The sequence below is a fragment of the Streptomyces sp. NPDC005728 genome (genome assembly GCF_040630895.1).
In the GTDB taxonomy this organism is placed as follows: domain Bacteria; phylum Actinomycetota; class Actinomycetes; order Streptomycetales; family Streptomycetaceae; genus Streptomyces.
Window position 1 is genome coordinate 1 of record NZ_JBEXYL010000022.1, and the last position, 55993, is coordinate 55993.

Consider the following 55993-nt stretch of genomic DNA (forward strand, 5'->3'; position numbering starts at 1 on the left):
AGCGCCCTGTGGGAGGCGTCGCTCTTCGAGGAGCACGACTTCCGCGACATCAAGATCTCGGTCAAGCACAACGACCCGGTCGTGATGATCGAGGCGTACCGGCAGCTCGCCGAGAGCTGCGACTACCCGCTGCACCTCGGCGTCACCGAGGCGGGTCCGGCCTTCCAGGGCACGATCAAGTCGGCGGTGGCCTTCGGGGCGCTGCTGTCGCGCGGCATCGGCGACACCATCCGCGTCTCGCTGTCGGCGCCGCCCGCGGAGGAGGTCAAGGTCGGCATCCAGATCCTGGAGTCCCTGGGGTTGCGGCAGCGGCGCCTGGAGATCGTCTCCTGTCCGTCCTGCGGGCGGGCCCAGGTCGACGTGTACAAGCTGGCCGACGAGGTCACGGCGGGACTGGACGGCATGGAAGTGCCGCTGCGGGTTGCGGTGATGGGCTGTGTGGTCAACGGCCCGGGCGAGGCCCGCGAGGCCGACCTCGGGGTTGCCTCGGGCAACGGTAAGGGTCAGATCTTCGTCAGGGGCGAGGTCGTCAAGACCGTCCCGGAGTCCAGGATCGTGGAGACCCTCATCGAGGAGGCCATGAAGCTCGCAGAGCGGATGAAGTGAGTTGGGGTTAAAGCACGGCACGGACCGAGAGGGGGCCCAGCGTGACGATTCTGGAGAGCATCAGGGGACCACGCGACCTGAAGGCGCTGTCCGAGGCGGAACTCGGCGAACTGTCCGAAGAGATCCGTGAGTTCCTGGTGCACGCGGTGGCGAGAACCGGCGGCCACCTCGGGCCCAACCTGGGGGTGGTGGAACTCTCCATCGCGCTCCACCGGGTCTTCGAGTCGCCGGTCGACCGCATCCTGTGGGACACCGGTCACCAGAGCTATGTGCACAAGCTGCTGACAGGGCGTCAGGACTTCTCCAAGCTCCGCGGCAAGGGAGGCCTGTCCGGCTATCCCTCGCGCGAGGAGTCCGAGCACGACGTCATCGAGAACAGCCACGCCTCCACGGCGCTCGGCTGGGCCGACGGCCTCGCCAAGGCCCACCAGGTGCAGGGGGAGAAGGGCCATGTGGTCGCGGTCATCGGCGACGGCGCGCTGACCGGCGGCATGGCCTGGGAGGCGCTGAACAACATCGCGGCGGCCAAGGACCGGCCGCTGATCATCGTCGTCAACGACAACGAGAGGTCGTACGCCCCGACCATCGGGGGCCTCGCCAACCACCTGGCCACCCTGCGCACCACCGACGGCTACGAGAAGGTCCTCGCCTGGGGCAAGGACGTGCTGCTGCGGACCCCGGTGGTCGGCCCCACCGTCTACGAGTCCCTGCACGGCGCGAAGAAGGGCTTCAAGGACGCCTTCGCCCCGCAGGGCATGTTCGAGGACCTGGGCCTGAAGTACGTCGGCCCGATCGACGGGCACGACATCAAGGCCGTCGAGTCGGCGCTCAGGCGCGCGAAACGCTTCCACGGCCCCGTGCTGGTCCACTGCCTCACGGAGAAGGGCCGCGGCTACGAACCCGCCCTCGCCCACGAGGAGGACCACTTCCACACCGTCGGCGTGATGGACCCGCTCACCTGCGCCCCGCTCGTGCCGTCCGACGGGCCCTCCTGGACCTCGGTGTTCGGCGACGAGATCGTCCGGATCGGCGAGGAGCGCGAGGACGTCGTGGCGATCACGGCGGCCATGCTGCACCCGGTGGGCCTCGGCCCGTTCGCCGAGCGCTTCCCGGACCGGGTGTGGGACGTGGGCATCGCCGAGCAGCACGCGGCCGTCTCCGCGGCCGGCCTCGCCACCGGCGGACTCCACCCGGTCGTCGCCGTCTACGCCACCTTCCTCAACCGTGCCTTCGACCAGTTGCTGATGGACGTCGCCCTGCACCGGTGCGGGGTGACCTTCGTGCTGGACCGGGCCGGCGTCACCGGTGTCGACGGGGCTTCCCACAACGGCATGTGGGACATGTCGGTCCTCCAGGTCGTACCGGGCCTGAGGATCGCCGCGCCGCGCGACGCCGGCCAGCTGCGCGCCCAGCTGCGCGAGGCCGTCGCCGTGGACGACGCGCCCACCCTGGTCCGCTTCCCGAAGGAGTCCGTCGGCCCCGACATCCCGGCGGTCGGCCACGTCGGCGGCATGGACGTCCTGCACCGCGGCGAGCGCCCCGAGGTGCTGCTGGTGGCCGTCGGCGTGATGGCACCGGTGTGCCTGAAGGCCGCCGAGCTGCTGGCAGCGCGGGGCATCGACTGCACGGTCGTGGACCCCCGTTGGGTCAAGCCCGTCGACCCGGCGCTGCCGGTCCTGGCCGCCGAACACCGGCTGGTGGCCGTCGTGGAGGACAACAGCCGGGCCGCCGGGGTCGGTTCGGCCGTGGCACTCGCCCTCGGGGACGCCGACGTGGACGTGCCGGTACGGCGGTTCGGCATCCCGGAGCAGTTCCTCGCGCACGCCAAACGCGGCGAGGTGCTGGCCGACATCGGCCTCACACCGGTCGAGGTCGCCGGACGGATCAGCGCGAGCCTGGCCGTCAAGGACCCGGGTCTCGCCGTCGACGACGCGGGGGGCACACTCAAGGAGAGAGCTGAATGACCACGGAGTTCGACCTCGGCGCCCTCCTCGCCGAGCGCGGAGCCGAGCGCTACGAGCTGCACACGAAGTACCTCAACCCGCAGCTCCCGCGCATGCTGCACACCATCGGCTTCGACAAGGTCTACGAGCGCGCCGAGGGCGCCCACTTCTACGACGCGGACGGCAACGACTACCTGGACATGCTCGCCGGGTTCGGGGTGATGGGCCTCGGCCGCCACCACCCGGTCGTCCGCAAGGCGCTGCACGACGTCCTGGACCTGAACCTCGCCGACCTCACCCGATTCGACTGCCAGCCGCTGCCCGGCCTGCTCGCGGAGCGGCTGCTCGCCCACAGTCCGCACCTGGACCGGGTGTTCTTCGGCAACAGCGGCACGGAGGCGGTCGAGACCGCCCTCAAGTTCGCCCGGTACGCCACCGGCAGGCCGCGCGTCCTCTACTGCGACCACGCCTTCCACGGCCTGACCACCGGCTCCCTGTCGGTCAACGGCGAGGACGGCTTCCGCGACGGCTTCGCCCCGCTGCTGCCCGACACCGCCGTACCCCTCGGCGACCTGGACGCACTCGCCCGGGAGCTGAAGAAGGGCGACGTCGCCGCCCTGATCGTGGAGCCGATCCAGGGCAAGGGCGTGCACGAGGCACCGCCCGGCTATCTGCGCGCGGCGCAGGAACTGCTGCACCGGCACAAGGCGCTGCTCATCGCCGACGAGGTGCAGACCGGCCTCGGCCGCACCGGCGACTTCTACGCCTACCAGCACGAGGACGGCGTCGAACCGGACCTCGTGTGCGTCGCCAAGGCGCTGTCCGGCGGTTACGTCCCGGTCGGCGCCACCCTGGGCAAGGACTGGATCTTCAAGAAGGTCTACTCGTCCATGGACCGGGTCCTGGTCCACTCGGCGAGCTTCGGGTCCAACGCGCAGGCGATGGCGGCCGGCCTCGCCGTGCTGTCGGTCATGGAGAGCGAGCAGATCGTCGCCGGGGTGCGCACGACGGGCGAACTGCTGAAGTCCCGGCTCACCGCGCTGATCGACAAGTACGAGCTGCTCGCCGACGTCCGCGGCCGGGGCCTGATGATCGGCATCGAGTTCGGAAAGCCCGGCTCGCTGAAACTGCGCAGCCGCTGGGCCGTGCTCCAGGCCGCACGCAAGGGCCTGTTCGCCCAGATGGTGGTCGTACCGCTGCTGCAACGCCACCGGATCCTCACCCAGGTCTCCGGCGACCACCTGGAGGTGATCAAGCTCATCCCACCGCTGGTCGTGGACGAGGCCGACGTGGACCGGTTCGTCGACGCCTTCACTGCCGTGATGGACGACGCCCACAGCGGCGGCGGCCTGATGTGGGACTTCGGCAAGACCCTGATCAAGCAGGCGGTGGCCAACCGCTAGCGGACTCGTGCGCCGGGGCCCCGCTGCGGGTCCCGGTCAGGAGGCCTGCTGGCGGCCGGGTTCCGTGCCCCCGGCAGTCATCCCGACGTGCGGTCCGCCGTCCTGCGCGCGCTGCCGCCGCTGCTGGGCGTGGAGCAGGCCTGGCATCTGCTCGGGGAGGCCACACACGACGACGCCCCGCAGGTCCTCCAGGCCGTCGCGGAGGCCAGCCCCTGGGACCTGGCAGCAGCGCACCGCGCCAGGTGCGCCACCCTGGTCGACGCGTCGTACGACGCGTGCCTGGCGTCGTACGACGGATACGCCTCCTACGGTCTGCTGCAGGCCATGGCCGTCTGGGCCCGCTACGCCCCGGAGTTGTCCTTGCGGCTCTGCCGTACGGTCTGCGACCTCGACAGCCGTGAGTACTGGCGGTACGCGGCGTGGGCGCTGCGCGACCTGGCCGCCTCCGACGTCCCGCATCCCGTGGGCGGCGCGGCTGCCGGCAGTGCGCTCCACGCTGCCGTGAGCGAACTGCTGGCCGCGATGCACACACCCGAGGGGGGCCTCGACGCGCTGAAGGACCGGGACCTGCCGGCGCTGCAGCGGCTGCGCACCCTGGTGTCGCCGGCCTCCGACAGGCCCGAGCGGCCCGAGACGCTCCGGGCGATCGCCGCACAGCTGGCGCCGGAACCGCGGCTGGCGGCCGAGCGCGCCGAACTGCTGAGCCGGCTGGTCGACCGTACCGAGGAGCCGGACACCCTCCTCGAACGACTGCGGGAGCTCGCGGACGCGCTGGAAGGCGCCGGAGTGACCGTCTCGGTCCGGGCCGCCGGTCAGCTGGGGAGCGGATGGATGCACGGCGCCCTCCCCGAGCGCCTCGAAGCCTCGCTCACGGCGGCCGAGCGGCTGGCCCGCGACGGCGGCAACGTCACCGGTCTCCTGGCGGCCGGCCTGGTCACCGGAACCGGCGTAGCCCTCGGCTGGCCGGAGGAGTGGCGGGCGGTGCTGCGTCTGCTGCGCGGACACCCGCATCCCGACGTACGCCAGCAGGCATACGCGACCATGACCGAGATGGAATGACCTTTCCGAGATGGCCTTGCCTCTGAGGCAAGAATGTTGCCGCTGAGGCAAAGGTCCGGCTGAATGGAGGCATGAACGCCTCAGAAGCCGCGCCGTCGGCGGGTCAGGGCGACGACCTGCCCGTCGTGGCGCCACAGCTGCGCGCCCTGCGTCGGCGCGCCGGTCTCACCCTGGAGGCCGCGGCCCGGTCCGCCGGGCTCTCGCCGGCCCACCTGTCCCGGCTGGAGACCGGGCAGCGCCAGCCCTCGCTGCCGATGCTGCTCGCGCTCGCCCGTATCTACGGTACGACCGTCTCGGAACTGCTCGGCGAGACCGTCGCCGACCGGGACGCCATCGTGCGCGCCGCCGACATGGAGCCGACGCGTGCCGGCGGCTGGACCTACGTCCAGGCCGGTGGTCCCGGTCGCGCCATGCAGGCGCTGCGCGTCCGGGTGCCGTACGGCACCCAGGGCGACGTGGTGCGCGTCCACCCCGGCGAGGAGTGGCTCCACGTCCTCAGAGGGCGCCTCAGGCTGCGCCTGGGGGACACCGCGCACCTGCTCGGGCCCGGCGACAGCGCGCACTTCGACTCGCTCACCCCGCACCGCCTCGCCGCCGAGGACCACGACGGCGTGGAGCTGCTGTTCGTCCACACCCTGCTGCAGAGCCCCACGGCCACCCTGTGCCTGGGCCCCTTGACCGGAGAGCTGTCATGAGAGACATCGAAGAGAAGTTCCCCCGCTCCTTGTGGATCCGTCTCATCATCTACATCGCGCTCGGCCACGTCCTGGCCGCGTTCCTCTACCTGCTGTTCGCGGTCGGAGCCAAGGGCTGAGGGGAGTCGGGCCAAGGGCTGGGCGGAGTCAGTCGAGCAGGCGTTCCCGCAGCCGCTCGCGGGCCGCGGGGGTGAGCCCGAGGCCCTGCTCCAGGTAGGTGTCGACGCCGCCCCACGTCTCGTGGATGCTCTCGAACGCCGCCTGCAGATACTCGGCGCGCGCGTCGAAGAGCGGGCCGAGCAGCTCCATCACCTCGGGTGTGTACGCGGTGTCCGGGCTGCCGTTGCGGCGGACCTTGTAGCGCCGGTGCTTGGCGTTGGACTCCAGGTAGTCGGCGACGATCGCCTCGCGCTCCACGCCCACGGCGAGGAGCGTGACGGCTATGGAGATGCCCGCACGGTCCTTGCCCGCAGCGCAGTGCATCAGCGCGGGCACGCTGTCCTCGGCGAGCGCGTGCAGCACCCGGGAGTGCTCGGCGGTGCGCTCCTTGACGATCCTGCGGTACGAGCCGGTCATCCGGGCCGCCGCCTTGCCGTCGGCGAGGATGCCGCGCAGCTGGTCGAGGTCGCCTTCGCGGACCATCTTCCAGAACTCGGCGCCGTCCGCCGGGTCGCTCAGCGGCAGGTTCACGTTCCGCACGCCGGGCAGCTCGACGTCCGGGCCCTCCAGCTTCTGGTCGGCCGCGTTGCGGAAGTCGAAGATCGTGTGCAGGTCCAGGGTGGTGAGGAAGGCCGCGTCCGCCGCGGTCGCGTGCGCGAGGTGACCGCTGCGGAACAGCACTCCGGGGCGCACCCGCCGTCCGTCCACGGTCGGCAGTCCGCCCACGTCACGGAAATTGCGCACTCCGGCCAGCTCGGGCTCGGTCGACGGGACCTGCTGCGTCACGGGGGCTCCTCCCGGTAGGCCCCGTCGGCGCGGCTCGTCGACGGGCACGCTGTCGACCATACGACATCGATTTCCTCGGGCAATGAGTTGTCCACAGGCATTGTCAGCAGGGTCCGCGGCCCTTGATGATGTTGGCACTTGAGCGGATCTGTTGGCACCTGTGAGGTCTCGATGGTGGACATCGCCGAAAACGGTCGTACGTGGCTCCTGTCGGGGCCCACCAGCAGCTATGCGCTGCATCTCACGGACGCGGACGAACTGCTGCACCTCCACTGGGGACCACGGATCGCGCTCGCCGACGCCGAGGCCCTGGCGGTCAGCCCGCTGCCCGCCTACTGGCCCTTCGAGTCCCCGCTCGACGGCCGCGAGGAGTACCCCGTCGAGGGCGGCCCCCGCTTCGTGCGCCCCGCCCTGTCCGTGCGCACCGAGGAACGACGCGGCACCGAGTGGCACTTCGTGTCGCACTCCATCGCAGACGGTGCAGGCGGCGCCGACGGCGAGGAGCTGCGGCTGCGCTTCGACGACGACGGGCTGGCCGTCACCCTGCACTACCGGATGCGCGGGGACGTCGTGGAGCGCTGGGTGACCGTGGCGAACGGCGGGCATGCGCGCGTGGAGCTGCTGCGGGCCGACGCCGCCACCTGGACCCTGCCCGACCGCGAGGGCTGGCGGCTGTCCCAGCTGCACGGCCGCTGGGCCGCCGAGTCCCTGCTCGCCACCGCACCTCTCACCCACGGCGAGAAGATCATCGGCAGCCGTCGCGGCCACACCGGCCACCAGCACCTGCCCTGGGTCGCGCTGGACACCGACGCGACCGAGGAGCGCGGCGAGGTCTACGGCTGTGCGCTCGGCTGGTCCGGCTCCTGGCGCATCGCCGTCGCCCGACTCCCCGATGCGCGCGTGCAGATCACCGGCGGCGCCGGCTACGACGACTCGGGCCTGCTGCTGCTCCAGCCGGGGGAGTCGTACACCACACCCGTCTTCGCGGGGCTGTGGAGCGACGGGGGCTTCGGCGGGGCCAGCCGCACCTGGCACGCCTACCAGCGGGCACACGTCATCCCGGACGCGGAGCGGGACCGGCCCGTGCTGTTCAACTCCTGGGAGGCGACCAACTTCGACATCTCCGAGGAGCAGCAGGCCGCCCTCGCCCGGCGCGCCGCCGGGATCGGCGTCGAGCTGTTCGTCGTGGACGACGGCTGGTTCGGTGCGCGTACCAGCGACCGGGCCGGACTCGGTGACTGGACGCCCAACCCCGACCGCTTCCCGCACGGTCTCAAGCCCCTCGCCGACCAGGTGCACGACCTGGGCATGCAGTTCGGCATCTGGGTCGAGCCGGAGATGGTCAACCCCGACAGCGACCTCTACCGTGCCCACCCCGACTGGGTGCAGTACGAACCGGGACGGAAGCGGACGGAATTGCGCAACCAGCTCGTCCTCAACCTTGCCCGCGAGGACGTCCAGGGGTATCTGGGGGAGCAACTGGACGCGCTGCTGTCCAGCGCCCCGATCGACTATGTGAAGTGGGACTTCAACCGCTGCTTCACCGACGCGGGCTGGCCCGGCGAGCCGTACCCGCAGCGGCTGTGGGTCGACCACGTCCGCGCCCTGTACGCCCTGCTGGACCGGCTGCGCGCAGCTCACCCCGGGGTGGCCTTCGAGTCCTGCTCGGGCGGCGGCGGCCGGATCGACCTCGGCGTGCTGAGCCGCACCGACCAGGTGTGGACCTCCGACAACACCGACCCGCTCGACCGGCTCGCCATCCAGCACGGCTTCAGCCAGATCCACCCCGCGCGGGTCATGGCCGCCTGGGTCACGGACAGCCCGAACACCCAGCTCAACGGGCGGGTCAGCTCGCTGCGGTTCCGCTTCGTCAGCTCGATGGCCGGGGTGCTCGGCGTCGGAGGCGACCTCGCCGAGTGGACCGACGCGGAGCTGGCCGAGGCCCGGGAGTGGGTGGAGCTGTACAAGGAGATCCGCCCGGTCGTCCAGCGCGGCGACCTCTTCCGGCTGCGGCCCCCGACCGGCGGCCTGAGCGCCGTCCAGTACGTCCTCGGGGGCGAGAGCGTGGTCCTCGCCTGCCTCCAGGCGCAGAGCTACGGCGAGCCGGTGCCGGCGGTGCGGCTGCGCGGACTCGACCCGACCGCAGCGTACGAATGCCGCGAAACGGGCGAAGTGCACCGAGGTGCCGTCCTGCTCCATCACGGGCTGCGCACCGGACTGAAGGGTGACCTGGATGCGACGGTTCTCCGGCTACGCCGTATCTGAACCTTCTGTCCGAATTGGAGCCTTCATTCCAACTCGCTCTGGAATAAGGAAACGTGGGGACGGGGTGCGTGAGGAGCGTCATATTCGTGACCGAGTGTCGCGGGTCATGTCCACGTAATACCCGTATCGCCAAAGGAATTTGAAAAGAGGAAGGATGCGGTAATTCACGGAGGGTGACCGTGAATTCCCGAATTCGATCAGCTGGAGCAGGAACGCCGGGAACCGGCTGCTTGTCCGGGTGCGTCTTGCTCGCTTACGTTCGCCACCAATCCGGTCGGAACGCCGAATCCTGCCGCCGCCCGGAGTCCCCACACACTTCACCCGTGTTCGGCAGGAGCGGGGGACCCGCCAGGTACGACTGCCTGTCCCGGTCTCCGGGGCAGGCTGGGGGTGTAGCCGCGCACCGCGCGGCCGGGCAGCTCCAGCCCGAACCCGACAGCTCACCTCGCAGGCGTCGGAGAGGAATGCGCCATGCCCGCAAAGGGTAAGCACCGACGCCCCAAGAACCGGCGTTTCACCCGCTCGATCGCCGTCGCCGGAACCGGTGGCGCCGCGCTGGCGCTGCCGCTCATGGGCGCCGCCGGAGCGCACGCCGCCACCGCGCAGCCCGTTTCCGGAAAGGCCGTGCAGTCCCTTCCCGCCGTCGAAAAGGCGGCCGAGAAGAAGGCTGCGCAGCAGAATTCGGGTGTGCGCAGCTACACGGTGAAGGCCGGCGACTGGCTTGCGAAGATTGCCGGCCAGCAGCACGTCGGCGGCGGCTGGCACCGGCTCTACGAGGACAACCGGCAGGCGGTCGGCGAGAACCCCTCGCTGATCCACCCGGGTCTGAAGCTGTCGCTCGGCGGGCAGGCCACCCGGACACACACCGAGCCTTCCGCCCCCGCGCAGCCCTCGCGCCCCTCCGGCTCGCAGGCTTCAGTGTCCAAGGCCTCCGGCTCCAAGGCCTCCGGCTCCAAGGCCTCCGGCTCCAAGGTCTCCGTGTCCAAGGTCTCCGTGTCCAAGGCCTCCGGCTCCGAAGCCTCCGCGCAGACCTCCCAGGCCCGCCAGGCTTCCGGGACCGCCGTCACCCCGGCCACCGGCTACACCCTCCCGGTCGCCGGCGCCACCGTCGGCACCGGCTACCACGTGGCCGGCAGCATGTGGTCCAGCGGTTACCACACCGGCGTCGACTTCGTCGTCCCGACCGGTACCTCCCTCAAGGCCGTAGGCGCCGGCACCGTCGTCTCCGCCGGGTGGGGCGGCGCGTACGGCAACCAGGTCGTCATCAAGCTGAACGACGGCTACTACGCCCAGTACGGGCACCTCTCGCAGCTCTCCGTCTCGGCCGGCCAGACCGTGACCGCGGGCCAGCAGATCGGCCTGTCCGGCGCCACCGGCAACGTGACCGGCCCGCATCTCCACTTCGAGATCCGCACCACGCCCGACTACGGCTCGGACGTGGACCCGGTCGCCTATCTCCGCTCGCACGGCGTCGCCGTCTGAGGCTCCTTTTCCTGGATCCTCCTCCAGAACCGCCTGCCTGACGCGCAGTCGAAGGCCGGACCCGATCCCCGGGTCCGGCCTTCGGCATGACAATCGCACGTCCAACGCGCCTGACGACGTCGCTATTCCTGGATTGGCAAACAATTTAAGGGTGTCTCATCTCACCGTTCGTCAACCCCCGCCTACGGTCGCGTAGGTCACATCCGAAGGTGAATCATGGTGCGACGTGGCAGACGATTCGAAGAATGACAACAGATCAGTGATCGGGTCGTACGTAGCGGTGGGGGACAGCTTCACCGAGGGCGTGGGCGACCCCGGCCCCGACGGGGCGTTCGTGGGCTGGGCCGACCGGTTCGCGGTACTGCTCGCCGACCGGCGCCCCGAGGGCGACTTCGCGTACACCAACCTGGCCGTGCGTGGAAAACTGCTCGACCAGATCGTGGCCGACCAACTCCCGCAGGCCGTCGAACTCGCCCCGGAGCTGGTCTCCTTCTGTGCGGGCGGCAACGACATCATCCGGCCCGGCACCGACCCGGACGAGGTGGCCGAGCGCTTCGAGCGGGCCGTGGCCCAGCTCACCGAGGCCGCGGGCACGGTGCTCGTGACCACCGGATTCGACACCCGTGGCGTCCCCTTGCTCAAGCATCTGCGCGGCAAGATCGCCACCTACAACGGGCACGTCCGAGCCATCGCCGACCGGTACGGCTGTCCCGTGCTCGACCTGTGGTCCCTGAAGTCCGTCCAGGACCGCCGGGCCTGGGACGACGACCGGCTCCACCTCTCACCCGAGGGACACACGCGCGTGGCGCTGCGCGCCGGCCAGGCTCTCGGTCTGCAGATCCCGGCCGATCCGGAGCAGCCCTGGCCGCCGCTCCCGCCCCGGGGCACCCTGGAGATCCGCCGCGACGACGTCCACTGGGCCCGCGAGTACCTGGTCCCGTGGATCGGACGCCGACTGCGGGGCGAGTCCTCCGGGGACCATGTGACGGCGAAGGGCACCCTGTCGCCGGACGACATCAAGATGCGGATCGCGTCGGTGGCCTGACCACCGCCGCCCGTGCCCCGTACCGCGAGCCGGCGGTGCGGGGCGCGCCCGTGTGACGGCTCGCCCCTGCCGGACGGTTCACCGCTCCCGCTCGGTCAACGTCTCCCGCCGCAGCCCGAGTTCCCGGGCCAGGGCCTCGTCCACCCACTGCTGCGCCCGGGACCGCGGGACCGAGCCCGGGTACGACGTCAGCTGCACCGCGAGCCCGTCGAGGAGCGCGGTGAGCCGCAGGGCCGCCCCGGCGGGGTCGGCGCACACGAACTCGCCCGCTGCCACGCCCTCCGCGATGACCTCGGTGATCGCCGCTTTCCACTGCCGGTCCAGGTCCCGGGTGACCTCTCGGAGGGCGGGCTCGCGCAGCGCCACCGCCCATCCCTCGATCCACAACCGCCAGCCCTTGGCCGAGCCCGTGGGCGCGTACCAGCGCACGGCCGCCCGCAGCCGGCGCAGCGCGGAGGTCCGCCGCCCCAGCAGCCCCCGCAGATGCGCGAGGTCGCCCTCGGCCGCGTAGGCGAAGGCGGCAGCGACGAGCCTTTCCTTCGTCGAGAAGTGGTACAGCACCAGCGCGTTGCTCACACCGAGCGCGGAGGCCACGTCGGCGATCCTGACCGCCGCCACGCCCCGCGTCTCGATCTGCTCGATGGCGGCCCGCAGCAGCTCCTCCCGCCGCTCCGCCACGCTCAACCGCACTCTCGCCACGCGGTCACCCTAGTCCGTCGGCCGGACCGGTGCCGAAACGGCCTGGTTCCCCAGGCCACTTCGCGCACCGGGCCGGAGGGCCGCCCGGCCCCCGTCAGCGGTACCACCCGAAGCGCTCCGCGATCACCGGGAGGCGGTCCGTCACCAGGGCGTGGGCGGCGGCGCGCGGGGTCGTCGCGTCGGTCTCGGCCCGGGTGAGCATCAGGCCGACCAGGGCGCGCATCGAGCGGCGGATGTGCGCGAACGCCTCGTCGGCGTCCGGGCCGATGTCGCCGAACAGCGTCCACCACCACCAGGCGTTCGTGGCGGAGTTCACCACCACGTCCGGCAGCACGGTCACCCCGCGCGCGGCCAGCAGCGCCTCCGCCTCGGGCAGGACGGGCATGTTGGCGGCCTCGACGATCCAGCGGGCGGTGATCCGCTCCTGCTCGGCGGTGCCGATCGCGTACGACACCGCCGCCGGCACCAGCACCTCCGCGTCGGCGGACAGCCACGCGTCACCGGGCAGTTCCCGGTCGCCGGGGCGCAGCACCGAGCGGTCGACGGTGCCGTACGCGTCCCGCGCGGCCAGCAGCGTCTCGACGTCCAGACCCTCCGGGTTGGCGAGGGTCCCCTTGATGTCGGCCACGGCCACCACGGTGAGCCCCGCGCGCGCGAGGAAGCGGGCCGTGGCCCCGCCCATCGTGCCCAGGCCCTGCACCGCCACCCGGGTGCCCCGGTACGGCACCGACGCCCGGTCGAGGGCCGCCAGCACCGACTCGGCGACCCCGCAGCCGCCCGCCAGCTCGTCCAGGCCGATCCCGTCGACCTCGACCGCGAAGGCGTCCGAGAGTCGCGTCCGGGCCGCCGTCTCGTCGTCCAGCAGCGGGTACACGGCCTGGACGGAAGAGACGAGGCCCGCCTCGGCGGCCGCGCGGTCCACCAGGTCCTGGGAGAGGCCCAGGTCCTCACCGGTGGTCCAGAGACTCTCGATGTACGGCCGCATGGCACGCAGGTAGCGCACGAGCAGCCCGTACGCCTCCGGGGCCTGCGGATCGCAGTCGATGCCGCCCTTGGCGCCGCCCAGGGGGACGTAGCGGCCCTCGGGGTTGTAGTGCAGGGCCTCCTTCATCGTCATGCCGCGGGCGAGCCCGGCGACCTCCTCCAGAGTGCAGCCGGGCCGCATCCGCAGCCCGCCGCTGGCCACGCCGCGCACCAGCCGGTCGACGACCAGGAAACCCCGGCGGCCGGTGATGTGGTCGGTCCAGACGAGCGACATCAGGGGGGCGGTCATGGGATCTCCCGGTGACGATTACTGAATCGTGAGTCAGTATTCGGAGGGGGCGGGGGACGTGTCAACGTGCGGAATCGGTGTCAGCACCGTGTGCCGGACGCCCGGCTGTGACGCACCCGCGCCGGACTGTCGGAGGGGCCGACCATAATGGACGGCCTCAGCGACTCCACCTGGAGGTACCGTGACCGGTTTGCGTTCCCAGAGCTTCGGGCTCGGCGTGCTTCAGCCCGAGGCCTTCGGCGCGGAACCGCGCGGTGAGCGCCTCACCCGCATCCGCCGCTCCCCCCACTTCAAGGACGGCGTCTTCCAGAACCCCGGCGGCACCGCCCGCACCCGGCCCGCCGGCTCCATGGTGGACTTCGCCAAGGTGTTCTTCGACAAGGACATCAGGCCCCTGCGCGCCCCGCGCGGCACCGTCCCGGTGCACGCCACCACCCTGGCCGACCTCGCCAAACCGCCCGTCACGGGTCTGCGGGTCACCTGGATGGGCCACTCCAGCGTGCTCGTGGAGATCGACGGGCACCGCGTCCTGTTCGACCCCGTCTGGGGCCAGCGCTGCTCCCCGTTCCCCTTCGCCGGGCCCAAGCGGCTGCACCCCGTGCCGCTGCCGCTGGCCGCGCTGGGCCCGGTCGACGTGGTGGTCATCTCGCACGACCACTACGACCACCTGGACATGCCCACGATCAAGGGGCTGGCCGGCACGGACACCGTGTTCGCCGTACCGCTCGGTGTCGGCGCCCACCTCGAGCACTGGGGCGTGTCCCCGGACCGGCTGCGCGAGCTCGACTGGCACGAGTCCGCCAAGATCGGCGGACTCACTCTCACCGCCACCCCGGCCCGCCACTTCTGCGGCCGCGGCCTGCGCAACACCCAGCACACCCTGTGGGCGTCCTGGGTGGTCGCCGGCGAGGAGCACCGGATCTACCACAGCGGTGACACCGGCTACTTCGAGGGCTTCACGGAGATCGGCGCGGACCACGGCCTGTTCGACGCCACGATGATCCAGATCGGCGCGTACAGCGAGTTCTGGCCCGACATCCACATGACTCCCGAGGAAGGCCTGCGTGCTCACCTCGACCTCCAGGGCGGTGTCCCGCACGGCGTGCTGCTGCCGATCCACTGGGGCACCTTCAACCTCGCCCCGCACGCCTGGGCCGAACCCGGCGAGTGGACCAAGGACGCCGCCGAGGAGGCCGGCCAGGCGGTGGCACTGCCCCGCCCGGGCGAGCCCTTCGAGCCTGCCGGTGACCTCCCGGTGCAGCCCTGGTGGCGGACCGTGTCGAGCCCCATCGCGCGACCGTGGCGTCGGCCGAAGCCGGTGGAGGCCCCCGCCGAGGAGCGGGCGGGCGATCTCGACTTCGCGGGTGACCGCTGACGTCGACCGCACGCAGCCCGGCGCACGAGGAAGTGTGACGGGCCGGGCTGCCGCCTTGAGTCAAGGCCAAGGCCAATACTCTGTGTGACATTTCCGCCGTGTGGACTGCCGGCGGCGCGGGCGGCTCGGGTGGCCCGGTGACAGCGGCGGGCGGACCCCGGTCGGGTGACGGGTGCGCGCGGCGGGGTCGGGAGGGGCGTGAACCCCCAGATCCCTTCACCTTTTGACTGACCGCTTTTGACCAGGTCGTATCGATCTTTTTCGGGTTGGTCGAACCGATGCTGCACGGTTATCGGTCTGTCGTACGAAGCCTCATACCAGAGCGGGACCCTCTCCGGGTGACTTTGTCAACTGCCCACCGCACATGATGCGCAGGCGACTACTGTGAGTGTCCGGATGGCAGCCCGACGGACCAGTACGAGGACGCAGATGTCTCACCTCCGTGCACCGGCCGCCCGCGCCGACCGCCGTGAGGGCGGACGGCACGGACGACCGGTCGCCCGACCCGCTCCCGCACTGCCCGAGACGCACATACGGCCCCAGCTCATGCGACTCGCCGTGCTCCCGCCCGTCGCGGTCGCGCTCAGCGCCAGCGCGGCGGTGCTGTTCAGCATCCGCTCCACCGGCACACGCCCCGGCCTCACCTTGTGGGCCGTGCTCGCCGGAGCGGTCGCGGTGACCGTCGCGGGCATCCTGATCGCCGCCGTCGCCGCGGACCGCGCCGCCCGCGTGGTGAGCGAGCGCCTCGGCGCCCTGCGGCGCAGCGCCGCCCGGGGCGAGGCCGATCTGCGTGCCCTCGTCGAGGCACTGCGCCGCGGCGAGACCCCGCCGCAGCGGGGGCAGCGCCGTCGGCCGCCCGGGGACGCCGACGACTTCGAGCTGCTCGCCGCCGACCTCGCCCGCGCGTACGACGGCGCCGTCACCGCCGTCGTGCAAGCCGCCCAGCTCTCCAGCCAGGCGGGCAGCGAGCAGAAGCTCGAGGTCTTCGTCAACCTCGCGCGGCGGCTCCAGTCCTTGGTGCACCGGGAGATCTCGATCCTCGACGACCTCGAGAACGAGATCGAGGACCCCGACCTGCTCAAGGGTCTCTTCCACGTCGACCACCTGGCCACCCGCATCCGGCGGCACGCCGAGAACCTCGCCGTGCTCGGCGGCGCCGTCTCCCGCCGGCAGTGGAGCAACCCGGTGAGCATGACCGAGGTGCTGCGCTCCGCCATCGCCGAGGTCGAGCAGTACTCCCGGGTCAAGCTGGTGCCGCCCATCGACGGCGAACTGCGCGGCCACGCCGTGGCCGACGTCATCCACCTGCTCGCCGAACTCGTCGAGAACGCCACGGTGTTCTCCGCCCCGCACACCCAGGTGCTGCTCCGCGCCAACCTCGTCACCTCCGGGCTCGCCGTGGAGGTCGAGGACCGCGGACTCGGCATGCCGGTCGGCGAGCAGAACAAGATGAACGCACTGCTCGCCGACCCCGACCAGGTCAACGTCGCGAGCCTGCTGGCCGACGGCCGTATCGGTCTCTACGTCGTCTCCCAGCTCGCCCGGCGCCATGGCATCACCGTGCGGCTGCAGACCAACATCTACGGCGGTGTGCAGGCCGTACTCGTGGTCCCGCAGGCCCTGTTGGGTTCGGTGCCCGCGCAGGCACCGGCGGTCCACGGATCCGTGTCCCCGTCCCAGGTCCCGGCGGCGACCGGACAGTTGGCGGTGGCCTCACCCCAACTCCCGCATGGCTCTGGGGTGGTTCAGTCCGGCAACAGGGTCCCGGACCGGAGCGGGGGAACAGCAGGATCGCTCGCCGGAGCGCGGGGTGCCGCCGCAGACGCCGGGGCCGCGGAGAGCCGACCGGGAGCCGAGGCCGGAGCGCGCCTGGGCGGCAACGCCGGTGCGAGCGGTGCAGGCGGTGCAGGGGCCGAGGAGCGGGCCGGCGGGCAGGGCGGGGCCGGACAGGGCCAGGCCGGCGGTCGGCGGCGGCACGCGCAGCGCGGGTCCGGACGGAGCGGCGCCGCCAGGGGCGAGGGTGTCCCGAACGGGGGCGCGGAGAGCGGGCGTACGCACGAGGCGGGCTCACCGCCACCGCTCCCCGTGCGCGGCTCCCATGAGCAGCGGGCCAACCCGGCCGAGGCCCTGCCCGGCATCAGCGCGGAGGACCGGCCCGCGGTCGAGGCCCACGCCGGCACCCTGCCCGTCCCGCGCAGCGGCGCGGTCCGCGGCACCATGGGCAAGCCCCAACTGCCCCGCCGACGGGCCCAGGAGCACATCGTTCCCCAACTGCGCGGCGGCCCGGCTCCCCGCCAGGACGGCGACGTCGTCGCAGGGCACGACCCCGGCCTGATGGCGGCCTTCCAGCGCGGGATCGGGCTCGCCGAGGCACAGCAGAACATGGAGTCGGCGTACGGGGATTCGCCGAGTGCGGACTTCACACACAGGGCGCCTGGACACATGGATTCCGCGCCTATGGATTCCGCGTACATGGAGTCTGCGCACATGGAGTCCGCGTACATGGACTCCCGGAACGCGGGCTCCGCGGGCCCGGCGCACAGGGCACCGGCCACGGCCTCGCCCCAGGTGGGCCCAACACATGGCGACAGGGGCCCCCTGGGCGCCGACTCCATGGGCGCGAACCCCATAGGCGGGCCGAACCCCCTGGCCCCAGCGCCCATACCCCACACGCACGCCCACGCGCCCGCATCCGAGGGCATCGGCCGGTCCGACGGGAGCGCACCGGCCGGATGACCACCCTCATCAGTCCCGTACTCACCCCCACCCCCAGCGCTCCCGTAGACGTTCGTACCTCAAGGAGTCGATCCACCATGGCCAGCGATGCGCCGACCGCCCAGGTATCCGACCTCGACTGGCTGCTGAGCGGCCTCGTGCAGCGCGTACCGCACACCTCCAGCGCGGTGCTCCTGTCCTGCGACGGACTGGTGAAGTCCGTGCACGGCCTCGATGCCGACAGCGCCGACCACATGGCGGCCCTGGCCTCGGGCCTGTACTCCCTCGGCCGCAGCGCGGGCGTCCGGTTCGGTGACGGCGGGGACGTCCGTCAGGTCGTCGTCGAACTCGACTCGACGCTGCTGTTCGTCACCACCGCCGGCTCCGGGACCTGCCTCGCCGTGCTCGCCGGCCGCGAGGCCGACGCCGCCGTGCTGGGTTACGAGATGGCGATGCTGGTCAAGAGCGTCCGCCCGTACCTGGTGACCGCACCCCGGCAGCACGCCGTCGATTCCACGGCGATGAGGCCTTGACCGTGGCCGCAGCCGGCGACGGACCGTGGCTCGACGACGCGGCCGGGCGGCTGGTGCGCCCGTTCACGGTGAGCAACGGCCGCACCAAGCCCAGCATCGCCCTCGATCTGATGTCGCAGGTGATGGTCACCGGCGTCACCCCGCTCGGCTACCTCGGCCCCGAGCACGCCCAGGCACTCGACCTGTGCCGGGCGCCCGTCTCGGTGGCCGAGGTGGCCGCGCATCTGAAACTGCCCGCCGTGGTCACCAAGGTGCTGCTCTCGGACCTCGTCGACTGCGGGGCGCTGACCACCAAGCCCCCCGCGTTCCACCACAACCCCACTGACCGGTCTCTGCTGGAGGCAGTGCTCGATGGACTACGACGACAGCTCTGACCCGTTCCCGACCGCCCTCAAGATCCTGGTGGCGGGCGGGTTCGGGGTCGGCAAGACCACCTTCGTGGGAGCGGTCAGCGAGATCGCCCCGCTCAGCACCGAGGAACTGCTCACCACGGTCAGCGCCGCCACGGACAACCTCGACGGCATCGAGAACAAGGTCGAGACGACGGTCGCCATGGACTTCGGCCGGATCACCCTCGATCCGGAGCACGTCCTGTACCTGTTCGGCACGCCGGGGCAGGAGCGGTTCTGGTTCATGTGGGACGAGCTGTCGGAAGGGGCGCTCGGCGCGGTCATCCTCGCCGACACCCGCCGCCTGGAGGAGTGCTTCGCGGCGGTGGACTTCTTCGAGGAGCGCGGCCTCGCCTTCATCGTCGCCGTCAACGAGTTCGACGGCGGCTTCCGCTACGACCCGGAGGAGGTGCGCGCGGCCCTCGACCTCGACCCGGGGATCCCGGTCGTCCGCTGCGACGCCCGCATCTCCAGCTCCGGTGTGCAGACCCTGCTCACTCTCGTACGCCACCTCATCGCCCACGCCCCCGCGCCGACACCGAGCCACGGCGCCCACATGTGACCCAGCCACACCTCCCATGGAGCCGCCCCATGAGACACGCCCACAGCGCCGGAGCCCGGCCATGAGCTACGAGCCGTCCCGTCCGGTCCGGGGTCTGCTGCTCACCCCCGAGGACAAGGAGGCCCCCGCCCGCATCTGCAGACTGCACAGACTCGGCCTGGGGCAGCGGCCCGAACCCGCCCTGGACGCCTTCGCGGACCATCTCGCCCGGCTCACGGGGGCGCCGTACGCCATGGTCAACTTCATCGGTGAGGACCACCAGTTCTTCGCGGGCCTGTGCATCCCGCTGACGGCGCCGGTGGTCCGGGAGGACGGCAGCAGGCCCGAGGTGGGGCGTGTCATGCCGCGTGACCATGGCTTCTGCCCCCATGTGGTGGTCCGCCGAAAGGCCCTGGTGCTGGAGGACGTCCGCGACTATCCCCGCTTCGCCGGCAATCCGGTCGTGGACGAGTACGGCATCCGCTCGTATCTCGGCGCCCCGCTCATCGACAGCTCCGGCATGCCGCTCGGCACCGTGTGCGCCGCCGACGTCGCGCCCCGGGCCTGGGGGCGGACGGGGCTGGAGACCATCAAGGCACTGGCCGCCGAACTCGCCGTACGCATCGAACGGTCCGCGGACGACGGGCTGCCGATCTGAGGCGTTCCAGGGACGGGACGCGGTGTGGATCCGGGAGGCGTGAAGGAAAGCTGAGGCGGTGGTTAAGAAAAGCTCGATGGACCCCGGCCCGCGCATACGGCAGATTGCAGGGTGATTCCACCCCTCTGACCCGGTGCGGGCTTCTTCGGCATGCCTGTGGTCGGGACCTCACCCCCAGGGAGCCGTACCGATGAAGGCGCTGGTCAAGGAGAAGGCGGAGCCCGGGCTCTGGCTCGCGGACGTACCCGAGCCCGTCATCGGCCCCGGTGATGTGCTGATCAAGGTCATGCGGACCGGTATCTGCGGCACCGACCTGCACATCCGGGCCTGGGACGGCTGGGCTCAGCAGGCCATCCGCACGCCGCTCGTGCTCGGGCACGAGTTCGTCGGCCAGGTCGTGGAGATCGGCCGGGACGTCGCCGACATCCGGGTCGGCGACCGGGTCAGCGGCGAGGGCCACCTGGTGTGCGGCAAGTGCCGCAACTGTCTGGCCGGCCGCCGCCACCTGTGCCGGGCCACCGTCGGTCTCGGCGTCGGCCGGGACGGCGCCTTCGCCGAGTACGTCGCGCTGCCCGCCTCCAACGTCTGGGTGCACCGCATCCCCGTCGACCTGGACGTCGCCGCGATCTTCGACCCGTTCGGCAACGCCGTGCACACCGCGCTGTCCTTCCCGCTGGTCGGCGAGGACGTCCTGATCACCGGCGCGGGCCCGATCGGCCTGATGGCCGCCGCCGTGGCCCGGCACGCCGGCGCCCGCAACGTCGTCATCACCGACGTCAGCGAGGAGCGACTGGACCTCGCCCGCAAGATCGGCGTCAGCCTCGCCCTGAACGTCTCCCGGACCTCGATCGCCGACGGCCAGCGGGAGCTGGGCCTCCGCGAGGGCTTCGACATCGGCCTGGAGATGTCCGGGCGGGCCGAGGCCATGCGGGACATGATCGCCAACATGACGCACGGCGGCCGGATCGCCATGCTCGGCCTGCCGTCCCAGGAATTCGCGGTGGACTGGGCCCGGATCGTCACCTCGATGATCACCATCAAGGGCATCTACGGCCGGGAGATGTTCGAGACCTGGTACGCGATGTCGGTCCTGCTGGAGGGCGGCCTGGACCTCGCCCCCGTGATCACCGGCCGGTACGGCTACCGCGACTTCGAGGCGGCCTTCGCCGACGCGGCGAGCGGCACGGGCGGCAAGGTCATCCTCGACTGGACTGCGTAACTCTCGTACAGCTTTAGGAGCTTCCTCATGTTCACCTCTGTCCGTGACGACCTGCGCGCCACCCTCGACGAGATCCGTGCCGCCGGTCTGCACAAGCCCGAGCGGGTCATCGGCAGCCCGCAGTCCGCGACCGTCAACGTCACCGCCGGCGGCCGCCCCGGCGAGGTCCTCAACTTCTGCGCCAACAACTACCTCGGCCTCGCCGACCACCCCGAGGTGATCGCGGCCGCCCACGAGGCGCTGGACCGCTGGGGCTACGGCATGGCCTCCGTGCGCTTCATCTGCGGCACCCAGGACGTGCACAAGGAGCTGGAGGCGCGGCTGTCCGCGTTCCTCGGCCAGGAGGACACGATCCTGTACTCCTCCTGCTTCGACGCCAACGGCGGTGTCTTCGAGACCTTGCTCGGCGAGGAGGACGCGGTGATCTCCGACGCCCTCAACCACGCCTCCATCATCGACGGCATCCGCCTGTCCAAGGCCCGCCGCTTCCGCTACGCCAACCGGGACCTCGCGGACCTGGAGGCCAGGCTCAAGGAGGCGCAGGACGCGCGCCGCCGTCTGATCGTCACCGACGGCGTCTTCTCCATGGACGGCTACGTGGCCCCGCTCGGCGAGATCTGCGACCTCGCCGACCGCTACGACGCGATGGTCATGGTCGACGACTCGCACGCCGTCGGTTTCGTCGGCCCCGGCGGTCGCGGCACCCCCGAGCTGCACGGCGTCATGGACCGCGTCGACATCATCACCGGCACCCTCGGCAAGGCGCTCGGCGGCGCCTCCGGCGGCTACGTCGCCGCCCGCGCCGAGATCGTCGCCCTGCTGCGCCAGCGCTCCCGCCCGTACCTGTTCTCCAACACCCTCGCGCCCGTGATCGCCGCCGCCTCGCTGAAGGTCCTCGACCTGCTGGAGTCGGCCGACGACCTGCGCGTGCGGCTCGCCGAGAACACCGCGCTGTTCCGCAGCCGGATGACCGAGGAGGGCTTCGACATCCTTCCCGGCGACCACGCCATCGCGCCCGTCATGATCGGCGATGCGGCCAAGGCGGCCCGCCTGGCGGAACTGCTGCTGGAGCGGGGCGTGTACGTGATCGGCTTCTCCTATCCGGTCGTCCCGCAGGGCCAGGCCCGTATCCGGGTCCAGCTGTCCGCCGCGCACTCCACCGAGGACGTCAACCGTGCCGTGGACGCGTTCGTGGCAGCCCGGGCGGAGCTGGAGGCCTGATCGGCGCGGCCGGGTCGAGCCCCGGCCGCCGCGGACGGCTTGAGATAATTGCTCGCATGATCGAAGCGCGGCGGCTCCACATCCTCCGTGCGGTGGCCGACCACCGCACGGTCACGGCGGCGGCAGCCGCGCTCTATCTCACCCCGTCCGCCGTCTCCCAGCAGCTGACGGCCCTGGAGCAGGAGACCGGCCACCGCCTGGTCGAGCGCAGCGCCAAGGGCGTCCGGCTCACCCCGGCCGGCGAGATCCTGCTCAGCCACACCAACGCGGTGCTCGCGCAGCTGGAGCGGGCCGAGGCGGAACTGGCCGCCTACGGTTCGGGGGAGGCCGGGACGGTCACCGTGGCAGCCTTCGCGACGGGCATCGCCCAGGTGGTGGCGCCCGCCGTGGCCCGCCTCTCGGCCTCGGCGCCCGGCATACGCATCCGCGTCCAGGACGCCGAGGGCGACGCCAGCCTGCCCATGGTCCTGGACCGGCAGGTGGATGTCGCCGTCGCCGTCGAGTACCGCGGCGCCCCGCCCGCCGACGACCCCCGGCTCACCCACGTGCCGCTGTACGCCGAGCCGTTCGACGCGGTCGTACCGGTCTGCCACCGTCTCGCCGACGCCCCCGAGGTGCCGCTCGCCGAGCTGGCCAAGGACGTGTGGATCGGCCCGTACCCCGGCAACCCGTGCCACGACGTGGTCGTCCTCGCCTGCGAGAGCGCCGGGTTCCAGCCCCGCCTCGAACACTCCTCCGATGACTTCCGCGCCGTCGTCGCCCTGGCCTCGGCCGACGCCGGCGTGGCCCTCGTGCCGCGCTCGGCCCTGCGCGGCATGGACCTCACCGGTGTGGTCGTCAGGCCCGTCGACGGCGTGGCCCCCACCCGCAGGGTCTTCGCGGCCGTACGGCGCGGAGCCGAGGGACACCCGCTGATCCGCCAGGTGCTGGAGGCCCTGGGGGAGGCGGCGGTGCAGGCGTGAGCCTTCCGTAACAAGGCCGTCTCATATGCGGGATAGCGTGCCGGATATGAGAATCGAAGGTCCCGACCCCGTCGACGCCCGGATCGGTGCCCGGCTGGCCGCCCTGCGGGCCGAGCACGGCTGGTCCCTGGGCGAGCTGGCCGAGCGCAGCTCGGTGAGCAGGTCGACCCTGTCCCGGGCCGAGCGCGCCGAGATCAGCACCACCGCGGCCCTCCTCAACCGCCTGTGCCATGTCTACGGACGCACCATGTCCCAGCTGCTCAGCGAGGTCGAGGCCGAGCCCGCCCCGCTGGTACGGGCGGCCGAGCAGCAGGTGTGGCAGGACCGCGCCTCCGGTTTCGTCCGCCGGTCCGTGTCCCCGCCGCACGCCGGCCTGCGCGGCGAACTGGTCGAGGGCCGGCTCACCCCGGGCGCCGACATCGCGTACGACCGCCCGCCCGTGCCCGGCCTGGAGCAGCACCTGTGGGTCCTCGACGGCGCGCTGGAGGTGACCGTCGGCGACACGGGCCACCGCCTCGACGCCGGCGACTGCCTGCGGATGCGCGTCTTCGGACCGACGAGGTTCCGCTGCGCCGGACCCGAAGAGGCGCGCTATGTGCTGGCGGTGGTCCGGCCATGAGGGTGCTGCGCTGGAGCGACGCTCAAGTGCGGGACGGCAGCGCCGAGTTGGCCGATCTGCTGGCCGAGACCGTGGCCGGGGGCGCCTCCGTCGGCTTCCTCGCACCGCTCGGGCGGGCCGAGGCAGCCGCCTGGTGGCGGGAGCGAGCCGGCGCGGTGGCGGCCGGCCGGCTGGCGGTGTGGGTGGCCGTGGACGGCACCGACCGCGTCGCGGGCACGGTGAGCCTGACCCTGCCCGACAAGCCGAACAGCCGCCACCGCGCCGAACTCGTGAAGCTGATGGTGCACCGCTCCGCGCGCGGGCAGGGCCTCGGCCGCAGGCTCCTCACCACAGCCGAGCACGCGGCCGCCGCCACCGGCATCACCCTCCTCCACCTGGACACCGAGACCGGCAGCCCCGCCGAGCACCTGTACCGCTCGGCCGGCTGGACCGCGGCCGGCACCATCCCCGACTACGCGGCGGACCCGTCCGGCACGCTTCGCCCGACGACCCTCTACTACAAGCGGGTGGGTCCCCTCGCCCGGTGACCGCCGGGGCAGCAGGGCCGGCGGCGGGGTGACTGTCAGTGGCAGGGGCTACCGTGCGTGGCATGCCGGATGCCGAAGACGTACGCCGAATCGCCCTGTCCCTGCCGGACACCACGGAGAAGGTCGCCTGGAGCATGCCCACGTTCCGGGTGGCCGGGAAGATGTTCGCCACGCTCCCGGAGGACGAGACGTCCATCGCCGTGCGCTGTCCGAAGGAGGAGCGCGACGAACTGGTCATGGCCGAGCCGAGGAAGTTCTGGATCGCCGGCCACGAGGCCCAGTTCGCCTGGGTGAGAGCGAGACTCGCCGCCCTGGAGGGCGAGGGCGAGCTGCGCGACATCCTCGCCGACTCCTGGCGCCAGGCCGCCCCGCCCCGACTCCTGGACGCCTACCCCGAGTTGGGCCTGCCCGGCGGCCGCTGAAAACCCCTCGGCGGGCACGGGGACGGCGTGGCATGATCCCGCGCGGCGGGTATGCCCGGGGGCAGGCAGGGGAGTGCAGGAGTGACCGGTACGGACGCACGGCGAGACCTTGTTGCCCGGGCCGGGCGCAGGACCGGCGCCGGTCCCGCGGCCCCGGCCGTCTGGTCGCGGGACTTCGGCCTCTTCTTCGTCGCCCGGGCCGTCGCCCGCCTCGGCGACACCATGCTGCCCGTGGCCCTCGCCGCCGGTCTGCTGGAGCACGGGTACGGTGTGGGTGCGGTCGGCCTCGCCATGGCCTCCACGGCCGCCGCCTTCGCCGGACTCGTCGTCTTCGGCGGGGTGATCGCGGACCGGTTCAGCACCCGCAGGCTGATGATCGGCGCCGACCTGGTCCGGCTCGTCGCCCAGTCCCTCGCCGCCGGCCTGTTCTTCGCCGGGCAGGTGGTCCTGTGGCAGATCTGCGTCATCGGTGTCGTCAACGGTGTGGCCGGTGCCGTCTTCCAGCCGGGGGTGGCCAGTACGGTGCCCCGGCTCGCCACCGACGTCCAGGGCGCCAACGGAGCCGTCCGCATCGCCGAGTCGGCCGCGCAGCTCGCGGGCCCGGCCGTCGCCGGCCTCCTGGTCGGCTTCGCCTCGCCCGGCGGTGTGTTCGCCGCACACGCCGCCACCTACGCCGTCAGCGCGCTGTGCCTGCTGCTGCTCAGACTGCCCCCGCTTCCCGAGGGCGCCCGCACCACCGGTCCCGGCCTGCGCGCCTTCCGGGCCGACCTGGTCGAAGGCTGGCGGGAGTTCCGGTCGCGGACCTGGCTGTGGGGCGTGATCGCGGTGTGGTGCGTGTACATGATCGCCGTATGGGGGCCGACGGTCCCGCTGGTGGCCACCGAGGTGGTCCAGCAGCACGGTCCCCGCGCCTACGGCCTGGTCAACTCGGCCCTCGGCGCCGGCACGGTCGTCGGCGGCCTGCTCGCCCTCAGACTGCGCCCCCGCCGCATGCTGCGGGCCGGCGCGTTCGCCCTGTTCGCCTTCTTCGGCTTCCCGGCGGCCGTCGGCGCCGGACTCGGCGTGCCGGCCATGGCGGCCGGGGCGGCGGTGGCCGGGGCCGGACTGTCGTTCTGGGGCGTGATGTGGGCGACCAGCGTGCAGACCCAGGTGCCGTCCGACGTCCTCAACCGCATCCACGCCTACGACGTGGCCGGCTCCCTCGCGATGATGCCCGTGGGCCAGGCCCTCGCGGGCCCCGCGGCCGGCGCCCTGGGCGCCGATCACGTCCTCCTGGTGTCCGCCGCGACCAGCCTGGCCGTGGCGGCGGCCCTGCTCGCGGTCCCCGCGATACGGGGGCTGGTGCGGGCCGACGGCCAGGCGCACACGCACTGAAGCAGGGGGCCGGGAGCGCGTAGCCGCCGGCCGCGCCCTGAGCCGTCCGTACGGGTCAAGCCCGTACGGACGCCCGCCCCACGCCCACGAACCCGCCGATCCGCTCCCGCAGGCTCCGTGCGTCGAGACCGTGCGCGGCCACGTGCTCCTCGATCGTGCCGTACCGCCGCAGCTCACGGCGGCCGACGCCGAGCGCGAGCACCCGGTGCGGCACATCGGCCAGGGCCTCGCTCACGGCGGCCGTCGACGTCCCCGCGAGGTACGGCTCCACGAGCACGACGTCCGTGCCCGCCGCCTCCGTGGCCCGGCGCAGCCCGGCCGCGTCGAGGGGCCGCACGGTCGTCGCGTACAGCACGGTCACGTCCAGGTCCTGCGTGGCGGCGAGCACCGCGTCCAGCACCGGCCCGACGGCGACGACCACACCGGCGCGCCCCTCGCGGACCGTGCGGAAGTGCTCCCCGTCGACCGCAAGCCCCTGCCGGTTGGCCTGCACGCTGAGCCGGACGTACACCTTGTCGTCCCCCGCGGCGACCGCGCGCCGCAGCAGCGTCTCGGCCTCGTCGGGATGCCCGGGGACGTGTACGGTCCAGCCGTCCAGGGTGTCGAGCAGCGCCACGTCGCCGGGCGCCATGTGGGTGTAGCCGCCGGCCGGCCAGTCGAAGGAGGCGGACGCGCTCACCAGCACCGCCCCGGTGTCCTGGTGCCCGAAGTCCAGTTTGACCTGCTCGAAGGGCCGCTCCACGAGGAAACTGGCGAAGGTGTGCACGACCGGCCTGAGCCCGGTGAGCGCCAGTCCGGCGGCCGACCCCACCAGCAGCTGCTCGCGGATGCCGACGTTGATCACCCGGTCCGGATGCCGGCGCAGGGCCTCGGCGAAGCCGTCCTTGCCGATCTCGGCGAGGACGACCGCGACCCGCGGGTCCTCGTCCAGCAGCCGGGAGACGACAGGGGCGAAACGGTCACGCATGGTGTCCATGACGATGGACCTTTCACTGGGTTTCTTGCGTTCCACGGAACGGACGGGAGGGATCAGGCGCTCTTCGGCTCGACACGGGCGACGACCACGTGCGGGCGCCCCGGATGCGGGGCGGTGAACGCGGCGTACAGGGCCTCGTGGTCCCGCCCGTCGACGGTCACCGCGGACCAGCCCGCGGCCTCGAACCGGGCCGCGATCCCGCCGGGCCGGGCGTGGCTGGCGGAGGAGTTGTCGATCACCACGGTGTGCAGCCGCTCGAGCCCGGCGGGCCCGGCGAAGGCGATCGCCTCGTGGTTGCTGCCCTCGTCCAGTTCGGCGTCCCCGATCAGCACCCACACGCCCGGCTCGTGCAACCCCTGTGCGCGCAGCCCCAGGGCCGTGCCCACCGCGATCGGCAGCCCGTGCCCGAGCGACCCGCTGCCGATCTCGGCACCCGGCACCAGCACCCGGTCGGGGTGATGCCCGAGCGGGGAGTCGTACGCCCCGAACCCCGGCAGCCAGTCGACGGGGACGAAACCCTTCGCGGCCAGCACCGCGTAGTACGCCATCGGCCCGTGCCCCTTGCTCAGCAGGAACCGGTCCCGGGCGGGGTCCTCCCGCCGCTCCGGCGTGACCCGGAGCACCCGGTCGTACAGCACCCACAACACGTCGAGGGTGGAGGTGGCGGCGGGGCCGTGCTTCTCGTCGCCCGTCATCAGCCCCATGAGCCGGGGCAGGTCGGCATAGCCGTGGGCGCGGCTCTCGGCCGCTGTGATCTTCATGCCGAGATCGTGCAACCTCAACCAAGCTTGAGGTCAACCGGAAACGGGTGCGCGACCACCGACCCGAGTGCGGTATTGTTTCCCTGCGCGTTTCGACCGGGGAAACCCCAGGTCAAACGGCACCGGGACGTGGCGCAGCTTGGTAGCGCACTTGACTGGGGGTCAAGGGGTCGCAGGTTCAAATCCTGTCGTCCCGACCAGCTTCAACGCCGGTCGGAGGCCGTCTTCTCAGGAATGAGAGGGCGGCCTTTCTCGTGTCCGGGGCTCTCCCACCGCCTTCGCGGGATCCTCCCCGTCGGCGCGCAGCGCGCGGTGCTCGCCGGTGGCGATCCTGGCCACCATCCCGGCGATCTGGGTGCAGGCGCGCGCGATCTCCCGCTGGGTCTGGTTCCGCTCGCTGACCACGGTCGCGAGGAGCAGCGCGGTCAGCGCGGCAGAACCGTTGAACGCCTGGAGGGTGATCATGTTGGTGAGCAGGTCGCGACCGGCGAACGGGCCTGCCCTCTGGCCGGCGGTGATGATCGCGAAGGTCGACACGGCCAGTGCGCAGGGCGCGGCCCCGGCCAGCTGGAAACGGAAGGCCGCCCAGATCAGCAGCGGGAAACCGAGGAACAGAAGGGGCGCGTGACCGGTCTCGACGAAGCCGACGGCGGCCGTGGCCGCCACCAGCAGCAGCCCCTCCACCCATCGGAACACCGGAACGTTCCTCGGCGGGCGGGCCGAGCGGAGGAGGAGCAGGAACGGCGTCACCACCAGCACACCCATCGCGTCACCGGTCCACCAGACCGACCAGGTCGGCCAGAAGTCCCCGGTGCTCAGAACACCCGAGAGCATCAGGGTCCCGGTTCCTGTCGTCGCACTGACCAGCATCCCGGTGAGCGCACCGAGAAAGACCAGCGCGAGCGCGTCCCGCAATCGGTCCAGTTCGTTGTGGAACCCCGTACGGCGGAGCAGCGCGTAGGAGCAGACGGGCGCGAGGGTGTTTCCCGCCGCGATCGCGAGCACGGCCAGGAGCGACGGCCCCAGGGACACGTTCACCAGGAACGCGCCGAGTGCGATCCCGGGCCAGGCCCGCAGGCCGAGCAGGAGCAGGCTCGCCACCGCGATACCGCTGGGCGGCCACAGCGGGGTGACCTGGCCCCGCACCAGCTGCTGGAGGAGTCCCGCCTTGGCCGAGCCGAAATACAGCGCGGCGATGACTCCCACCTCCAGAGCGGTCAACCCACCGCGCCGGAGTTGCTCACGCCGCACGACTGTCATCGGGCGACCTCCGTGTCGACCTCGCCCCGAAGCCCATCATCCGTCGGGTTCCCCGGATCCTCCACGGCAGCGGTGCGCCCGGGGTCAGGCGTGCGGGGTGCGCAGCGCGACGATGGCCATGTCGTCGTGCCCGTCGCTGGGGTGGTGATCGGCCAGTGCCTGGACCAACTCCGGCAGCGGCAGGGCGGCATGGGCCGCGGCCAGCTCGGCCAGCTGGTTCAGACTCTCGTCGATGGAGTGGTCGGGATGTTCGACCAGGCCGTCGGTGAAGAAGACCACGGTGGCGGCCGGGGGCAGGGGCCGGGAGTGGTCGGGGCGTGGCTGCGTGGTGTCGACGCCGAGCGGCAGTCCGGGCTCGGCGAACAGGTACTCCACTCGGCGTTCCCGGGTGATCAGCAGCGGCGGGACATGGCCGGCGGTGCTCCAGTGGAGCCGCCAGCCGGACCCCTCCGGTTCGATGCGGGCCAGCGTGGTGGTCGTGACGGGATTGTTCGTGATGGCCTCCAGGGCGCGGTCGAGCTGGGCGAGGACCGCGCCGGGTGGTCGGCTCTGGTCGAACAGCAGCGCCCGCAGCATGTTCCGGGTGGAGGCCATGGCGGCCGCGGCCCGCAGATCGTGGCCGACCACGTCACCGATGACCACCGCCACGACGTCGTCGGGCAGCGGGATGGCGTCGTACCAGTCCCCGCCCAGCTGGCTGGGCTCGGCGGCCGGCCGGTAGACGGCGGCGGCGGTGAAGGGCCGCAGATCGGGCAGGGTGGGCAGCAGAAGCCGCTGGAACTGCTCGGCTCCGACCCGCACCCGCTCGAACAGGCGGACGTTCTCGATGGCGATGCCGGCGGCGCTGGCCAGGGCGACGACGACGTTCTCGTCGTGGATGTCGAAGGGCTGTCCGTCGAGTCGCTCGGAGAGGTAGAGGTCGCCGTAGATCTCGCCGCGCACGGTGATGGCGACGCCGAGCAGGGTGCGCAGGCGCGGATGGCCCGGCGGGAACCCGGCAGAGGACGGATGGGCCGGGATGTCGTCGACCCGCAGGGGGTCGGGATGGTGGATCAGATGACCGAGTACACCCCGACCGCGAGGCAGGCCGGTCTCGGCCAGAGCTGCGCGCTCCTGCTCGGACAGGCCGACCGGGATGAACTGCTGCAGGCCCTCGCCGGACTCGCCGAGTACGCCGAGGGCCCCGTAGCGGGCGCCGACCAGATCCATGGCGGTGGTCACGATCCGGTGCAGCACCCCGGGCAGTTCCACCTCACGGGTGATCGCCACCACCGCGTCCAGCAGGCCCTGGAGGCGGTGCATGGCGGAGAGCAGGTCGCGCAACTGCTCGTCGATCCGGCCCAGCTCGGAACGCAGGCGCACGTGCAGTTCGGGGAGGTGCGGCTGCCGCGGCTCGCCCCGTCCCTTCCCTCCGCTCCCCTCCTTGCCTCCCTCCATCACGAGCGCCTGGTCGCGTGGTGCATTCCGGACTCCTGACACGATCCCGATCAAGTCGAGACCACAGCGTGGCACGGTGGATCCGGACAGACCGCCATTGCTCCACAAGCGGCACGCCACACCCGCTCAGCTGCGCCGGCCGTCGTCAGCCCGTGGCCGACATCCGTGCGTAGCGCGCCTGCATGATCTTCGGGTACCGGGCGGTGAACACGGCCGGCGCCGCGAAGCCCAGCACCTGGATCGTGATCTTGAGACCCGTGCCGGCGCCGGCCAGGCCGCAGGCCGTCAGGGCGATGGCGGTCAGGGTGAAGGCCGCCGCCCAGGCCGCCGTGATGACGACGTTGATGCGCAGGAACTGCGGGGTGTGCCAGAACTTCTCCGGAGTCGTACGGCGGGCGATGCCGAGGGTGAAGGGCCGGCGCAGGGCGAGAGTGGCCCAGGAGGTCACCGCCAGCCAGGCGAAGGACAGGGCCCCGCCGTAGTGGGAGACGGAGGAGTGCGGGGCGGCGAAGGCCACCGCGGTCAGGGCGACGAAGAAGACGGCCGTGCTGCACTCGAGGATCAGCGCGTCCGGGGCCATGCCCGCCCTGAGGTTCACCGCTATCAGGGCCAGGCCCGTGACCAGGCCGGCCAGGGCGCTCCACTGCCAGCCGAGCGGCGAGAGGCAGGCGTAGACGATCCAGGGGGCGAAGCCGCGCAGGTAGTGCATTGCAGACCCCTCCGAGGGGTGAGGACCGGATCCGGTGTGGTGATCCGACGATATTCCACTACTGACATGTCGAAGTTAAGAGGTTGGATGCGACATGTCAATGGTGGAGTTACGGTGGGGGTATGAGTCTTCGCCACGCACTCCTCGGCCTGCTGGCCGACCGTTCCGCCAGCGGCTACGACCTCATGAAGCTCTTCGACACGTCGTTGGCCCACGTCTGGCCTGCCACGCAGAGTCAGATGTACGGGGAGCTGAACCGGCTCGCGGAGGCCGGACGCGTCGAAGTCTCGGCCGAGGGCCCGCGCCGCCGCAAGGAGTACACGATCACCGCACAGGGGCGTAAGGAGCTGGACGACTGGCTGACGGCGCCCACACAACAGTCGCCGCGTCGCAACGAGTTGCTGCTGAAGGTGTTCTTCCTGAACCTGGCCACGCCGGAGCAGGCCCGCGCGATCCTCGCCGAGCGGGAGGGGAGGGCCACCGCCGACCACGAGCGGCTCGCGGCGCTGCGGACCGCCCTGGAGAGCGAGGACGGACCGCTGACCGTCAACGGACGCATCGCCCTGGAGTACGGACTGCGCTGGGCCGAGATGGAGCGGGACTGGGCCCGCTGGGCCACCGGGCAGCTGGAGAGGTGACGGCCGCTGCCCTTGCCGCCTGACCGCCGGCAGCAAGGGCACGGGCGTCAGGACACGACGCCGACGTGGGCGAGGGCCTGCTTCAGCAGCACCCCGTGCCCGCCCGGCATCTCGCCCTGCACGGCCTCCGAAGCGGCCTCCTGCGGGCTGAACCACACCAGGTCCAGCGCGTCCTGCCGGGGCCGGCAGTCGCCGGTCACCGGGACGACGTAGGCGAGGGACACCGCGTGCTGGCGCGGGTCGTGGTACGGCGTGATGCCGGACGTCGGGAAGTACTCCGCGACCGTGAACGGCTGCAGGGAGGCCGGCACCCGGGGCAGCGCGACCGGGCCGAGGTCCTTCTCCAGATGGCGCAGCAGCGCGTCGCGGACCCGCTCGTGGTGCAGGACGCGGCCGGAGACCAGGGTCCGGCTGACCGTTCCGTCCGGGCCGATACGCAGCAGCAGTCCGATGCTCGTGACTTCGCCGCTGTCGTCCACGCGGACGGGCACGGCCTCGACGTACAGGATCGGCATCCGGGCCCTGGCCATTTCCAGCTCGTCCGTGGTCAGCCAGCCGGGCGTGGTTTCGGTCATGTCAGACATTGCTTGATCATACTTTCCGGGTGGGGCGCCCGCTCAGTCGCGGGACGGATCGTTTGCGGGCAGTCCGTACAGTCGGCGGGCGTTGTCGCGGCCCGTCCAGGCCGCGATGCGCAGGGCGTCGGGCAGGCTCAACTCGTCGGCGTCCATCCGGGCTTGCAGCAATTCGGCCAATCCCTTCCGGAAGGACAGTGCGCCCAGGTGGTGGAACTCGGCCACACCATAGGCGTCCGAGCTGTACAGCAGTTTGCGGAACGGGGTGATCTCCAGTGCCTCCTCCAGCACCGCCCGGGAGCGGGCCGGACCGGTGTAGTGCAGGGCCAGGCCGACGTCCAGGTACACGTGCTCGAACACCGTGGCCAGGAAGGCGGCCTGCCGCTGGTACGGCCAGCAGTGCAGCAGCAGCACCGGGACCGTGCCGGCCGTCAGGTGCAGCCAGTCCGTGAGCAGGGCGGGGTCGGCGCGGTGCAGCCGTACGTCGGCGTCGCCGAAACCGGTGTGGAGCTGGAGCGGCAGGCCCAGCTCGACGGCCGTCCACAGCAGATGCCGTACGAGGACCGGGTCGGTCAGGCGCCCGCCGTCCGCGAGCCGGCGCCGGGCCGCGTCTGCCACCTCCGCCTCCGTGGGGCGCTCGGGGGCGAGCGCGAAGCCGGTGCGGTAGGCGGCCACCGACTTCACCGCGACCACGCCGGGCCGTCGTACGGCCTCCTCGGCGGCAGCCCGGAACCGGGCCGCGTACTCGCCCGCCTCCACGCCCCGCGCGGCCACGGCCTCGGCGACCTGCTCCAGCCGTACGACCTCGAAGGCGGCGGCGCCCGCGGCCGCGGCGAGTCCGGCGGGGGAGGTGACGGGGTGCGGGGCGTAGCCGGTGTCGACGCAGAAGGCCTCGGCGCCCGCGGCGGTCAGGAAGCGGCGGTTGACCTCGCGCCAGCCGAGGGCGGAGCGCCGGGCCAGGTAGTCGGCGGCGGGCGCGTGCCGGGGCAGGTCCAGCAGGGGTGCGCAGTGGCGGCGGACGGCCACGCCGACCGGGCTGTCGAAGGTCGACATTCCCGGCCAGGCCCCACCCTCGGTGATCAGCGACTCGAACTCCTCGGGCGCGAGGTCGGCCGTCACGGCGCCGTGGCAGTGGTGGTCGACCAGCGGCAGCGCGGCGAGAGCCTCGTGGACCGGGCCGACCGGGCCGGGGGCGGGCATCGTCAGTACGTCCAGCGGTAGGCGGCCGCCACCTGTGCGTCGTCCAGTCCGTCCACGGCCGCCGCCTCGCCGAGCCGTACGGCGGCCACCGCGTCCGCGAGGACCGGGCCCAGAGCGGCCCGCAGCACCTGGTCGGCACCGAACTCCCGGACGGCCTGCGGCAGCGAGACCGGCAGGCGCTCCACCCCGCGGGTGGCCGCCTCGTCCGGGCCGTAGCGGGCCGGGTCCCCGGTGATCTCCTCGGGCAGTGGCCGGGACGCCGTCATCCCGTCGAGGCCGGCGGCGATGACACAGCCGAGGGCGAGGTACGGGTTGGCGGCCAGGTCGACCGGCTTGATCTCCATGTTGGCGTCCTGGTCCCGGCGCCCGGCCGTGCCGGTGACGATCCGCAGCGCGGCCTCGCGGGTCTCCCGGCCCCAGGCGGTGAACACCCCCGCCCATCGGGACGGTCTGAGCCGCAGATAGCTGGCCGGGCTGGGCGCGGTCACCGCCGTCAGCCCGGGCAGGTGGGCGAGGACCCCGGCCACGAACGACTCCGCCCCGGCCGTCATGCCGTACCGGCCCTCGCCGCCGGAGTGCAGGTTCACGCCGTCGCGCCAGCAGGACAGGTGCAGATGGCCGCCGTTGCCGACACCCTCGGGGAGGAACGCGGGCGCGAAGGAGACCCGCAGCCGGTGCCGCTGCGCCACCGCCCGGATCGTCTGCCGCACCAGGACGCTGCGGTCGGCCGCCGCCACCGGGTCCAGCGCGCCCACCGAGACCTCGAACTGCCCGGCCGCGTACTCGGGATGGATCTGGTCGACGTCCACGCCCTGTGCGGCGAACGCGGCCAGCAGATCGGCGGTGTAGTCGCTCAGCTCGACCTGCCGGACCGCGCCGTACGCCGGTCCTGAGACCGCCGGGACGAACTCCCCGCCGGGCGCCGAGCCGAGCCCGACCGCCCACTCGACCTCGACGGCCGCCTTGAAGGCGATGCCGTGGCGGTCGGCGGCGTCCGCGACGATCCGGCGCAGAAAGGTGCGGGCACAGCCGGGGTGGCGCTCGCCCTCCTGCGTGATCCGGTCCACGGGCGCCCACGCCCAGCCGGGCTGCCCGGCCAGCGCGACGAGCTGGTCCAGGTCGGGGTAGAGCCTCAGGTCTCCGTCGGGGGAGCCGAGGACGTCGGTGGTGACGATGGAGTCGTCGGCGAGGAACGTGTCGAACACCGGCGACATGCCGACGCCCCACGCCACGGCCGCCTCCAGCCGTGCCGTCGGGATCGTCTTGACCCGGCCGATGCCCGCCGTGTCCACATAGGCCAGGACGATTCCGTGCACACCCTGCGCGGCCAGGCCGGCGGTGAGGGCGGCGACCCGCCTCAGATCGCCGGGGCGCCCGCCGGGCACGGGGTCGGCAAGGGTGGTCATACGTCCTCCTCGACGGGCTCGGCCCCCGCGGGGCCGGAGTCAGGGTTTCACGGCCACCGCGCCGTACTGCGGTACCACGGCGGCATCCGGCTCGGCGCGCCACTGCGAGCACGGCACCAGACCCGGCTCGACCGGCTCCAGACCGTCGAGGAACGAGGCGATCTCGGCGCGGCTGCGGGCCGTGATCGGCGGGGTGGCGTTGGCGTTCCAGAACTCCATCGCGGCGATGTTGCCCTCGCCGCCCGCCTCGGCGTCGTAGGTCGGGTGGGTGAGCACCAGGTGGCTGCCGGAGGGGACCGCCGCCATGATCCGCCGCACGATGTCCCGGGCCTCGTCGGTGTCCATCACGAAGTTGAGGATGCCCAGCATCATCACCGCGACCGGCCGGTCCAGGTCGAGGCTCTCGGCGGCGCGCCGGACGATGGCGTCCGGCTCGTGCACGTCGGCGTCGATGTAGTCGGTGACGCCCTCGGGAGAGCTGGTGAGCAGCGAACGGGCGTGCACCAGCACGATCGGGTCGTTGTCGACGTACACGATCCGCGACTCGGGCGCGATCCGCTGGGCGATCTCGTGGGTGTTGTCGACCGTGGGCAGTCCGGTGCCGACGTCGAGGAACTGGCGCAGCCCGCGCTCGGCGGCCAGGAAGCGCACCGCCCGCCCGAGGAAGTCCCGGTCCGCGCGGGCCACCGCCCGGATCACCGGGAACATCCCGGCGACGTGCTCGCCGACGCGCTGGTCGACCTCGTAGTTGTCCTTGCCGCCGATCCAGTAGTTCCAGACCCGCGCGTTGTGCGCCACGGAGGTGTTCAGCCTCGGGGATCCGGCCGTCGGGGAATGGCCCTCGCTCACGTCGCCGCCCTTCTCACGTGCGGTTGTCCGCCGTCATTGTGCCGCCCCCTTGATCGCGCTGTCCCGGGAACCGCGCACCATGACGGTTCGGGCACTCTCCGGGGCATCGCCGCGCATGGGGAACACTGGACCCGGCGGATACCACCTGCCCGCACCCCGGGCTCCCGAGCCGCCCGCACCCGTAGGCTCCCGACCCGCCCGCACCCGTAGGCTCCCGACCCGCCCACCCCGTAACCCGTTCCCGGCCGGAAGAAGGACATGCCCGCCACGCCCGCGCCCCTCATCGAACCCCCCGTCCCGTCCGCCGGCTCCGCCGACATCCGGCTCGTCGTCACCGACATGGACGGCACCCTGCTGGACGACGCCAAGCGGATACCCGACGGCCTGTGGCCGATGCTCGCCGAACTGCGTCGCCGCGGGGTGCTGTTCAGCCCGGCGAGCGGCCGCCAGTACGCCACGCTGGCGCGGCAGTTCGCCGAGGTCGCCGAGGGCATGGTGTTCATCGCGGAGAACGGCACCTATGTGGTCCGTGACGGCGTGGAACTCAGCTCCGACCCGCTGGAGCGCTCCGTCGCAGCGGACCTGGCCCGGACGGTACGGCGGCTGGTCGCGGACGGCGTCGACGTGGGCGCCGTGGTCTGCGGCAAGCGGTCGGCGTACGTCGAGCGGACCGACGAGGCTTTCCTGGCGGAGGTGCGCAAGTACTACGTCGAGCACCGGATCGTCGAGGACGTCACCGCCGTCGAGGACGACGTGATCAAGGTGGCGCTCTTCGACTTCGGCCCCGCCGAGCACACCACCGCCCCGGCCCTCGAGGCGTTCACCGCCACCCACCAGGTCGTCGTCTCCGGCGAGCACTGGGTCGACGTCATGAACCGCAGCGCCGACAAGGGCGCCGCCCTGCGCGGCCTCCAGCGCGAACTGGGCATCACGCCCGCGCAGACCATGGTGTTCGGCGACTACCTCAACGACCTGGAGATGCTGGACGCGGCCGAGTGGTCCTTCGCCATGTCCAACGCCCACCCGGAGGTCCTCCGCCGGGCCCGCCACCTCGCCCCGTCCAACAACGACAACGGAGTGCTGCGGACGATCGCCGAGATCCTCGGCATACCGCTGCCGCTCTCCTAGGGCCTGTCAGTTCGCGGGCTTGCGGCCCGCCGCACCGTACAGCGAGATCGGGCCGTCGGTGGCCGGCGGCTCCGCGGGGCGCCAGTCCGCCACCGACACGATCCCCGGCTCCAGGAGGTCGAGTCCCTTGAAGAACGTGCCCACTTCGGCGTGCGAGCGGGCCACCAGGGTCACCCCGCCCGCCGCGTACGCGGCGATACCCCGCTGCACGTTCTCCGGTTCGAAGTCGGCTGTCATCGTCGACAGCACCAGGAAGCTGCCCGGGGCCAGTGCGTCGACCAGGCTGGTGACCAGGTCGTGGGCGCCGTCCTCGTCGGCGATGAAGTGCAGCAGGGCGATCAGGGACAGGGCGACCGGGCGGTCGAGGTCCAGGACGCGGGCCGCCTGTCCGAGGATGGCGAGCGGATCGCGGGCGTCGGCCTGGACGTACTCGGTCACGCCCTCGGGGGTGCCGCGCAGCAGCGCGCTCGCGTGGGCCAGCACGATCGGGTCGTTGTCGACGTAGACGACACGGGCGTCCGGGGCGACGGACTGGGCGATCTGGTGGAGGTTGGGCTCGGTCGGTATCCCGGTGCCGATGTCCAGGAACTGGCGGATGCCCGTCTCCTCGGCCAGCGCCCGGGTGGCGCGGCGCATGAACGCCCGGTTGGCGAGGGCGGCCCGCGGGGCGCCCGCGTCGATCGCGGTGATCTGCCGGCCGAGCTGCTCGTCGACGGGGTAGTTGTCCTTGCCGCCGAGGAACCAGTCGTACACCCTCGCCGGATGCGGCCGTGTGGTGTCGATTCCCTGCGTTGCCGGCTCGGTCCCCGTCACGTGCTGCTCCTCCGCTCGACGTGCCCCCCCGTCGTCCGGGGCGTGCGAGCAGTCTGACACGATCACGCGGCTCGGCGGAGCGCTCTGCGGGCGGTGCCCGTCCGGCCAACAGCAGGGCGGCCCGGCCGAGTTGGGCGGGCCGGCCAGAGCTTCAGCGGACGGTGGCCCGGTCGCCGGCCGGTGCGGGCGACGGGTCTCCTGCGGTGAGCGCCCCGTCGACGAAGCGGACCACCTCCGCGAAGACGTCGGCCCTGTCCGTCTCGTTGAACACCTCGTGCCGAGCCCCGGCGAAGATCCGCTCGGTCAGCCGCCCGCCGCTGAGCCGCTCCACCCCGGCCCGGCTCCCCGGCAGGGGAACGAGCCGGTCGTCGTCCCCGTGCAGCCACAGCAGCGGCAGCGGGCCGACGTCCCCGCCCTCGGCGACGGACTCCAGGGTCCGCACGAACGCCCGGAGGGTCGGCCGCTTCATCGGGCCGTGCCAGACCAGTCGGTCGGCGGCGTAGGAGGCGCCCACGGCGGGGTCGCGGGAGAGCGCGGCCGGGCTGATGGGGGTGTCCGGGATCTCGTCCAGGGCGAGCAGCCGCCCGGGCAGCTCCCAGCCGCCGATCACCGGCCCGGACAGGATCAGCGCGGTCAGCTCGGTGCCGTACCGCTGGGCGTACCGGGCCGCGATCAGACCGCCCATGGAGTGGCCGACCATGACGAGCGGCAGGCCAGGATGCGCGGCGCGGGCGAGGTCCGCCACGGTGTGCACGTCGGTGACGACGTCCTCGAAGTCCTCGATCACCACCCGCTCGCCGGCCGACCTCCCGTGTCCGACGTGATCGGGCCCGTACACGGCCGCCCCGTGCTCGGCGAGGACGCCCGCCAGTTCGTCGTACCGGCCCGCGTGCTCGCCGTACCCGTGCACCACGAGGGCCAGGTAGCGGGGCTGCGGGTGCGACCACTCGCGTACGACGATGCGGTCGAGGACGTGCTCGCGGACGTGGTGCATGTCTCCTCCGGTTGCCTGGGTGAAGGTTCCGGGGGATCTTCCCAGCGAGCGGGTCCGAGGTCTATAGTCTAAAACTAGCAGTGCTAATTAAGTAGCTCTGCCGCCCACGTAGGTCCGTGCTGATCCACAGCGTCGTCGGTCAGGAGTCCAAGCCGTGCGTCCCGTCCACTTCGCGGCCGCCCGCCGCACCCCCATCGGCAAGCTGCGCGGCGCCCTGTCCGCCGTGCGGCCAGACGACCTCGCGGCGGCCGTGATCCGCCACCTGGTGGCCGACGTGCCCGCGCTCGACCCCGCCCGCATCGACGACGTCTACTGGGGCGCCGCCAACCAGGCCGGCGAGGACAACCGCAACGTCGCCCGCATGGCCGCGCTGCTGGCCGGCCTGCCCGAGTCCGTGCCCGGCGCCACCGTCAACCGGCTGTGCGCCTCCGGCCTCGAAGCGGTCACCACGGCGGCGCGCACCATCGCCGCGGGCGAGGCCGACATCGTGATCGCGGGCGGCTCCGAGTCGATGAGCCGCGCCCCCTTCGTGCTGCCCCGCCCCGACGAGGCCCTGCCGCCGCGTATCGAGACCTACGACACCCGGCTCGGCTGGCGCCTGGTCAACCCGGCCATGAAGGACCTGCACGGCCTGCTGTCCATGGGCGAGACGGCCGAGGAGGTCGCCGAGCGGTACGGCGTCTCCCGCGCCCGGCAGGACGGGTTCGCGCTGCGCAGCCACCAACTGGCGGCCGCCGCACGCAAGAACGGCCACTTCGACGACGAACTCCTGCCCGTCGAGCGCCCGGACGGCGTCACGGTGGAGCAGGACGAGTGCGTCCGCGAGGACACCTCGCTGGAGAAGCTGTCCCGCCTCAGGCCCGTCTTCCGTGCGGACGGCACGGTCACGGCGGGCAACGCCTCGCCGATGAACGACGGTGCGGCCGGGCTGCTGCTGGTCAGCGAGGAGGCCCTGAACGAGCTGGGCCTGGAGTCCCTCGGCCGGTATGTCGCCGGCGCCTCGGCGGGCGTCCACCCGGACGTGATGGGCATCGGCCCGGTCCCCGCCACCCGCAAGGCGCTCGCCCGGGTCGGCTGGGAGGTCGGTGACCTGCAGGAGGCCGAGTTCAACGAGGCGTTCGCGGCCCAGGCCCTGGCCTGCGTCGACCAGCTCGGCATCGACCCCGACCTGGTGAACCCCACCGGCGGCGCGATCGCCCTCGGGCATCCGCTCGGCTGCTCCGGCGCCCGCATCCTGACGACGCTGCTGCACCGGATGCGGCGCACGGGCGGGGAGCGCGGGCTGGCGACCATGTGCGTGGGAGTGGGACAGGGGAGTGCGGTCCTGGTGGAGAGAGTCTGACAGCTCTTCGACGGGGGCTCCCCGCAAGGGGATTCGGTAGTACGAGCCGCAGCAAGGAAACGGAGCATCACTCCATGGCAACCCTGTCCTTCGCCAGCATCCTCGCCGAGAACGCCCGGCGCCGCCCCGAGAAGACGGCCCTGGTCGAAGGCGACCTGCGGCTGTCCTTCGGGGAGGCGTGGCGGCGGTCCCTCGCCCAGGCCGGGGCACTCGCCGGACTGGGCGTCCGGCCGGGGGACCGGGTCGCCCTGATGGCCCCCAACACCGCAGAGTTCCCCCTCGCCTACTACGCGGCCGCCGCGGCGGGCGCCGTCGTCGTCCCCGTGCACCTGCTGCTGTCCGCGCCGGAGGTCGAGCACGTCCTGAAGGACAGCGCCGCCACCCTGCTGCTCGTGCACCCGGCGCAGGTCGAGACCGGACGGGCCGCCGCCGAGGCCGTCGGCGTCCGGGTCGTCACCCTGGGCGAGGAGTTCGACCGGCTCGCGGCCGGGGCCACGCCGCTGCCCGCCTACGTCACGCGCGCCGCCGACGACCCGGCGGTGGTCTTCTACACCAGCGGCACGACGGGCGTCCCCAAGGGCGCCGTGCTCAGCCACTTCAACCTGGTGATGAACGCGACCGTCAACGCCTTCGACGCCAACGACGTCCGCACCGACGACATCGCGCTGGGCGCACTGCCGCTGTTCCACGCCTTCGGCCAGACCGTGTCGCTCAACTCCACCTGGAGGGCGGGCGCCACGCTCGTCCTGCTGCCCCGCTTCGACGCGGCCCGCGCCATCGAGCTGATGGTGAAGGAGGGCGTGAACACCTTCCACGGGGTGCCGACCATGTTCGTGGCCCTCGCGGCCGCCGCCGAGGACGCCGGCGCCCTGCCCGAACTGCGCATGTCCGTCTCCGGCGGGGCCTCGCTGCCGGTGGCCGTACTGGAGCGGTTCGAGGCCTCGTTCGGCACGAAGATCTACGAGGGGTACGGGCTGTCGGAGACCTCGCCGGCGGCCACGGTCAACCAGCCCGTCTTCGGCACCAGGGCCGGCACCATCGGCCACCCGCTGTGGGGCATCGACGTGGAGATCGCCCGCGCCGAGGTGGACGGGCGCATCGAACTCCTGCCGCACGGCGAGCTGGGCGAGGTGGTCATCCGCGGGCACAACGTCTTCTCCGGCTACCTCGGCCGGCCCGAGGCCACCGCCGAGGCCGTGGTCGACGGCTGGTTCCGGACCGGGGACCTCGGCACCAAGGACGAGGAGGGCTTCCTCAGGATCGTCGACCGCAAGAAGGACGTGATCATCCGTGGCGGCTTCAACGTGTACCCGCGGGAGGTCGAGGAGGTCCTGATGCGGCACCCCGAGGTGGCCCAGGTGGCCGTCATCGGCCTGCCCGACGAACTGCACGGCGAGGACGTGTGCGCCGTCGTGGTCCCGGCACCCGGCACCGCCCCCGACGCGGCCGGCCTCATCGACTGGTCCAAGGAGCACCTGGGCCGCCACAAGTACCCGCGGCGCGTGGAGTTCACGGACGCGCTGCCGCTCGGGCCGAGCATGAAGGTGCTCAAGCGGGAGCTGCGCGCCCAGTACGCGGCACGACAGGGCCACTCTGCCGCACGGTGGTGAGGACCGCCCTGCGAGACGGTCCTTACGACGCCGGATGCGTGCGCATAGCATCGGTTCCCGCATGAACACGATGACGCTCTGGCACATCTCCGGCTGGCAGTTCGCCGCACTCGCCCTCGCCGCGCTGCTCGTGGGTTTCTCCAAGACCGCCGTGAGCGGGGCCAACACGGTCAGCCTCGCCGTCTTCGCGGCGGTCCTGCCCGCCCGCGCCTCCACCGGGGTGCTGCTGCCGGTCCTGATCGCGGGCGACGTGCTCGCCGTCCTCACCTACCGGCGGCACGCCCACTGGCCCACGCTGTGGCGGCTGTTCCCCGCGGTCGCGGTCGGCGTGGTGGTCGGCACGCTGTTCCTGGTGTGGGCCGACGACGAGGTCGTACGGACCTCGATCGGCGCGATCCTGCTGCTGATGGCCGGTGTCACACTGTGGCGGCGCCGCCGGGCCGGGGCAGGGGACGAGCCGGACGCGGTGACCACCCGGGCGGGCCGGATGAAGGCCCGTTCGTACGGCGTCCTGGGCGGGTTCACGACGATGGTCGCGAACGCGGGCGGGCCGGTGATGTCGATGTATCTCCTTTCCGCGGGTTTCCGGAAGCTCGGGTTCCTCGGTACGTCGGCCTTCTTCTTCCTCATCGTGAACGTGTCCAAGGTGCCTTTCAGCGCCGGACTCGGCCTGATCGACGGCCGCTCCCTGCTGCTCGACGCCGCGCTCGTGGTGTTCGTCGTGCCCGGTGCGTCGTTCGGCAAGTGGGCGGTGAACAGGATCAACCAGCGGCTGTTCGAGCAACTGGTGATCGCGGCGACGATCGTGGGCGGCGTGCAGCTGCTACTGCGGTAGCCCCAGCAGCGCCGGCAGGTCCGCGAAGGAGTCCACGACGTGGTCCGGTGTGCCGCTCGCGCTCGCGAGCGTCTCCGGCTGGTACTTGCCCGTACGGACCAGCACCCCCGTGATACCGATGCGCTGGGCGGCGAGCACGTCCGACTCGATGTCGTCGCCCACCATCAGCGCCCGGTCCGCAGCCGCCCCCAGCCTGGCCAGCGCCGCCTCGAAGAACGCCGGGGACGGCTTGCCCGTGACCTCCGCCTCGACCCGCGCGGCCCTCTCCAGCCCGAGCAGGAAGGCGCCCGAGTCCAGCTGGAGCCCCGCGTCGGTCCGCCAGTACAGGTTGCGGTGCACGGCGATGAGCCGCGCCCCCTGCTGGAGATACCCGAAGACCCGGTTGAGCGCGGCGTAGTCGAAACCGGGCCCCGCACCGCCGAGGACGACCACGTCCGGACGCTCGTCCACCAGGGTGACGTCACCGAGGTCCTCCCCGATGTCCCCGCTGTTGAGCAGGGCGCATCGGGCGCCGGGAAAGTGCTCGGCGAGATGGGCGGCGGTGAGGACGGGCGCGGTGAGGACGTCCTCGGCGCCCACCTCGAAACCGGCCCCCGACAGGGTCTCGGCGATCGACGTCCGCGTACGGGACGTCGTGTTGGTCACCAGGGCCACGCCGAGACCGGCGGCGCGGATCCGCCGGAGCGCCTCCACCGCACCCGGCAGCGGCTCCCAGGAGACGGTGAGGACACCGTCGATGTCGATCAGGACGGCGCGCACGGATTCCATGGCTGGACCCTAGGGCCTGTCCGGCGGATCGGGCCGGGCCGGGGCGACCGTGCCTCGATCCGCACCGGGTCCGGTGACCCGGGCGGCGGATCGGCCCGGACGACCTCGTACCCTCACCCCATGTCCCCGCACGTCCTCATCCTCGGCGGCACCACGGAGGCCCGCCGCCTCGCCGCCGACCTCGCGGCCCGGCCCGGAGTCCGGGTCACCACCTCTCTCGCGGGTCGCGTCTCCCGGCCGGGTCCGCTGGACGGCGAGGTACGCATCGGCGGCTTCGGTGGCGCGGACGGCCTCGCCGACTGGCTGCGCGGGCACGAGGTGGACGCCGTCGTGGACGCCACGCATCCCTTCGCCGAGTCGATCACGGTGAACGCGGCCCGCGCGGCGACGGCCACCGGCATTCCCGCGGTCGTGCTGCGCCGTCCCGGCTGGCGCCCCGGCCCCGGGGACCACTGGCACGACGCCGGCTCCCTGACCGCCGCCGCCGAAGCCCTGCCCGGCCTGGGCCGCCGGGTGTTCCTCACCACCGGGCGCCTGGGGCTGGCGGCCTTCGCCCACCTGACGGACCTGCACTTCGTCGTACGGTCCGTGGAGCCGCCCGAAGCCACCCTGCCGCCGCACACCGAAGTGATCCTGGCCCGCGGCCCCTTCACCCTCGCGGAGGAGACCGAGCTGCTGCGCGCCCACCGCATCGACGTGCTGGTGACGAAGGACAGCGGCGGCGAGGCGACGGCAGCGAAGCTCACGGCCGCACGGCACCTCCGCCTGCCCGTGGTCGTCGTACGACGCCCTCCGCTTCCCGAGGGCGTGACGGCGGTACCGGACGTGACGGCCGCACTCGGCCGGCTGGGCTTCGACGGCCCCTGATCACCGAGCCCGCCGGTCAGGACTCCCCGGGACCGGGATGCCTGCGCAGCAGATACGTGTCCATGATCCAGCCCTTGCGCTCCCGGGCCTCGGCGCGCAGCCGCTCGATGCGCGGCCCCGCCTCGGCGATCGGTCCGGAGACGAGGATCTCGTCCGGGGTGCCCAGGTACGCGCCCCAGTAGATGTCGATGTCCTCCTCGGCGTACTGCCGGAAGGTCTGGTGCGCATCCAGCATCACGACGACGTCGTCCACCCCCTCCGGGAAGCCCTCGGCCAGCCGCCGCCCGGTGGTGATCTGCACCGGCCGCGCCACCCGGTTCAGCCCCGTGCGGTGCCGGGCGACCAGCGAGGAGACGCTGCTGATCCCGGGCACCACGTCGTACTCGAACTGCACGGCGCCTCTCTCCAGCACCTCCTCCAGGATCCCCAGCGTGCTGTCGTACAGCGACGGGTCGCCCCACACCAGGAAGGCACCGGTGCCGTCCTCGCCCAGTTCCCCGGCGATCAGCCGCTCGTAGATACCGGCGCGCGCGCTGCGCCAGTCCTCCACGGCCGGCGAGTACGCGTCCCCGCCCGCCGTGCGGTCCCGCTCCGGGTCCCGGGCCTCCACCACCCGGTACCCGCCCCCGGGCCGGTGTGCGTCCAGCATGTCCCGGCGGAGCCGGGTCAGATCGCTCTTCACCTCGCCCTTGCCGAGCAGGAAGAACACGTCCGTGCTCCGCAGTGCCTTGACCGCCTGGAGGGTGAGCTGGTCGGGATCGCCCGCACCGATACCGATGACATGAATCTTTCGCACACCCCGAGTCTGCCGCATGCCACTGACAGTGAGCCCACCGCCTCCGCGGGGCACGCGCCGGTGCTCAGGAACCGAGCCGCGGTGCCTCGGCGCCCGCGTCGACGGGCTCCGCCCCTCGCTCCACCCGCTCGGCCAGCGCCCGGGCCCACCCGGCGAGCCCGGCGAGATCCATCCCGTACGACCCGGCCTCTCCCTTCCCGGACGCCCACCCCTCGATCGCGCCCGCACCGCGCCGCAGCAGCCGCGCCCCGCCGGTGGTGTTGCCGCGTGCCGCGTGCGTGAGGCCCACCGCCAGCTGGGCCAGGCCGCGCCACAGCGTCCGCTCGGACTCGGGGCCCGACTTCCAGGCGTCCTCGAACACCTCGTGGGCGTGGAAGGGCTTTCCCGCGTCGAGCAGCGCCTGCGCCTCGGCGACCGTCTCCTGCGGGGTCCGTAGGACTCCCTCCGGCTGCCGGGCGACACCCTGAGCCCCGTACGGCAGCGGGCGCCCCAGCCCGTCCCGCGGCCGGGCGTTGCGCGCCCGCCCCGCCACGTCCCGGTCCCGGCTGCCCTCCGGCCGCACCGCCCCTGCTTCCGCGTCTCCCATACGACCGATTGTCCCCGCCCTGCCCCGGTCCCTCTTCGGCGCACCCCGGCCCGTGGGGTAAAGTGCTGTTCGCGCGATCACGCGGGTCACCGCGAGTGAACGCACCGGGACGTGGCGCAGCTTGGTAGCGCACTTGACTGGGGGTCAAGGGGTCGCAGGTTCAAATCCTGTCGTCCCGACTTGCGGCAACGTGAGTCGAGGGGTCGTGTCAGAGGATCTGGCACGGCCCCTCGGTCGATTCCTGGGACCGGCCGCCTGGCAGCGGCGACGGGCAGTCCGAAGCGGCGGGGATGCCTGTCGGTGGTGCCGTGCGGGTCCTCGGGGGTGCCGAGGGGGCCGGAGCCGGCTGCGGGGCGGTTCCGGTGACGTGCATGGGTGGGTGTGCCTCTCAGCGAACTGGTGTTCCCGAGATCGCCGCGGCGAGCCCATGGTCGGGGATGCCCCGAGCTGCCGCCGAATCACCGTCTCTTGTCTCGTCGAGGGCGCCCGATGGTGCACATCGTGTGCCGCAGCGGCCCGTGGGCAGGGAGAAGTTGCGGCCCTGGCCGGCCTCCTTCGCATCCGTCAGCGCAGGGCGCTGTCGCGTATGTGGCGGGCGAGGCTCGTCCACCAGGCGGACAGCCGCTGTGCGGGCAGAGCCTGGGCGTGTTCGGCGACCAGGCGGGTGAGGAGGTCCAGTTCACCGGCCATCGCGAAGCCGTAGATGAGCCTTTTGAGGACTCCGTCGGAGTCTGCGGTTCCGGGCACCGCGGTCGCCTCCCGGGCGTCGGGTGCGTGGTGGCGGAAGACCGCACGCCAGTAGCTCTCGGGGCTGCGGCCCCCGATGTGGCCGAGGGCGTGCACCGCGGCCGAGACGACCCCGGGTGGCAGTCCCCTGGCCAGGGTCAGGCCGGCCACCACGGCACGCTGCTCCGGACCGCCGAGGACACGCAGGGCGTGCAGCATCGGGATGGCGCGCTGTTCCGCCCGCACGGTGGCGGACTGGCGCAGTTCCTCGGCGAGGGCCCGGGCGACACCGGGCCCGTACGGACTGGCGCGCAGCAGTATCGCGGCGTAGAGGCGGACGTCCGCCACCGGATGGTGCAGCAGGTCGTCCAGGACACCGCCGAGCACGGCGACGGACCGGGCCGGGACGTCCCCGGTCGGCAGGTGGGCCAGGACACGGGCGACCACGACGGAGGCCGCGGCCGGGTCGGTGAGGGCGCCGTGGGTGAGGATGGCGTGCGGGGTGGGGCGGTCCGCGCAGACGTCGGCCAGCCGGGCCGCGTGGGCGCGTCCGAGAGGGAGGCGGTGCAGGAGCACGGCGGCCGCCTCCACGGCGGGCAGCGAGGGTGCCCCGCGCGGGCCACTGCCCAGCACCGCGTCGACGACGTCGATCAGGGTCGCCGTCTGCGCGGCGGTCAGATGGCGCTTGCGGGTCTTCCGTTCGCCGGCGAGCAGCGCCCCGTAGAAGCTGTCGGGGGTGGTCGGGTCCGTGAGCTGACGCAGCACGGCCCGGCTCGCGTCCGGATGCGGGCTCCCGTCGAGCGCGCACACCGTCTCGATGAGACCGGCGTGCTCGGCCTGTTCCGCGACGCCGGCGCACACGCCGACGGCCTCCGCGGACCAGAAAGGATCGGCCAGCAGACGGCCGAGCGCTTCGAAGCGGCGCATCCAGGCGACACCGTCCGACACGAGCATCTCCTGGAGGAGACGGTCGCAGACGGCGTGGCGGATGCGGCTCGGTGAGACGCGCCCGCCCTCGTAGGCGGCCCAGCGCGTCAGGTCGTCCCAGTCGTCACCGGTCAGGACGCCACCGTCCAGGACGCTGTCGAGCAGCGCGTCGGCCCGGTCGAGGCCGGTGGCGCCCGCGGGCGGCGGGCTGCCGGCCAGGAACGCCGCCGCGGCCGGACCTCCTTCGTGCCGGGCGAGGGTCTGGACGGGGCCCAGCAGCCGGTACGGGGCGAGACCGAGGACGCTCTCGTAGCGGCGGACCGCCTCCGCGGTGACCGGGACCAGGCCGTTCTCCCAGCGCGAGAGTGAACTGGGGCTGATCCCGCAGGTGCCGGGGTGCCCCTCGCGGTAGGCGCGGGCGAAGCCGGGCAGATGCCGGAGCCCCCGGTCGGCGTGGTGCAGGCGGTGGGCGCGCAGCAGCCAGCCCGCGCGTATCTGCCACGGCGTCCATCTGAGAGCCGCGGCCACAGGAGAAGCGGTCCGAGCCACGTGCACCCCCCTCCGGGTCCTCCCACCCTGGAGAGGTTCCTTCACCACTGGGAGGCGAAATCCGGACGAGTCGGGATGTGGGGTGGCCCGTTAGCACGGCCGCCGTCCTCCGGCGGGCGGTGTTGCACCGGGACTGCCGGCGCGCAACGACACCGCTGCGGGGCCGCCGCCGCACCTACAAAGGTGGCCAGGCGGTTCGCCCCAAGGCGCCGAAGACGGCGCCGCGGCGGACCACCCAGCCCCCGCACCGACAGCGGTCGGGCTCTCGCGTACGTGCTCTACGAGTGAAGGAGCCGGCACCATGACCACGGACCACCGCACATCCGCCGACGACCCCGCCACGCAGTCCCCGCGCACCCGGAAGCGCCCGCGGCTCGCCATGATCGCCGCGCTGGCCGCGGCCGTCGCCGGGCTGACGCTGGCCGCGGGCACGCCCGCGTCCGCCACCCAGAACGTGACGATCGGCAGCAGCTCCGTCTCCGTACGGGACTGCTACCACCCGGGCAAGCAGCCCTATCCCAGCACCTCCTGCACGTACAAGACCACGCTGGAGGCGGGCCTCGCCGTGCGGCTGGTCTGCCAGTACGCGGGGCAGAACATCAGCGGCGACTCCTACTGGGACTACGTCCTCTACCCGGCCACGAGCAACCACGGCTCGGGCGAGGGATATGTCTCCGACTGGTACGTCAACACCGGTGTGACGAGCGCGCCGTACCGGGACTACAACGTGCCCCTCTGCAGCTACTGAGGACCACGCGTCTTCCGGGAGCCGTGTGGCTCCCGCACGACCGCCACGTCCCCGGGCGCGACCGTGACCGAGCCGGCCGTCTCCTTGCCGGTGAGGAGTTCCGTGGCGCCCGGTGCGACGGGCAGCTCCGCGCCCCGGCCCACGTGGTCGATGACGAAGACGTAGTCCGCCTCCGGGCCGCGCCTGCGGACCACCTCCACACCGGCGGGGGCCCTGCGCACCGGCTCGGCCCCCGCCTCGGTGCGGATGCGGTCCAGGAGGGCGGTCAGCGTGGCCAGGTCGGGGAGCGTGGCCAGGTACCAGGCGGCGCCGGCCCCGTACGGGTGCCGGGTGACCGCCGGGACACCGGCCAGAGGACCGTCGGCGTACGCGGCGACCGCCTCCGCGCCCTCCAGCCGCAGCCGTTCCGACCACAGCGTGCCCGTCGCCCCGTCCGGCACCGCACCGGTCAGGGCGACCGGCTGCCCGGGCAGCAGCGGGAACGGCTCGTCGGAGCGCACGCCGAGCACGTTCCGGAAGGCTCCCGGGTAACCGCCCAGCCGGACATGGCAGTTCTCGTCCACGGCCCCGCTGTGGAAGCCGACGGCGAGGGTGCCGCCGCGCTCGGCGTACGCCGAGAGGTTCGCCGCGCCCGTGTCGTCGACCAGGTACAGGTTCGGGGCCAGCACCAGGCGGTAGCCGGACAGGTCCGCACCGGGGCGTACGAAGTCCACGGCCACGCCCGCGCGCCACAGCGGCTCGTACCAGGCCCGGACCAGGTCCAGGTACCGCAGTTCGCCGCTCGGCTGGGAGGGCAGCTCCAGGGCCCAGCGGGCGTCCCAGTCCCACACGACGGCGACCTCGGCGGTGCCGGTGCTGCCGCGGACCTCGGCCAGGGCCTTCAGGTCGGCGCCGAGGCGTACCACGTCCTGCCAGATCCGGCTGTCGGTGCCCGCGTGCGGGAGCATCGCCGAGTGCCACTGCTCGGCGCCCGCCTTCGCCGCCCGCCACTGGAAGTACGCGATGCCGTCCGCCCCGCGTGCCACATGGGCCAGCGCGTTGCGGCGCAACTCACCCGGGTTCTTCGCCCGGTTGACCGGCTGCCAGTTCACCGCGCCCGTGGAGTGCTCCATCAGCAGCCACGGGCCGCCGGCGAGCGAGCGCATCAGATCGCCGCTCAGCGCGATGTCGATCTCCGACTCGGGGTCGGCGGACATCAGGTAGTGGTCGTTGGCGACGATGTCCAGTTCCGGTGCCCAGCGCCAGTAGTCGAGGGCGTCGAAGGTGGCCATCACCATGAAGTTGGTGGTGGCCGGGATCGCGGGGGCCGCCGCGCGCAGCACGTCCCGCTCGGCCGTGTACAGCGACAGCAGCTCGTCCGAGCAGAAGCGGCGCCAGTCCAGCTGGTGCGTCGGGTTGGGTACGGCGCCGGTGGCACGCGGCGGCAGGATCTCCTCCCAGTCGTAGTACCACTGGGACCAGAAGGTCGTGCCCCAGGCGTCGTTGAGGGCGGCCAGGTCGTCGCCGTAGCGGGCCCGCAGCCAGCGGCGGAAGGCCGCCGCGCTGGTGTCGCAGTAGCAGGCCGCGTTGTGGCAGCCGTACTCGTTGTGCACGTGCCACATGGCGACGGCCGGATGACCGGCGTACCGCTCGGCCAGCGCGCCCGCGATGCGCAGGGCCGCCTCGCGGTAGGCCGGGCTGGACGGGCAGAACGTCTGGCGGCTGCCGTAGGAGAGGGCACGCCCGTCCCGGTCGACCGGCAGCGCCTCGGGGTGGGCGCGGAAGAACCATGCCGGAGGCGCCGCCGTGGGCGTGGCCAGGTCGGCGGCGATGCCGTTCTCGTGCAACAGGTCCAGGATCCGGTCCATGCGCGAGAAGTCGTACTCGCCCTCGGACGGTTCCATCAGGGCCCAGGAGAAGATGCCGATGCTGACCATGTTCACGCCCGCTTCGCGCATCAGGCGTACGTCCTCGGCCCACACCTCCTCGGGCCACTGTTCGGGGTTGTAGTCGCCGCCGTAGCCGAGGCCGGGGACGGACAGGGTGCGATTCACTGGGATTTCGTTCTCTTTCACGTGCGCGCGCCTCAGCCCTTGTTGGAGCCCAGGGTCAGACCGCTGACGAACTGGCGCTGGAGCGCGAAGTACACGATCAGCGTCGGGATCGCGGTGAGCAGGGCGCCCGCGGCCACCAGGTTGGGGTCGGTGAAGTACTGGCCGGAGAGGTTGTTCAGCGCCGAGGTGATCGGCATGTTCTCGCCGGTCGAGATCAGCACCAGGGCCCAGAAGAAGTCGTTGTAGATCCAGATCGACAGCAGGGTCGCCAGGGCCGCCATGGCCGGCTTGCACAGCGGCAGCGTGATCTGCCAGTACAGCCGCCACACCGAGGCGCCGTCGACCAGCGCGGCCTCCGTCAGCTCGTGCGGCAGCGAGCGCATGTAGTTGGCCAGCACGAACGCGCAGAACCCGGACTGGAACGCCACGTGGATCAGCACCAGGCCGAGCGCCGAGTCGTACAGCTTGCCGCTCGCGGTGATGCCCGGCAGGTCCGTGAGCAGGTACAGCCGGTACAGCGGGGTGATGATGACCTGCTGCGGCAGCAGGTTGCCCGCCGTGAAGACCAGCAGCAGCGCCAGGTTGAGCCGGAAGTCGAAGCGGCTGACGTAGAACGCGACCATCGACGACAGGAACAGCGTGAGCAGCACGGCCGGGACCGCGATGATCAACGTGTTCATGAAGTAGTGGGTCATGTCCGACTGCGTGAACGCGTTCTTGAAGTTGTCGAAGTTCAGCGTGTGCGGCCAGGACACATAGCCGCGCTCGCTGGTCTCGCTGTACGGACGCAGCGCCGAGAAGATCGCCCACAGCAGCGGGGCGAGCCACGCCAGGGCCGTACCGGCCAGGAAGACGTGCAGCAGGACGCGGGCCGGGCGGATCGGGGTGCGCTGCTTGGCCAGCGCGCTCACGGTGCTCATGCGCGCCGCTCCTTCCGGAAGGTCGCGATCAGATACGGGATGATCACGATCAGCGAGATGACCAGCAGGACCACCGCGATCGCCGAACCGTAACCGATACGGCTCGACTCACCGATGATGTTGTTGGTCACCAGGATCGACAGCAACTCGGTGCCCTGCGCGCCCTTGTTGAAGACGAAGACCAGGTCGAAGGCGCGCAGCGACTCGATGATCGTGACGACCAGGACGACCGTGTTGGTCGGGCGCAGCGTCGGGAAGATGACGTTCTTGAACGTCTGCCACTCGTTGGCGCCGTCCAGTGCGGAGGCCTCCCTGAGCGACGGGTCGACGCCCTTCAGGCCGGCCAGGTACAGGATCATCATGTAGCCGGTGTGCCGCCAGGACGCGGCGATGAGGACCGCCCAGAGGTTGAGCTTGGGGTCACCGATCCAGTCGATGTAGTGGCCCGGCTTGTTGGCGTCGATGAGGCTGTTGATCAGGCCCGTGTCCGGGTTGTAGACGAGCTGCCAGACGAATCCGATGCACGCCATGGAGATGACGACCGGCAGGAAGAACGCGGTCTGGTAGACGCGGCTGAACCGGATCTTCTTGTCCAGCTGCACGGCCAGGAACAGGCCGAGCGGCGTCGGGATCAGGATCAGCACCACGAACCAGATGACGTTGTGCTGGAGGGCCGGCCAGAACTGCGGGTTGTCGTTGAAGAGTTGTTTGAAGTTGTCCAGGCCCACCCACTTGATCGAGTCGAACCCGATGCCGTCCCAGGTGGTGAAGGCGAGCGCGATGGAGGCGAGAGCCGTGACCCAGACCAGGATCACGTGCAGGACCGTGGGCACGCCCGCCATCAGGGCGAGCGTGATCCGGTCACGGCGGGTCAGCAGGCGCCGGTGGCCCTGCGTGGCCCGCTCGGATGCGGAAGCAGCGCCCGGAGGCGGCACGGCGGCCGCCTCCGGGGTCTTCGTCGTCGTGTCGGTCGTCATGCCGCTGCTCACGAGGACGCGAAGATCTGCTTCTTCTGGCGCTCGATCGACGACAGCAAGCCGTCCACGCCCTTGGGGTTCTGGAGGAACTTCTGCAGTGCGGGCTGCATCACCGTGGAGGTGAAGTCCGGCCGGGAGTCGCGGTCCATGAACTGGGTGAGGCTCTTGGCGCCGCTGATCATCTCGTACGCCTTCTTCTGCAGCGGGGTGTACGAGGAGGTGTCGGCCTTGCTGGAGGCGGCCACCACGCTGGAGTCGGCCTTCAGGTAGATCGCCTCGGCCTCCGGAGTGCCCAGGTACTCGAGGAGCTTGGTGACGCCCGCCTTGTTCTTCGGGGCCTTGCTCACCATGAACCCGTCGGTCGGTGCCTCGACGGTGTCCTGGCCGTACGCGGAGTTGATCTCCGGGAAGGCGAAGAAGTCGAGGTCGTCCAGGTCGGCCTTGTTGGTGAACTGCTGGGCCACGAAGGAGCCCAGCAGGTACATGCCGGCCTTCTTGGACACCAGGGTCTGTGCGGCGTCCTGCCAGGTGCGGCCCATGAAGCCGTCCTGGTGGTAGGGGAGGATCTCGGACCAGTGGTCGAAGACGGCCTTCACCTTGGAGTCGGTCCAGGAGGCCTTGCCGCCCATCAGCTCGACGTGGAAGTCGTAGCCGTTGAGGCGGAAGTTGATCTGGTCGAAGGTGCCCATCGCGGGCCAGGCGTCCTTGTCACCGAAGGCGATCGGGACCAGGCCGTCCTTCTTCATCTGCTTGCAGAGGGCGACCAGTTCGTCCCAGGTGGCGGGGACCTTGTAGCCGTGCTGCTGGAAGACGCTCTTGCGGTAGAAGAGCGCCCACGGGTACGTGTACAGCGGGACGAAGTAGTACTTGCCGTCCTCGCCCTTGGCGAGCTTCTTCATCGCGTCGGGGAAGTTGTCCCCGATCTTGGCCCACACGTCGTCGATCGGCGTGGCCAGCTTCTTCGCCGCGAAGAACTGCATGCGGTAACCGGCGAACCAGTTGAACACGTCGTCCGGCGTGCCCTGCAGGTAGGAGTTGATCTGCTCCTGGAAGGTGTTGTGGTCCTTCGTATTGACATCGACCGTGATACCCGACTGCTTCTGGAAGGCCGCGTAGATCTCCGCGAAGGCCTTCTTCGGCACGGCGTCGGAGGCGTTGGAGCCGAGGGTGACGGTCTTCGGGTCGGAGGACGAGCCACTGCCGCCACAGGCGGACAGCAGGGGAATGCCGGCACCGGCGAGGAGGGCGGCACCGCCCGCTCCACGCAGTAGCGAGCGACGGCTGGGACCCGGGACCGAAAGACCGGCGGGGGAGAGGCGCATGGCGGCTCCTGAGGCATGCAGGGTTCGGTCAAGGGGATGAGTTGATCACCGAAAGGTCTTCGAAACCGATCAGAAACCAACTCGACCGAACATCGTGGGCGTAATAACAGCCCCGTTTCCGCTCATGCGTCAATAGCTCCGGTCGCACTGGAGTGTCTCTTGCCCGAAATGTAATCGTCGCCGTTACCTGCAACTTTGTTGAAGGGCAGGCAAGGTGGCCCCCGCGGCAGCTGCGGCCGCGGGGGCTGTGTGAACACGAGTGGTTCCGTTTCCTGGTCTGACCAGCGACTGTCAGGGTCTGACCAGCAACTGGAAGTCGAAGGCGTACCGCGAGGCCCGGTAGACATGGGTGCCGTACTCCACCGGCCGGCCGGTGTCGTCGTAGGCGGTGCGCTGCATGGTGAGCAGGGCTGCGCCCTCCTTCTCGTCCAGCAACGCGGCCTCCTCGGCGGTGGCGCTGCGGGCCCCGACGGTCTGGCGGGCGCTGTGCAGGGTGATGCCTGCGGAGCGCATCATCCGGTACAGGCCCGTCGACTCCAGCCGCTCGGTGTCGAGTTCGAGCAGCGCCGAGGGCAGGTAGTTGCACAGGAACGCCACCGGGTGGCCGTGCGTGCAGCGCAGCCGCTCCAGTACCGTCACCTCGGCGCCCTCCGCGACGCCGAGGGCCGCGGCGACGTCGGGGGCTGCCGGGACGCGTTCGTTGCGCAGCACCCGGGTGGTCGGGCCCTGTCCGGCCGATTCCAGGTCGTCGTAGAGGCTGCTCAGTTCCAGCGGCCGTTTGACCTGGCTGTGCACCACCTGGGTGCCGACACCGCGGCGGCGGACCAGCAGCCCCTTGTCGACCAGGGACTGGATCGCCTGGCGGACGGTGGGGCGGGACAGGCCGAGGCGCACCGACAGGTCGACCTCGTTGCCCAGGAGGTTCCCCGGGGCGAGGATCCCGTGTTCGACGGCCGCCTCCAGCTGCTGGGCGAGCTGGTAGTAGAGCGGCACCGGACTGGTGCGGTCCAGGTCGAAGTCCACGGAGTCGAGAGGGGAGACGGTCACGGGACGAGCGGAGTCACCGGTCCTCGCCACGGGGCACCTCCTTCCGGGACACGGATGGCGGCCCGAAGGCGTCCGGGATGCCGGCGGTCAGCCGGTGCCGTTCGCCGTCGTGTGCGGTGTACTGGGCGGACGGGAACCGTCGAGTGGCTCATGCCTTCCAGGTGTAGGGGCGGACAGGCGGCACTGTCAATGGTTTGTACTTACATTCGGACCACCTTGTGAAATGATGTCTTAACAAAGTATTGACAGCGGGCTCGGCAGGGACTTGGATCCCGTCCCAACGCAACAGCGTCCCTTCCCCGTAGCACAGTGAGGTGCAGGCAAGATGGACCGCTCTTCTCGCTCCCGCTCCCGCAGGCTGGCCCCGGTCGTGGCCCTGGCCGCCGCGGCAGCCCTCACCCTCGCCGGCTGCTCCAGCAGCTCCGGGGGGAAGAAGTCCGAAGAGGGAGGTTCGAACGCCTCGGCGGGCAAGGCGAACACCCCGCGGATGACCGTCGCGCTGGTGACCCACCAGTCGCCGGGCGACACCTTCTGGGACATCGTCCGCAAGGGCGCCGAGGCCGCCGCCGCCAAGGACAACATCAAGCTGATCTACTCCGCCGACCCGAACGCCGGCAACCAGGCCAACCTGGTCCAGAACGCGATCGACCAGAAGGTCGACGGCATCGCGATCACCCTGGCCAAGCCGGACGCCATGAAGGACGTGGTCAGCAAGGCGAACGCGGCCAAGATCCCGGTGGTCGGACTGAACTCCGGCGTCAGCGACTGGAAGAAGCTCGGCCTCCTGGAGTTCTTCGGGCAGGACGAGTCGGTGGCGGGCGAGGCGTTCGGCAAGAAGCTGAACGAGGTCGGTGCCAAGAAGGCCGTCTGCGTGGTCCAGGAGCAGGGCAATGTCGGCCTCACCCAGCGCTGCGACGGTGTGAAGAAGACGTTTTCCGGCACGACTGAGACGCTGTACGTGAACGGCACCGACATGCCGTCCGTGCAGTCGACGATCACGGCCAAGCTGAAGCAGGACAGCGCCATCGACTACGTGGTCACGCTCGGCGCCCCCTTCGCGCTGACCGCGGTGCAGTCGTTGGGCGACGCGGGCAGCAAGGCCAAGGTCGCCACCTTCGACCTGAACAAGAACCTGACCAGCGCCATCCAGAAGGGCACCATCCAGTTCGCGGTCGACCAGCAGCCGTACCTGCAGGGGTACCTCGCGGTCGACTCGCTGTGGCT

The 55993-nt window shown here is 71.8% G+C and carries 53 protein-coding genes, 2 tRNA genes and 1 riboswitch (1 of these 56 cut by a window edge); of the genes, 32 read left to right on the forward strand and 23 right to left on the reverse strand.

The window, feature by feature from the left end; all coding sequences use genetic code 11:
* From ABZ471_RS17035 to ABZ471_RS17060, 6 genes are all read left to right on the forward strand, one after another.
* The coding region (locus ABZ471_RS17035) for a flavodoxin-dependent (E)-4-hydroxy-3-methylbut-2-enyl-diphosphate synthase (RefSeq protein WP_359067182.1) at positions 1-606 on the forward strand (606 nt) is incomplete at its 5' end.
* 41 nt (positions 607-647) lie between these two features.
* Positions 648-2570, forward strand: coding sequence for a 1-deoxy-D-xylulose-5-phosphate synthase (dxs, locus tag ABZ471_RS17040; RefSeq protein WP_359067184.1), 1923 nt, complete (start codon positions 648-650; stop codon positions 2568-2570).
* Positions 2567-3952, forward strand: coding sequence for an aspartate aminotransferase family protein (locus ABZ471_RS17045; RefSeq protein ID WP_359067186.1), 1386 nt, complete (start codon positions 2567-2569; stop codon positions 3950-3952). Before dxs ends, ABZ471_RS17045 begins: the two co-directional genes overlap by 4 nt.
* Positions 3953-4039: 87 nt before the next feature.
* Positions 4040-5011, forward strand: a complete 972-nt coding sequence (locus tag ABZ471_RS17050) for a hypothetical protein (RefSeq protein WP_359067188.1) — start codon at positions 4040-4042, stop codon at positions 5009-5011.
* A 71-nt stretch (positions 5012-5082) separates the two neighbouring features.
* Positions 5083-5706 carry an XRE family transcriptional regulator gene (locus tag ABZ471_RS17055; protein ID WP_359067190.1) on the forward strand — a complete coding sequence of 208 codons (624 nt, stop codon included), beginning with the start codon at positions 5083-5085 and terminating at the stop codon, positions 5704-5706.
* On the forward strand, positions 5703-5825 hold the full coding sequence (locus tag ABZ471_RS17060) for a DUF6126 family protein (protein ID WP_359067192.1): 123 nt from the start codon (positions 5703-5705) through the stop codon (positions 5823-5825). Before ABZ471_RS17055 ends, ABZ471_RS17060 begins: the two co-directional genes overlap by 4 nt.
* Before the next feature lie 28 nt (positions 5826-5853).
* Here ABZ471_RS17060 and ABZ471_RS17065 read toward each other — a convergent pair whose 3' ends face one another.
* Positions 5854-6651, reverse strand: a complete 798-nt coding sequence (locus tag ABZ471_RS17065) for a tyrosine-protein phosphatase (RefSeq protein WP_359067194.1) — start codon at positions 6649-6651, stop codon at positions 5854-5856.
* A gap of 171 nt (positions 6652-6822) precedes the next feature.
* Between ABZ471_RS17065 and ABZ471_RS17070 the strand changes: the two genes are divergently transcribed.
* From ABZ471_RS17070 to ABZ471_RS17080, 3 genes are all read left to right on the forward strand, one after another.
* Complete coding sequence (locus ABZ471_RS17070) at positions 6823-8916, forward strand: alpha-galactosidase (RefSeq protein WP_359067392.1); 2094 nt, start codon at positions 6823-6825, stop codon at positions 8914-8916.
* Between the two features lie 303 nt (positions 8917-9219).
* A riboswitch (cyclic di-AMP (ydaO/yuaA leader) is annotated at positions 9220-9383 on the forward strand.
* Positions 9384-9387: 4 nt separating this feature from the next.
* On the forward strand, positions 9388-10398 hold the full coding sequence (locus tag ABZ471_RS17075; RefSeq protein WP_359067196.1) for a LysM peptidoglycan-binding domain-containing M23 family metallopeptidase: 1011 nt from the start codon (positions 9388-9390) through the stop codon (positions 10396-10398).
* Positions 10399-10657: 259 nt separating this feature from the next.
* Positions 10658-11443: an SGNH/GDSL hydrolase family protein gene (locus ABZ471_RS17080; protein WP_359067395.1), complete on the forward strand. Its 786-nt coding sequence runs from the start codon at positions 10658-10660 to the stop codon at positions 11441-11443.
* Between the two features lie 78 nt (positions 11444-11521).
* Here the strand turns inward: ABZ471_RS17080 and ABZ471_RS17085 are convergent, their stop codons facing one another.
* Together ABZ471_RS17085 and ABZ471_RS17090 are read right to left on the reverse strand one after the other, a co-directional pair.
* Positions 11522-12142, reverse strand: a complete 621-nt coding sequence (locus ABZ471_RS17085) for a TetR family transcriptional regulator C-terminal domain-containing protein (RefSeq protein ID WP_359067198.1) — start codon at positions 12140-12142, stop codon at positions 11522-11524.
* Between the two features lie 94 nt (positions 12143-12236).
* Positions 12237-13415, reverse strand: a complete 1179-nt coding sequence (locus ABZ471_RS17090; RefSeq protein WP_359067200.1) for a Glu/Leu/Phe/Val dehydrogenase dimerization domain-containing protein — start codon at positions 13413-13415, stop codon at positions 12237-12239.
* 181 nt (positions 13416-13596) lie between these two features.
* Here ABZ471_RS17090 and ABZ471_RS17095 point away from each other — a divergent pair, with 181 nt between their 5' ends.
* The 13 genes from ABZ471_RS17095 to ABZ471_RS17155 all read left to right on the forward strand — a co-directional run bounded on the left by ABZ471_RS17095 (position 13597) and on the right by ABZ471_RS17155 (position 25970).
* A complete protein-coding gene (locus ABZ471_RS17095; protein ID WP_359067202.1) occupies positions 13597-14790 on the forward strand; it encodes an MBL fold metallo-hydrolase in 1194 nt (397 codons plus the stop codon).
* 429 nt (positions 14791-15219) lie between these two features.
* Positions 15220-17526: an ATP-binding protein gene (locus ABZ471_RS17100; RefSeq protein ID WP_359067204.1), complete on the forward strand. Its 2307-nt coding sequence runs from the start codon at positions 15220-15222 to the stop codon at positions 17524-17526.
* Positions 17527-17603: 77 nt separating this feature from the next.
* Positions 17604-18038 (forward strand): roadblock/LC7 domain-containing protein, encoded by a 435-nt coding sequence (locus ABZ471_RS17105; RefSeq protein ID WP_359067206.1) that lies wholly within the window; start codon positions 17604-17606, stop codon positions 18036-18038.
* 2 nt (positions 18039-18040) lie between these two features.
* The gene (locus tag ABZ471_RS17110; RefSeq protein WP_359067208.1) at positions 18041-18412 is read left to right on the forward strand and encodes a DUF742 domain-containing protein; all 372 of its coding nucleotides are present in this window, start codon (positions 18041-18043) and stop codon (positions 18410-18412) included.
* Complete coding sequence (locus ABZ471_RS17115; protein ID WP_359067210.1) at positions 18390-18989, forward strand: ATP/GTP-binding protein; 600 nt, start codon at positions 18390-18392, stop codon at positions 18987-18989. Before ABZ471_RS17110 ends, ABZ471_RS17115 begins: the two co-directional genes overlap by 23 nt.
* Positions 18990-19050: 61 nt before the next feature.
* Positions 19051-19626 carry a GAF domain-containing protein gene (locus tag ABZ471_RS17120; RefSeq protein WP_359067212.1) on the forward strand — a complete coding sequence of 192 codons (576 nt, stop codon included), beginning with the start codon at positions 19051-19053 and terminating at the stop codon, positions 19624-19626.
* A 190-nt stretch (positions 19627-19816) separates the two neighbouring features.
* The gene (gene tdh / locus ABZ471_RS17125; RefSeq protein WP_359067214.1) at positions 19817-20845 is read left to right on the forward strand and encodes an L-threonine 3-dehydrogenase; all 1029 of its coding nucleotides are present in this window, start codon (positions 19817-19819) and stop codon (positions 20843-20845) included.
* A 27-nt stretch (positions 20846-20872) separates the two neighbouring features.
* Entirely contained in the window at positions 20873-22066 is a 1194-nt protein-coding gene (locus tag ABZ471_RS17130) for a glycine C-acetyltransferase (protein ID WP_359067216.1), read from the forward strand.
* Between the two features lie 56 nt (positions 22067-22122).
* A complete protein-coding gene (locus ABZ471_RS17135; protein ID WP_359067218.1) occupies positions 22123-23028 on the forward strand; it encodes a LysR family transcriptional regulator in 906 nt (301 codons plus the stop codon).
* A gap of 46 nt (positions 23029-23074) precedes the next feature.
* A complete protein-coding gene (locus tag ABZ471_RS17140) occupies positions 23075-23647 on the forward strand; it encodes a helix-turn-helix domain-containing protein (protein ID WP_359067220.1) in 573 nt (190 codons plus the stop codon).
* Positions 23644-24174 (forward strand): GNAT family N-acetyltransferase, encoded by a 531-nt coding sequence (locus ABZ471_RS17145; RefSeq protein WP_359067222.1) that lies wholly within the window; start codon positions 23644-23646, stop codon positions 24172-24174. Before ABZ471_RS17140 ends, ABZ471_RS17145 begins: the two co-directional genes overlap by 4 nt.
* Before the next feature lie 62 nt (positions 24175-24236).
* On the forward strand, positions 24237-24596 hold the full coding sequence (locus ABZ471_RS17150) for an MmcQ/YjbR family DNA-binding protein (protein WP_359067224.1): 360 nt from the start codon (positions 24237-24239) through the stop codon (positions 24594-24596).
* Positions 24597-24677: 81 nt separating this feature from the next.
* Positions 24678-25970 (forward strand): MFS transporter, encoded by a 1293-nt coding sequence (locus ABZ471_RS17155; protein WP_359067226.1) that lies wholly within the window; start codon positions 24678-24680, stop codon positions 25968-25970.
* A 55-nt stretch (positions 25971-26025) separates the two neighbouring features.
* On the opposite strand, the gene ABZ471_RS17160 is transcribed toward ABZ471_RS17155, so the two are convergent.
* Positions 26026-26946 carry a transketolase gene (locus ABZ471_RS17160; RefSeq protein ID WP_359067228.1) on the reverse strand — a complete coding sequence of 307 codons (921 nt, stop codon included), beginning with the start codon at positions 26944-26946 and terminating at the stop codon, positions 26026-26028.
* Positions 26947-26999: 53 nt separating this feature from the next.
* Complete coding sequence (locus ABZ471_RS17165; protein WP_359067230.1) at positions 27000-27707, reverse strand: transketolase; 708 nt, start codon at positions 27705-27707, stop codon at positions 27000-27002.
* A gap of 123 nt (positions 27708-27830) precedes the next feature.
* On the opposite strand from ABZ471_RS17165, the gene ABZ471_RS17170 reads away from it, so the two are divergent.
* A tRNA-Pro gene (locus tag ABZ471_RS17170) sits at positions 27831-27907 on the forward strand.
* A 28-nt stretch (positions 27908-27935) separates the two neighbouring features.
* Here the strand turns inward: ABZ471_RS17170 and ABZ471_RS17175 are convergent.
* The 3 genes from ABZ471_RS17175 to ABZ471_RS17185 form a co-directional block, all read right to left on the reverse strand.
* Positions 27936-28967 carry an MASE1 domain-containing protein gene (locus ABZ471_RS17175; RefSeq protein WP_359067232.1) on the reverse strand — a complete coding sequence of 344 codons (1032 nt, stop codon included), beginning with the start codon at positions 28965-28967 and terminating at the stop codon, positions 27936-27938.
* A gap of 84 nt (positions 28968-29051) precedes the next feature.
* Positions 29052-30404, reverse strand: coding sequence for a GAF domain-containing SpoIIE family protein phosphatase (locus ABZ471_RS17180; RefSeq protein WP_359067234.1), 1353 nt, complete (start codon positions 30402-30404; stop codon positions 29052-29054).
* A gap of 145 nt (positions 30405-30549) precedes the next feature.
* A complete protein-coding gene (locus ABZ471_RS17185; protein ID WP_359067236.1) occupies positions 30550-31113 on the reverse strand; it encodes a hypothetical protein in 564 nt (187 codons plus the stop codon).
* Positions 31114-31235: 122 nt separating this feature from the next.
* On the opposite strand from ABZ471_RS17185, the gene ABZ471_RS17190 reads away from it, so the two are divergent.
* A complete protein-coding gene (locus ABZ471_RS17190) occupies positions 31236-31751 on the forward strand; it encodes a PadR family transcriptional regulator (protein ID WP_359067238.1) in 516 nt (171 codons plus the stop codon).
* A gap of 47 nt (positions 31752-31798) precedes the next feature.
* Here ABZ471_RS17190 and ABZ471_RS17195 read toward each other — a convergent pair whose 3' ends face one another.
* Genes ABZ471_RS17195 through ABZ471_RS17210 form a run of 4 tightly spaced genes read right to left on the reverse strand, consistent with a single transcriptional unit; the run spans position 31799 to position 35781 of the window.
* Positions 31799-32326, reverse strand: a complete 528-nt coding sequence (locus ABZ471_RS17195) for an NUDIX hydrolase family protein (RefSeq protein WP_359067397.1) — start codon at positions 32324-32326, stop codon at positions 31799-31801.
* Between the two features lie 42 nt (positions 32327-32368).
* A complete protein-coding gene (locus tag ABZ471_RS17200) occupies positions 32369-33526 on the reverse strand; it encodes an amidohydrolase family protein (RefSeq protein WP_359067240.1) in 1158 nt (385 codons plus the stop codon).
* Positions 33527-33528: 2 nt separating this feature from the next.
* Positions 33529-34932 (reverse strand): glutamine synthetase family protein, encoded by a 1404-nt coding sequence (locus ABZ471_RS17205; RefSeq protein WP_359067242.1) that lies wholly within the window; start codon positions 34930-34932, stop codon positions 33529-33531.
* Positions 34933-34971: 39 nt separating this feature from the next.
* Positions 34972-35781, reverse strand: coding sequence for an SAM-dependent methyltransferase (locus ABZ471_RS17210; protein WP_359067244.1), 810 nt, complete (start codon positions 35779-35781; stop codon positions 34972-34974).
* 258 nt (positions 35782-36039) lie between these two features.
* Here ABZ471_RS17210 and ABZ471_RS17215 point away from each other — a divergent pair, with 258 nt between their 5' ends.
* Positions 36040-36909 carry a Cof-type HAD-IIB family hydrolase gene (locus ABZ471_RS17215; protein WP_359067246.1) on the forward strand — a complete coding sequence of 290 codons (870 nt, stop codon included), beginning with the start codon at positions 36040-36042 and terminating at the stop codon, positions 36907-36909.
* Positions 36910-36915: 6 nt separating this feature from the next.
* Here the strand turns inward: ABZ471_RS17215 and ABZ471_RS17220 are convergent, their stop codons facing one another.
* A complete protein-coding gene (locus ABZ471_RS17220; RefSeq protein ID WP_359067248.1) occupies positions 36916-37722 on the reverse strand; it encodes an SAM-dependent methyltransferase in 807 nt (268 codons plus the stop codon).
* 151 nt (positions 37723-37873) lie between these two features.
* A complete protein-coding gene (locus tag ABZ471_RS17225) occupies positions 37874-38716 on the reverse strand; it encodes a lysophospholipase (protein WP_359067250.1) in 843 nt (280 codons plus the stop codon).
* A gap of 154 nt (positions 38717-38870) precedes the next feature.
* Between ABZ471_RS17225 and ABZ471_RS17230 the strand changes: the two genes are divergently transcribed.
* The 3 genes from ABZ471_RS17230 to ABZ471_RS17240 all read left to right on the forward strand — a co-directional run bounded on the left by ABZ471_RS17230 (position 38871) and on the right by ABZ471_RS17240 (position 42503).
* Positions 38871-40058 carry a thiolase family protein gene (locus ABZ471_RS17230; RefSeq protein WP_359067252.1) on the forward strand — a complete coding sequence of 396 codons (1188 nt, stop codon included), beginning with the start codon at positions 38871-38873 and terminating at the stop codon, positions 40056-40058.
* A 74-nt stretch (positions 40059-40132) separates the two neighbouring features.
* Entirely contained in the window at positions 40133-41668 is a 1536-nt protein-coding gene (locus tag ABZ471_RS17235; protein ID WP_359067254.1) for a long-chain fatty acid--CoA ligase, read from the forward strand.
* A gap of 61 nt (positions 41669-41729) precedes the next feature.
* Positions 41730-42503, forward strand: a complete 774-nt coding sequence (locus tag ABZ471_RS17240; RefSeq protein ID WP_359067256.1) for a sulfite exporter TauE/SafE family protein — start codon at positions 41730-41732, stop codon at positions 42501-42503.
* Here ABZ471_RS17240 and ABZ471_RS17245 read toward each other — a convergent pair.
* A complete protein-coding gene (locus tag ABZ471_RS17245) occupies positions 42492-43271 on the reverse strand; it encodes an HAD-IIA family hydrolase (RefSeq protein ID WP_359067258.1) in 780 nt (259 codons plus the stop codon). The two genes, ABZ471_RS17240 and ABZ471_RS17245, sit on opposite strands and share 12 nt — an antisense overlap.
* A gap of 120 nt (positions 43272-43391) precedes the next feature.
* On the opposite strand from ABZ471_RS17245, the gene ABZ471_RS17250 reads away from it, so the two are divergent.
* Complete coding sequence (locus tag ABZ471_RS17250; RefSeq protein ID WP_359067260.1) at positions 43392-44138, forward strand: cobalt-precorrin-6A reductase; 747 nt, start codon at positions 43392-43394, stop codon at positions 44136-44138.
* A gap of 16 nt (positions 44139-44154) precedes the next feature.
* Here the strand turns inward: ABZ471_RS17250 and cobF are convergent, their stop codons facing one another.
* A complete protein-coding gene (cobF, locus tag ABZ471_RS17255) occupies positions 44155-44934 on the reverse strand; it encodes a precorrin-6A synthase (deacetylating) (RefSeq protein WP_359067262.1) in 780 nt (259 codons plus the stop codon).
* A gap of 64 nt (positions 44935-44998) precedes the next feature.
* Complete coding sequence (locus tag ABZ471_RS17260; RefSeq protein WP_359067264.1) at positions 44999-45520, reverse strand: DUF309 domain-containing protein; 522 nt, start codon at positions 45518-45520, stop codon at positions 44999-45001.
* A 105-nt stretch (positions 45521-45625) separates the two neighbouring features.
* On the opposite strand from ABZ471_RS17260, the gene ABZ471_RS17265 reads away from it, so the two are divergent.
* Positions 45626-45699: transfer RNA gene (locus ABZ471_RS17265), tRNA-Pro, on the forward strand.
* 385 nt (positions 45700-46084) lie between these two features.
* Here the strand turns inward: ABZ471_RS17265 and ABZ471_RS17270 are convergent.
* Positions 46085-47722 (reverse strand): helix-turn-helix transcriptional regulator, encoded by a 1638-nt coding sequence (locus ABZ471_RS17270; RefSeq protein ID WP_359067266.1) that lies wholly within the window; start codon positions 47720-47722, stop codon positions 46085-46087.
* A gap of 301 nt (positions 47723-48023) precedes the next feature.
* On the opposite strand from ABZ471_RS17270, the gene ABZ471_RS17275 reads away from it, so the two are divergent.
* Complete coding sequence (locus ABZ471_RS17275; RefSeq protein ID WP_359067268.1) at positions 48024-48470, forward strand: hypothetical protein; 447 nt, start codon at positions 48024-48026, stop codon at positions 48468-48470.
* Here ABZ471_RS17275 and ABZ471_RS17280 read toward each other — a convergent pair.
* The 5 genes from ABZ471_RS17280 to ABZ471_RS17300 form a co-directional block, all read right to left on the reverse strand.
* Entirely contained in the window at positions 48464-50503 is a 2040-nt protein-coding gene (locus ABZ471_RS17280; RefSeq protein ID WP_359067270.1) for a beta-galactosidase, read from the reverse strand. The genes ABZ471_RS17275 and ABZ471_RS17280 overlap by 7 nt on opposite strands.
* 32 nt (positions 50504-50535) lie before the next feature.
* A complete protein-coding gene (locus ABZ471_RS17285) occupies positions 50536-51423 on the reverse strand; it encodes a carbohydrate ABC transporter permease (RefSeq protein WP_359067272.1) in 888 nt (295 codons plus the stop codon).
* Positions 51420-52400, reverse strand: coding sequence for a sugar ABC transporter permease (locus ABZ471_RS17290; RefSeq protein WP_359067274.1), 981 nt, complete (start codon positions 52398-52400; stop codon positions 51420-51422). The genes ABZ471_RS17285 and ABZ471_RS17290 overlap by 4 nt, the downstream gene beginning before the upstream one ends.
* Positions 52401-52408: 8 nt before the next feature.
* Positions 52409-53722, reverse strand: coding sequence for an extracellular solute-binding protein (locus ABZ471_RS17295; RefSeq protein ID WP_359067276.1), 1314 nt, complete (start codon positions 53720-53722; stop codon positions 52409-52411).
* Between the two features lie 291 nt (positions 53723-54013).
* The gene (locus ABZ471_RS17300) at positions 54014-54799 is read right to left on the reverse strand and encodes a GntR family transcriptional regulator (protein ID WP_359067278.1); all 786 of its coding nucleotides are present in this window, start codon (positions 54797-54799) and stop codon (positions 54014-54016) included.
* A 295-nt stretch (positions 54800-55094) separates the two neighbouring features.
* On the opposite strand from ABZ471_RS17300, the gene ABZ471_RS17305 reads away from it, so the two are divergent.
* Positions 55095-55993, forward strand: the 5' portion of a protein-coding gene (locus tag ABZ471_RS17305; RefSeq protein ID WP_359067280.1) for a sugar ABC transporter substrate-binding protein. 121 nt of this gene lie beyond the right edge of the window; only the first 899 of its 1020 coding nucleotides appear in the window; it begins with the start codon at positions 55095-55097; the stop codon falls past the right edge of the window.

Coding starts and splice junctions, on each gene's coding strand:
- ABZ471_RS17250 (WP_359067260.1), top strand. CDS start 43,392: ATGTCCCCGCACGTCCTCATCCTCGGCGGCACCACGGAGGCCCGCCGC.
- ABZ471_RS17045 (WP_359067186.1), top strand. CDS start 2,567: ATGACCACGGAGTTCGACCTCGGCGCCCTCCTCGCCGAGCGCGGAGCC.
- ABZ471_RS17060 (WP_359067192.1), top strand. CDS start 5,703: ATGAGAGACATCGAAGAGAAGTTCCCCCGCTCCTTGTGGATCCGTCTC.
- ABZ471_RS17090 (WP_359067200.1), bottom strand. CDS start 13,415: ATGACCGCCCCCCTGATGTCGCTCGTCTGGACCGACCACATCACCGGC.
- ABZ471_RS17205 (WP_359067242.1), bottom strand. CDS start 34,932: ATGACCACCCTTGCCGACCCCGTGCCCGGCGGGCGCCCCGGCGATCTG.
- ABZ471_RS17140 (WP_359067220.1), top strand. CDS start 23,075: ATGAGAATCGAAGGTCCCGACCCCGTCGACGCCCGGATCGGTGCCCGG.
- ABZ471_RS17200 (WP_359067240.1), bottom strand. CDS start 33,526: ATGCCCGCCCCCGGCCCGGTCGGCCCGGTCCACGAGGCTCTCGCCGCG.
- ABZ471_RS17245 (WP_359067258.1), bottom strand. CDS start 43,271: ATGGAATCCGTGCGCGCCGTCCTGATCGACATCGACGGTGTCCTCACC.
- ABZ471_RS17115 (WP_359067210.1), top strand. CDS start 18,390: ATGGACTACGACGACAGCTCTGACCCGTTCCCGACCGCCCTCAAGATC.
- ABZ471_RS17145 (WP_359067222.1), top strand. CDS start 23,644: ATGAGGGTGCTGCGCTGGAGCGACGCTCAAGTGCGGGACGGCAGCGCC.
- ABZ471_RS17075 (WP_359067196.1), top strand. CDS start 9,388: ATGCCCGCAAAGGGTAAGCACCGACGCCCCAAGAACCGGCGTTTCACC.
- ABZ471_RS17275 (WP_359067268.1), top strand. CDS start 48,024: ATGACCACGGACCACCGCACATCCGCCGACGACCCCGCCACGCAGTCC.
- ABZ471_RS17160 (WP_359067228.1), bottom strand. CDS start 26,946: ATGGACACCATGCGTGACCGTTTCGCCCCTGTCGTCTCCCGGCTGCTG.
- ABZ471_RS17185 (WP_359067236.1), bottom strand. CDS start 31,113: ATGCACTACCTGCGCGGCTTCGCCCCCTGGATCGTCTACGCCTGCCTC.
- ABZ471_RS17175 (WP_359067232.1), bottom strand. CDS start 28,967: ATGACAGTCGTGCGGCGTGAGCAACTCCGGCGCGGTGGGTTGACCGCT.
- ABZ471_RS17295 (WP_359067276.1), bottom strand. CDS start 53,722: ATGCGCCTCTCCCCCGCCGGTCTTTCGGTCCCGGGTCCCAGCCGTCGC.
- ABZ471_RS17260 (WP_359067264.1), bottom strand. CDS start 45,520: ATGGGAGACGCGGAAGCAGGGGCGGTGCGGCCGGAGGGCAGCCGGGAC.
- ABZ471_RS17240 (WP_359067256.1), top strand. CDS start 41,730: ATGAACACGATGACGCTCTGGCACATCTCCGGCTGGCAGTTCGCCGCA.
- ABZ471_RS17180 (WP_359067234.1), bottom strand. CDS start 30,404: ATGGAGGGAGGCAAGGAGGGGAGCGGAGGGAAGGGACGGGGCGAGCCG.
- ABZ471_RS17105 (WP_359067206.1), top strand. CDS start 17,604: ATGGCCAGCGATGCGCCGACCGCCCAGGTATCCGACCTCGACTGGCTG.
- tdh (WP_359067214.1), top strand. CDS start 19,817: ATGAAGGCGCTGGTCAAGGAGAAGGCGGAGCCCGGGCTCTGGCTCGCG.
- ABZ471_RS17165 (WP_359067230.1), bottom strand. CDS start 27,707: ATGAAGATCACAGCGGCCGAGAGCCGCGCCCACGGCTATGCCGACCTG.
- ABZ471_RS17120 (WP_359067212.1), top strand. CDS start 19,051: ATGAGCTACGAGCCGTCCCGTCCGGTCCGGGGTCTGCTGCTCACCCCC.
- ABZ471_RS17195 (WP_359067397.1), bottom strand. CDS start 32,326: ATGACCGAAACCACGCCCGGCTGGCTGACCACGGACGAGCTGGAAATG.
- ABZ471_RS17290 (WP_359067274.1), bottom strand. CDS start 52,400: ATGACGACCGACACGACGACGAAGACCCCGGAGGCGGCCGCCGTGCCG.
- ABZ471_RS17225 (WP_359067250.1), bottom strand. CDS start 38,716: ATGCACCACGTCCGCGAGCACGTCCTCGACCGCATCGTCGTACGCGAG.
- ABZ471_RS17285 (WP_359067272.1), bottom strand. CDS start 51,423: ATGAGCACCGTGAGCGCGCTGGCCAAGCAGCGCACCCCGATCCGCCCG.
- ABZ471_RS17215 (WP_359067246.1), top strand. CDS start 36,040: ATGCCCGCCACGCCCGCGCCCCTCATCGAACCCCCCGTCCCGTCCGCC.
- ABZ471_RS17055 (WP_359067190.1), top strand. CDS start 5,083: ATGAACGCCTCAGAAGCCGCGCCGTCGGCGGGTCAGGGCGACGACCTG.
- ABZ471_RS17235 (WP_359067254.1), top strand. CDS start 40,133: ATGGCAACCCTGTCCTTCGCCAGCATCCTCGCCGAGAACGCCCGGCGC.
- ABZ471_RS17070 (WP_359067392.1), top strand. CDS start 6,823: ATGGTGGACATCGCCGAAAACGGTCGTACGTGGCTCCTGTCGGGGCCC.
- ABZ471_RS17190 (WP_359067238.1), top strand. CDS start 31,236: ATGAGTCTTCGCCACGCACTCCTCGGCCTGCTGGCCGACCGTTCCGCC.
- ABZ471_RS17150 (WP_359067224.1), top strand. CDS start 24,237: ATGCCGGATGCCGAAGACGTACGCCGAATCGCCCTGTCCCTGCCGGAC.
- ABZ471_RS17100 (WP_359067204.1), top strand. CDS start 15,220: ATGTCTCACCTCCGTGCACCGGCCGCCCGCGCCGACCGCCGTGAGGGC.
- ABZ471_RS17130 (WP_359067216.1), top strand. CDS start 20,873: ATGTTCACCTCTGTCCGTGACGACCTGCGCGCCACCCTCGACGAGATC.
- ABZ471_RS17135 (WP_359067218.1), top strand. CDS start 22,123: ATGATCGAAGCGCGGCGGCTCCACATCCTCCGTGCGGTGGCCGACCAC.